This window comes from Bacillus marinisedimentorum (genome assembly GCF_001644195.2).
Lineage (GTDB): Bacteria > Bacillota > Bacilli > Bacillales > Bacillaceae_O > Bacillus_BL > Bacillus_BL marinisedimentorum.
On sequence record NZ_LWBL02000040.1, the window covers coordinates 57,672 to 115,342 of the forward strand.

Annotated in this window: 51 protein-coding genes (2 of these 51 cut by a window edge); 32 read left to right on the top strand and 19 right to left on the bottom strand. The window is 47.6% G+C overall.

Going from position 1 to position 57,671, the window contains the following annotated elements:
• Nucleotides 1-161: the 3' portion of a hydrogenase maturation protease gene (locus tag A4U59_RS11745; protein ID WP_066173720.1), read on the top strand. 319 nt of this gene lie to the left of the window's left edge; the window shows 161 of its 480 coding nt (coding positions 320-480); its start codon lies off the left edge, out of view; its stop codon occupies nt 159-161.
• A gap of 181 nt (nt 162-342) precedes the next feature.
• A complete protein-coding gene (locus A4U59_RS11750) occupies nt 343-711 on the top strand; it encodes a hypothetical protein (protein WP_066173722.1) in 369 nt (122 codons plus the stop codon).
• Between the two features lie 69 nt (nt 712-780).
• On the opposite strand, the gene A4U59_RS11755 is transcribed toward A4U59_RS11750, so the two are convergent.
• Nucleotides 781-1,182 (bottom strand): anti-sigma regulatory factor, encoded by a 402-nt coding sequence (locus A4U59_RS11755; protein WP_066173724.1) that lies wholly within the window; start codon nt 1,180-1,182, stop codon nt 781-783.
• 126 nt (nt 1,183-1,308) lie between these two features.
• Complete coding sequence (locus A4U59_RS11760; protein WP_066173725.1) at nt 1,309-1,998, bottom strand: Na-translocating system protein MpsC family protein; 690 nt, start codon at nt 1,996-1,998, stop codon at nt 1,309-1,311.
• 433 nt (nt 1,999-2,431) lie between these two features.
• Here A4U59_RS11760 and A4U59_RS11765 point away from each other — a divergent pair, with 433 nt between their 5' ends.
• Nucleotides 2,432-3,238, top strand: coding sequence for a peptidoglycan-binding protein (locus tag A4U59_RS11765; protein WP_245680544.1), 807 nt, complete (start codon nt 2,432-2,434; stop codon nt 3,236-3,238).
• A 129-nt stretch (nt 3,239-3,367) separates the two neighbouring features.
• On the opposite strand, the gene A4U59_RS11770 is transcribed toward A4U59_RS11765, so the two are convergent.
• Nucleotides 3,368-4,093, bottom strand: coding sequence for a DUF421 domain-containing protein (locus A4U59_RS11770; protein WP_106406329.1), 726 nt, complete (start codon nt 4,091-4,093; stop codon nt 3,368-3,370).
• A 430-nt stretch (nt 4,094-4,523) separates the two neighbouring features.
• On the opposite strand from A4U59_RS11770, the gene A4U59_RS11775 reads away from it, so the two are divergent.
• The 10 genes from A4U59_RS11775 (at nt 4,524) to dacB (ending at nt 16,984) form a co-directional block, all read left to right on the top strand.
• Nucleotides 4,524-6,071, top strand: coding sequence for a hypothetical protein (locus A4U59_RS11775; protein ID WP_211274930.1), 1,548 nt, complete (start codon nt 4,524-4,526; stop codon nt 6,069-6,071).
• A 165-nt stretch (nt 6,072-6,236) separates the two neighbouring features.
• Nucleotides 6,237-7,748, top strand: a complete 1,512-nt coding sequence (locus A4U59_RS11780) for a tetratricopeptide repeat protein (RefSeq protein WP_066173734.1) — start codon at nt 6,237-6,239, stop codon at nt 7,746-7,748.
• A 15-nt stretch (nt 7,749-7,763) separates the two neighbouring features.
• On the top strand, nt 7,764-7,976 hold the full coding sequence (locus A4U59_RS11785; RefSeq protein WP_157888173.1) for a hypothetical protein: 213 nt from the start codon (nt 7,764-7,766) through the stop codon (nt 7,974-7,976).
• A gap of 55 nt (nt 7,977-8,031) precedes the next feature.
• Nucleotides 8,032-9,081: an ADP-ribosylglycohydrolase family protein gene (locus A4U59_RS11790; RefSeq protein WP_066173740.1), complete on the top strand. Its 1,050-nt coding sequence runs from the start codon at nt 8,032-8,034 to the stop codon at nt 9,079-9,081.
• Between the two features lie 698 nt (nt 9,082-9,779).
• Nucleotides 9,780-10,772: a glycerophosphodiester phosphodiesterase gene (locus A4U59_RS11795; protein ID WP_066173742.1), complete on the top strand. Its 993-nt coding sequence runs from the start codon at nt 9,780-9,782 to the stop codon at nt 10,770-10,772.
• Between the two features lie 131 nt (nt 10,773-10,903).
• Nucleotides 10,904-11,638, top strand: coding sequence for a class I SAM-dependent methyltransferase (locus A4U59_RS11800; RefSeq protein WP_066173747.1), 735 nt, complete (start codon nt 10,904-10,906; stop codon nt 11,636-11,638).
• Nucleotides 11,639-11,789: 151 nt separating this feature from the next.
• Nucleotides 11,790-12,896 (top strand): hypothetical protein, encoded by a 1,107-nt coding sequence (locus A4U59_RS11805; RefSeq protein ID WP_066173750.1) that lies wholly within the window; start codon nt 11,790-11,792, stop codon nt 12,894-12,896.
• 676 nt (nt 12,897-13,572) lie between these two features.
• Nucleotides 13,573-14,133, top strand: coding sequence for an RDD family protein (locus A4U59_RS11810; protein WP_083270819.1), 561 nt, complete (start codon nt 13,573-13,575; stop codon nt 14,131-14,133).
• Nucleotides 14,134-14,151: 18 nt separating this feature from the next.
• The gene (locus tag A4U59_RS11815; protein WP_066173752.1) at nt 14,152-15,315 is read left to right on the top strand and encodes an ankyrin repeat domain-containing protein; all 1,164 of its coding nucleotides are present in this window, start codon (nt 14,152-14,154) and stop codon (nt 15,313-15,315) included.
• A gap of 175 nt (nt 15,316-15,490) precedes the next feature.
• A complete protein-coding gene (gene dacB, locus A4U59_RS11820; RefSeq protein ID WP_066173755.1) occupies nt 15,491-16,984 on the top strand; it encodes a D-alanyl-D-alanine carboxypeptidase/D-alanyl-D-alanine endopeptidase in 1,494 nt (497 codons plus the stop codon).
• 464 nt (nt 16,985-17,448) lie between these two features.
• On the opposite strand, the gene A4U59_RS11825 is transcribed toward dacB, so the two are convergent.
• Nucleotides 17,449-18,849 carry an IS110 family RNA-guided transposase gene (locus tag A4U59_RS11825; RefSeq protein WP_066173758.1) on the bottom strand — a complete coding sequence of 467 codons (1,401 nt, stop codon included), beginning with the start codon at nt 18,847-18,849 and terminating at the stop codon, nt 17,449-17,451.
• A 214-nt stretch (nt 18,850-19,063) separates the two neighbouring features.
• On the bottom strand, nt 19,064-20,131 hold the full coding sequence (locus A4U59_RS11830) for a YkvI family membrane protein (RefSeq protein WP_066173761.1): 1,068 nt from the start codon (nt 20,129-20,131) through the stop codon (nt 19,064-19,066).
• Between the two features lie 180 nt (nt 20,132-20,311).
• Here A4U59_RS11830 and A4U59_RS11835 point away from each other — a divergent pair, with 180 nt between their 5' ends.
• The 5 genes from A4U59_RS11835 (at nt 20,312) to A4U59_RS11855 (ending at nt 25,572) form a co-directional block, all read left to right on the top strand.
• A complete protein-coding gene (locus tag A4U59_RS11835; RefSeq protein ID WP_066173764.1) occupies nt 20,312-20,788 on the top strand; it encodes a PaaI family thioesterase in 477 nt (158 codons plus the stop codon).
• A gap of 182 nt (nt 20,789-20,970) precedes the next feature.
• Nucleotides 20,971-22,002 carry an LLM class flavin-dependent oxidoreductase gene (locus A4U59_RS11840; protein ID WP_066173767.1) on the top strand — a complete coding sequence of 344 codons (1,032 nt, stop codon included), beginning with the start codon at nt 20,971-20,973 and terminating at the stop codon, nt 22,000-22,002.
• Between the two features lie 118 nt (nt 22,003-22,120).
• Nucleotides 22,121-23,296, top strand: a complete 1,176-nt coding sequence (locus A4U59_RS11845; RefSeq protein ID WP_066173770.1) for a serine hydrolase domain-containing protein — start codon at nt 22,121-22,123, stop codon at nt 23,294-23,296.
• 245 nt (nt 23,297-23,541) lie between these two features.
• Nucleotides 23,542-25,038: an esterase/lipase family protein gene (locus A4U59_RS11850; RefSeq protein ID WP_066173773.1), complete on the top strand. Its 1,497-nt coding sequence runs from the start codon at nt 23,542-23,544 to the stop codon at nt 25,036-25,038.
• Nucleotides 25,039-25,116: 78 nt separating this feature from the next.
• Nucleotides 25,117-25,572, top strand: a complete 456-nt coding sequence (locus A4U59_RS11855; RefSeq protein ID WP_245680545.1) for a staygreen family protein — start codon at nt 25,117-25,119, stop codon at nt 25,570-25,572.
• Between the two features lie 53 nt (nt 25,573-25,625).
• On the opposite strand, the gene A4U59_RS11860 is transcribed toward A4U59_RS11855, so the two are convergent.
• A complete protein-coding gene (locus A4U59_RS11860) occupies nt 25,626-25,847 on the bottom strand; it encodes a hypothetical protein (RefSeq protein ID WP_066173778.1) in 222 nt (73 codons plus the stop codon).
• Between the two features lie 576 nt (nt 25,848-26,423).
• On the opposite strand from A4U59_RS11860, the gene A4U59_RS20895 reads away from it, so the two are divergent.
• Entirely contained in the window at nt 26,424-27,539 is a 1,116-nt protein-coding gene (locus A4U59_RS20895; protein ID WP_083270811.1) for a restriction endonuclease subunit S, read from the top strand.
• Nucleotides 27,540-27,717: 178 nt separating this feature from the next.
• On the opposite strand, the gene A4U59_RS11870 is transcribed toward A4U59_RS20895, so the two are convergent.
• The gene (locus tag A4U59_RS11870; protein WP_066173782.1) at nt 27,718-28,278 is read right to left on the bottom strand and encodes an FAD-dependent oxidoreductase; all 561 of its coding nucleotides are present in this window, start codon (nt 28,276-28,278) and stop codon (nt 27,718-27,720) included.
• A 351-nt stretch (nt 28,279-28,629) separates the two neighbouring features.
• Nucleotides 28,630-29,712, bottom strand: a complete 1,083-nt coding sequence (locus A4U59_RS11875) for a branched-chain amino acid aminotransferase (RefSeq protein ID WP_066173784.1) — start codon at nt 29,710-29,712, stop codon at nt 28,630-28,632.
• Nucleotides 29,713-29,962: 250 nt separating this feature from the next.
• Here A4U59_RS11875 and A4U59_RS11880 point away from each other — a divergent pair, with 250 nt between their 5' ends.
• The gene (locus A4U59_RS11880; protein ID WP_066173787.1) at nt 29,963-30,661 is read left to right on the top strand and encodes a hypothetical protein; all 699 of its coding nucleotides are present in this window, start codon (nt 29,963-29,965) and stop codon (nt 30,659-30,661) included.
• 52 nt (nt 30,662-30,713) lie between these two features.
• On the opposite strand, the gene A4U59_RS11885 is transcribed toward A4U59_RS11880, so the two are convergent.
• The 4 genes from A4U59_RS11885 to A4U59_RS11900 all read right to left on the bottom strand — a co-directional run bounded on the left by A4U59_RS11885 (nt 30,714) and on the right by A4U59_RS11900 (nt 33,699).
• Nucleotides 30,714-31,325 (bottom strand): TetR/AcrR family transcriptional regulator, encoded by a 612-nt coding sequence (locus A4U59_RS11885; protein ID WP_066173789.1) that lies wholly within the window; start codon nt 31,323-31,325, stop codon nt 30,714-30,716.
• 74 nt (nt 31,326-31,399) lie between these two features.
• Nucleotides 31,400-32,131: an ABC transporter permease gene (locus A4U59_RS11890; RefSeq protein ID WP_211274928.1), complete on the bottom strand. Its 732-nt coding sequence runs from the start codon at nt 32,129-32,131 to the stop codon at nt 31,400-31,402.
• Complete coding sequence (locus tag A4U59_RS11895; protein ID WP_066173796.1) at nt 32,124-32,849, bottom strand: fluoroquinolone export ABC transporter permease subunit; 726 nt, start codon at nt 32,847-32,849, stop codon at nt 32,124-32,126. The genes A4U59_RS11890 and A4U59_RS11895 overlap by 8 nt, the downstream gene beginning before the upstream one ends.
• Nucleotides 32,842-33,699, bottom strand: coding sequence for an ABC transporter ATP-binding protein (locus tag A4U59_RS11900; protein WP_066173798.1), 858 nt, complete (start codon nt 33,697-33,699; stop codon nt 32,842-32,844). The genes A4U59_RS11895 and A4U59_RS11900 overlap by 8 nt, the downstream gene beginning before the upstream one ends.
• Before the next feature lie 191 nt (nt 33,700-33,890).
• Here A4U59_RS11900 and A4U59_RS11905 point away from each other — a divergent pair, with 191 nt between their 5' ends.
• The 3 genes from A4U59_RS11905 (at nt 33,891) to A4U59_RS11915 (ending at nt 36,942) form a co-directional block, all read left to right on the top strand.
• On the top strand, nt 33,891-34,124 hold the full coding sequence (locus A4U59_RS11905) for a hypothetical protein (RefSeq protein WP_066173801.1): 234 nt from the start codon (nt 33,891-33,893) through the stop codon (nt 34,122-34,124).
• Between the two features lie 226 nt (nt 34,125-34,350).
• Nucleotides 34,351-34,551: a cold-shock protein gene (locus A4U59_RS11910; protein ID WP_066173803.1), complete on the top strand. Its 201-nt coding sequence runs from the start codon at nt 34,351-34,353 to the stop codon at nt 34,549-34,551.
• Between the two features lie 465 nt (nt 34,552-35,016).
• Nucleotides 35,017-36,942 carry a PTS fructose transporter subunit IIABC gene (locus tag A4U59_RS11915; RefSeq protein WP_083270812.1) on the top strand — a complete coding sequence of 642 codons (1,926 nt, stop codon included), beginning with the start codon at nt 35,017-35,019 and terminating at the stop codon, nt 36,940-36,942.
• Between the two features lie 120 nt (nt 36,943-37,062).
• On the opposite strand, the gene A4U59_RS11920 is transcribed toward A4U59_RS11915, so the two are convergent.
• From A4U59_RS11920 to A4U59_RS11930, 3 genes are all read right to left on the bottom strand, one after another.
• The gene (locus tag A4U59_RS11920) at nt 37,063-37,680 is read right to left on the bottom strand and encodes a TetR/AcrR family transcriptional regulator (protein ID WP_066173806.1); all 618 of its coding nucleotides are present in this window, start codon (nt 37,678-37,680) and stop codon (nt 37,063-37,065) included.
• Complete coding sequence (locus A4U59_RS11925) at nt 37,634-38,911, bottom strand: MFS transporter (RefSeq protein WP_066173809.1); 1,278 nt, start codon at nt 38,909-38,911, stop codon at nt 37,634-37,636. The genes A4U59_RS11920 and A4U59_RS11925 overlap by 47 nt, the downstream gene beginning before the upstream one ends.
• Before the next feature lie 140 nt (nt 38,912-39,051).
• A complete protein-coding gene (locus tag A4U59_RS11930) occupies nt 39,052-39,450 on the bottom strand; it encodes a YbaN family protein (RefSeq protein ID WP_066173812.1) in 399 nt (132 codons plus the stop codon).
• Between the two features lie 673 nt (nt 39,451-40,123).
• Between A4U59_RS11930 and A4U59_RS11935 the strand changes: the two genes are divergently transcribed.
• Together A4U59_RS11935 and A4U59_RS11940 are read left to right on the top strand one after the other, a co-directional pair.
• Nucleotides 40,124-44,170: an Ig-like domain-containing protein gene (locus tag A4U59_RS11935; RefSeq protein ID WP_066173815.1), complete on the top strand. Its 4,047-nt coding sequence runs from the start codon at nt 40,124-40,126 to the stop codon at nt 44,168-44,170.
• Nucleotides 44,171-44,394: 224 nt separating this feature from the next.
• Nucleotides 44,395-45,417: a serine hydrolase domain-containing protein gene (locus tag A4U59_RS11940; protein ID WP_281183662.1), complete on the top strand. Its 1,023-nt coding sequence runs from the start codon at nt 44,395-44,397 to the stop codon at nt 45,415-45,417.
• 135 nt (nt 45,418-45,552) lie between these two features.
• Here A4U59_RS11940 and A4U59_RS11945 read toward each other — a convergent pair whose 3' ends face one another.
• Nucleotides 45,553-46,716 carry a pyridoxal-phosphate-dependent aminotransferase family protein gene (locus A4U59_RS11945; RefSeq protein ID WP_066173945.1) on the bottom strand — a complete coding sequence of 388 codons (1,164 nt, stop codon included), beginning with the start codon at nt 46,714-46,716 and terminating at the stop codon, nt 45,553-45,555.
• Nucleotides 46,717-47,006: 290 nt separating this feature from the next.
• Between A4U59_RS11945 and A4U59_RS11950 the strand changes: the two genes are divergently transcribed.
• Together A4U59_RS11950 and A4U59_RS11955 are read left to right on the top strand one after the other, a co-directional pair.
• Nucleotides 47,007-47,435: a general stress protein gene (locus A4U59_RS11950; protein WP_066173818.1), complete on the top strand. Its 429-nt coding sequence runs from the start codon at nt 47,007-47,009 to the stop codon at nt 47,433-47,435.
• 19 nt (nt 47,436-47,454) lie between these two features.
• Entirely contained in the window at nt 47,455-47,895 is a 441-nt protein-coding gene (locus A4U59_RS11955) for a YsnF/AvaK domain-containing protein (protein ID WP_066173821.1), read from the top strand.
• A gap of 61 nt (nt 47,896-47,956) precedes the next feature.
• Here A4U59_RS11955 and A4U59_RS22395 read toward each other — a convergent pair whose 3' ends face one another.
• From A4U59_RS22395 to A4U59_RS11970, 3 genes are all read right to left on the bottom strand, one after another.
• Nucleotides 47,957-49,402: a polysaccharide deacetylase family protein gene (locus A4U59_RS22395; protein WP_066173825.1), complete on the bottom strand. Its 1,446-nt coding sequence runs from the start codon at nt 49,400-49,402 to the stop codon at nt 47,957-47,959.
• A gap of 775 nt (nt 49,403-50,177) precedes the next feature.
• The gene (locus A4U59_RS11965; RefSeq protein ID WP_066173828.1) at nt 50,178-51,383 is read right to left on the bottom strand and encodes an NAD(P)/FAD-dependent oxidoreductase; all 1,206 of its coding nucleotides are present in this window, start codon (nt 51,381-51,383) and stop codon (nt 50,178-50,180) included.
• Between the two features lie 119 nt (nt 51,384-51,502).
• Complete coding sequence (locus A4U59_RS11970; RefSeq protein ID WP_066173831.1) at nt 51,503-53,461, bottom strand: LTA synthase family protein; 1,959 nt, start codon at nt 53,459-53,461, stop codon at nt 51,503-51,505.
• Nucleotides 53,462-53,912: 451 nt separating this feature from the next.
• Here A4U59_RS11970 and A4U59_RS11975 point away from each other — a divergent pair, with 451 nt between their 5' ends.
• The 5 genes from A4U59_RS11975 to A4U59_RS11995 form a co-directional block, all read left to right on the top strand.
• A complete protein-coding gene (locus A4U59_RS11975) occupies nt 53,913-54,809 on the top strand; it encodes a putative selenate ABC transporter substrate-binding protein (RefSeq protein ID WP_066173834.1) in 897 nt (298 codons plus the stop codon).
• Nucleotides 54,810-54,876: 67 nt separating this feature from the next.
• Entirely contained in the window at nt 54,877-55,629 is a 753-nt protein-coding gene (locus A4U59_RS11980; protein WP_066173836.1) for a phosphonate ABC transporter ATP-binding protein, read from the top strand.
• Nucleotide 55,630: 1 nt separating this feature from the next.
• The gene (locus tag A4U59_RS22245) at nt 55,631-56,425 is read left to right on the top strand and encodes a PhnE/PtxC family ABC transporter permease (RefSeq protein WP_083270815.1); all 795 of its coding nucleotides are present in this window, start codon (nt 55,631-55,633) and stop codon (nt 56,423-56,425) included.
• Nucleotides 56,419-57,276, top strand: a complete 858-nt coding sequence (locus A4U59_RS22250) for a PhnE/PtxC family ABC transporter permease (RefSeq protein WP_066173838.1) — start codon at nt 56,419-56,421, stop codon at nt 57,274-57,276. The genes A4U59_RS22245 and A4U59_RS22250 overlap by 7 nt, the downstream gene beginning before the upstream one ends.
• A 15-nt stretch (nt 57,277-57,291) precedes the next feature.
• Nucleotides 57,292-57,671, top strand: partial view of a selenium metabolism-associated LysR family transcriptional regulator gene (locus A4U59_RS11995; RefSeq protein WP_066173841.1) — the start only. It continues 487 nt past the right edge of the window; the window shows 380 of its 867 coding nt (coding positions 1-380); the start codon lies at nt 57,292-57,294; its stop codon lies off the right edge, out of view.

A 57,671-nucleotide genomic window follows, 5' to 3' on the forward strand; every position in this document is an offset into this window, starting at 1 on the left:
TCAAAGGCTTTCTTATTGGAGTGGAACCCGGCGAAGTGCGGTTTCACATGGGGCTGAGTGATGTGGCGGCGGAGAGGTGGGAGGGGATTGTTGACGAGGTAGCGGAGACGTGTGCCGCCTTGCTCAAGCAGGAGGAGGGTAGGGCTTCCACATCCAAATAGGGGCTGTAGAAGAAGGTCCTGCTTTACAAGCGGGAGACGAAAAGCAATCTGGAAAAGGCGGCAGGCCTTCACAGTGTATGGTGATGGTTTGGCGCTTATTTTCTTTATCTGTAGAAAAAGACATATGGCGTAAGTATGGTACAGCGTAAAGGAATATCATTTTGCAAATGGAGGGAAGAACTTGAAATACGCCAATGTCATTGACTTCTTTTCAAGAAAAAGCTATCCGAAACTTGCAGCACAAGATTATGGCCGCAATGATGAACTTGCTGAAAAACATGGGACTTATTTAGGCTGTTTGGGTGGGAAGGACGCTCAAGCGATTCGTAATTTAACGTCGGAGATGGGCTTCAGGCGTGAACAGCTGGATCAATTAACGATTGAATGGGAAGGCCTTTTCAATGACCAGCGTGCGCATCTCCTATATTGTTTGGACTATTTGAAAGTACCAGAGATCAACTTGGAGAAAGATTCCGTCCTGGTTGATGAAAGAGGGCATGTGTGGGTTGTGTACGATGTTGAGAAGGTTAATAAAGGGTATGAGGAGTGACATCAAGTTGAATTGGGTTCATGATGCCACACTTCCTCAAATGTGAACTTTGCCAAAGCCGCCCTTAATTTATGTCTGCCATTTTACAGCTGTGACGATTGTGCCTATTTCAGGCGACGAGTCTATTGCAAATTCATCCATCATATTTTTCACGCCCGGAATGCCGGCACCGAGGCCGCCGGAAGTGGAATATCCTTTTTTTAGGGCTTTCTGGATATCCTTGATGCCGGGTCCGTTATCCTGTGCTGTAATTTTGATCGCTCTTTTTCGATGGTCTTCGATTGTTTCAAATTCGATTTGGCCTTCCTGGGCATACCTGAATATGTTTCTCGCCAATTCCGAAGCTGCGGTCATGACTCTTGTTTGATTGATCCTTTGAAAGTTAAGCGTTTGTGATAATTCTCTGCCGATCTTCCGTGCTGCCACAATATCTTCTTCTTTACGTATGTGAATGATGACAGATTTGTCCATGGTTTCGTTCCCCTTGTAAAACAAATTTCTATAGCCTGCCGGCAAAAATTAAAAAAGCCAAAAAGAAGGGTGCTTCCCCTTCTTTTTGGCTTATGTCCAGTTCTATTGCCTGGCTCATTGCTGCCGTCATTTATGCGGTTTTATGATAAATACCTGTACACTTTTGTCCTCCGGATAATTCCATGAGACAAAGGCTTCTTCAATATCTGCACTTAGATAAGCTTGCAGTTTGTCATTATGTTCTGATAATCGCCGTTTTTCCAGGTTCCGTTTGGCGATGGTCAGTTGCTCAGCGAACCCCTGCTGTATCAATTCTTTTTCAACGGCGATCAAGATTTGGTGCCGTGTAACCAGAAGTGTCCGCGGATTGGGCATGCAGGAGAAAATCTCATCCGGAGCCTTTTGGATGTTCTGGCTTATTTCAATGATTTCACTGTGGATTTCTTTCTGGCCGGAATATGAACAGGCGGTGTGATCATGGTCTGTATCCGTGATTCCGACAAGTATGCCGGAATGACTGTTCAGATTCCAGTCATAATAAAACTCCTGCATTTCCATGGATAAATGTACACTGATGTATGCTCTCACTTCTTCTTCAAGGGTGGGCATCAGCATATCACGAATTTTTTGCACATATTTGCTTTGTTCGTTATCCAGCAATTTGTGTTCCATCGGTGCCAGAAAGTCTTTGATATATACCGTTATATAGGGTGGAGCGATCGTGGCATAGACGCCGCCCGGCCCTTTGCCGAAATGCTCCCTTAACAGCCTGCCGGTAAAGCTGCCCAATGCCTTCTCTTCATTTGTAATGGCCACTTATCTCATCCTTCTTTGATATGCTGCTGCCCGAACGATTAAGGCTTTGCCATGATATCTATTAATAGCGTAACATTTGTTCGCATTCTTGACAATTCGCCATGGGGACTTGGAATCCTGCCCTTTTCCATATATTTCTTTTAAGTAATCATTTTGTAATGAACGAAGGTGGTTCCCGGACGGTTGCTTTTTCTTTCATTCCGGCCCGGGAAGGGGGAAGCTGGCAGAATTGGCGGTAGGAATAAAGGCATGTCCGATCAGTTGCGGTATAAGTGATGGATTCGAAATATTACATCATTCTTACAGAATAGTTCATAACCAAAAATTGGGACAATACCGGCATAATAGTCTCCATTTCCTGTTAAAACGACAAAGTTCCTCCAGTTCTGTTCGAAGAGCTATGAACAGCAACCAGACAAGAGGAGGAACGACGTTGACTAACATCGTAAAGAAATTATTTATTGCAGCATTACTTGCAGCGGGAGTGGGTATTGCTTTTCCGGCAGCGAGTGAAGCGGCCCTCGGCGACCGCATGCTGGCAGAAGGCATGTGGCATGAGGATGTAAAAGAGCTTCAGCAAGTGCTTTTATCTAAAGGATACTTCCCATATCCGAAAGACACAGGATACTATGGCCCGGTTACAACCGAGGCCGTTCAGGGTTTTCAGCGGGATAATGGATTGAAGGTGGATGGCATTGCCGGACCGGACACGATCGGCAAGTTGAAAGTGACCCGATACGGCGATATCGGACAGCCTGTCATCGGTTTGCAGAAATCACTGCAGGCAGCCGGCCTTTATGACGGGAATATCGATGGTATTTATGGAGGCGGCACAAAGGATGCGGTCATCAACTTCCAGAAAAAACATGGATTGGCTGTTGATGGGATTGCCGGTCCGCAAACCCATGCAGCACTTCGGAATAAAGTCGGTACTCCTGGAACGGACGTTATTGAATTGAGCATGGAGAGCACAGCCTATACCGCAGATTGTGAAGGCTGCTCGGGAACGACGAGAATGGGCATCGATCTGGCGAAGTATGGCGGGGATGCCAAAGTGATCGCTGTCGATCCGGCCATCGTTCCGCTTGGCTCAAAAGTGGAAGTGGAAGGCTACGGTACAGCGATTGCAGCCGACATCGGCGGGGCGATCAATGACTACAGCATTGATGTATTCATTCCGAACCGTGACGATGCGCTTAAATGGGGAAGGAAAAATGTGAATGTGAAGATTTATCAATAACCGGGTGTCTTGCTGAGAGGGTGATTTTATAATTCAACTTGCAACCGTACCATAAGCGGTTCAGCCGTTTATGGTACGGTTCTCCTATTGAACGAAGCTGCCGATTGCATCAGGTATGGATAGCTTGAGTCAATGCCTGATCGGCGGAATGGTGATGGCTCCCTCATTTTTTAAAGAAAGGTGCAGTTCTTGATTGCGATTGATAGAGGCGAAGAAAACCTGGTTGATATCGGCAACCCCTTTACTGGACAATTGCTGATTCAGCCATTGTTGATCCAAATTGAAGTCTTCCAGGACGCCAGAATAGACTTTCCCTTCAACAATGACCGGGAAGGCAATGGGCGATTCGGATTTTACAATATTCATATCTTCAAGCGTAACTATATTTTTTTGTGGTTTTTTCAGCACACTAAGCGCTCCATTTGCTTCGATGACCGCTGTTTCCACATCATTGATATCAAAAACACTTTTTTCCCTGAGCATCTGCAGGACGTTGTCAATGGAATAACGGATATTCTTCAGGTTTTGATCGAGAAACTTCCCATCCTGAATGACCACTGTCGGTTCAAATGTAAACAGCCTGCCTGCCTTCCGGTTTGAAATTTTCCAGCGGGCTACGATTTTTTGCAGCAGGGCTATGGCGATGACCGCAACAGCAGTAGGCATGTGGTGAATATCCGGATCGGCAATATCAGCCCCGACTACAGCACCTAGCGTCACAACAATCAAAAAGTCAAACACAGGCAATTCCCCGATGGCGCGCTTTCCCATGAACAGAGTGACCGCCAGCAGCAAAGGCAAAATCGTAACAATCCTCCCCAGCACCAAAGCGATATCCTTCAAAAACTCCATCAAACCACCCCACTTCCTATACACGTTATCTCTTTCGACATGATTCATTACCATCCTTACCAAAAGAATGGAGATGAATACGGTATGTCGTGGTGACAGGCACCTGTCGTTTTTTGTTGTTTCACAGAGGTGTTTCACAGCAAGGCCTGTCTGTCTAGAATAAGATCCGGAACCCCACTGCTGCAATACTTCAACCTCAAAAACTACTCTTCCGCCGCAGAGCCAATTTCTTGAACCCTCTGAAAGTGAACCCGATTAATCTTCGACATACAAATGGTCTTGGGCTGCGGTTATCAGACGAGGGGCAGTATTATTTCCAACTCTAATAAAAAGGTTCTGCTATTTTATAAAAACTCATGGTAGGATAAAAGCACATAGGAAAAGATGCCTAAAAACCCCATACTCTGGAAAGGTGTCTATGTAATATACCAACGTGAAAAGGACTGAAACAATGACCAATACGCCAGAGATAGTTGAAGCAAGGAAGCGGCTGGCGGCAACACTCAGCCAATTATCTGCCAATCTGCAAGATGCGATTAAAGTTGAGAAGGGATTATCCGGTGCGTCAGTTGCAGGGATGATTTACGGAAACGTCAGCAATGCGAGCACGATTTACGGCATGGATAAATTCAGCACGCCGAGAGGGCACGGTTTTGCTGCGGAACGCGCTAACCACCTTTTTGATAAAGTAACGGGAAAGGATGCAGCGATTTTAGGGGATGACAATGCGAAATTTGGTGCGGACCGGATTGTTGACGGCGTGAACATTCAGTCGAAGTACTGCAGTACCGGTTCCAAATGTATTCAAGAGTGTTTTCAAAACGGGAAGCTGAAATACATAAATGCGGATGGCTCTCCGATGAAAATAGAGGTTCCTTCCGATAAATACGACGCCGCGGTTCAAGCGATGGAAAACCGGATTCAGCGGGGTGAAGTGCCGGGCGTCACGGATATTGGTGAAGCGAAGAATATTGTCCGCAAAGGCCATTTTACCTATAAGCAGGCCCGGAATATCGCCAGGGCGGGAACGGTCGAGTCGATCACGTATGATGCGGCGAATGGCGCGGTCATTGCCACCACTGCCTTTGGCCTCAGTACAGCTTTAACGTTTGCGACATCTGTCTGGAACGGCGAAGAGTTCGATGTTGCGCTGAAGTCCGCCACCTATTCGGGGCTGAAAGTCGGCGGAACCACCTTTGCGACTGCCATTTTGGCGAGCCAGTTATCAAAAGCAGGCTTAAACAGTGCATTAGTGGGGAGCTCGGAAGCGATTGTCAGCATGATGGGCCCGAAAGCGTCAGCTATGCTCGCCAATGCTTTCCGGAGCGGAACGAATATTTACGGTGCAGCTGCGATGAAGAGTGCGGCAAAATTGCTACGGGGAAACGCCATCACAGGGGCAGTTTCTGTTGCTGTCCTATCCTCCGTGGATGTCGTCAATATTTTCAGGGGCAGGGTGTCGGGCGGACAGCTGTTTAAAAACGTGGCCAATACCACCTCTACTGTGGCAGGCGGTACAGCCGGATGGGTAGGAGGAGCTGCTGCCGGTGCAGCGGTTGGGTCGGTCATTCCCGGCATCGGTACGGCAGTCGGCGGCTTTGTCGGCGGCCTTGTTGGCTCGTTTGCAGGCGGAAGCGGCGCAGGCAAGGTATCAAAAGCCGTCCTGAATGAATTCATTGAGGATGATGCAGAAGAAATGGTGCGCATCATAGAAAAAGTATTCACTCAAATTGCAGAGGATTACTTGTTGACTCAGCAAGAAGCGGAAAACATTATCGATCACTTGAAAGATGATTTGTCAGGCGGCACGCTCAAGGATATGTTTGCCAGTTCTGACCGGGAAAAGTTTGCCCGTACGATGATGATGCGTCATGTTGAACGTGAAGTGGAGAAACGCGAGAAGATCAGTTTGCCTTCTGATGTGGAGATGCAAAGAGGGCTCAGGAGTGTGCTGGAGGAAATGGCGGATGAGATTGCCTGATTTCCTTCGTCAAAAGTGCCGGGTCCTTATGTTTGAAGGGCCGGGCACTTTTGCATTTGGAAGTTGTTTAGAAAGGGGAAGGTAATTTATTCCTTTTTGTCGAATTCCAGTATAGGGCCGACAGGTTTCTGAATGGTTAATGGAATTTTATTAAAAGGAGCGCCTATGAAGTTCGTTTTAAAATCGCTTACCGTCATTGTTATTTCGTTTTTGGCAGCAGGTGTCATTACCGTTTCGGTTTTTTCACAAGACGGGGAATTGGGCTTGTTAGCGGGTCTTGGTTTCATGGTCATTTTGCTGCTGTTGCTTCTTGTCAGCTTAGCCGGCTTGATCAGGGGGCGTGTCAAATTTTTGCGTATAAAAGGACGCTGGGGTGCTGTCGGATTAGGCGCGGCATCCATTCTTTTCATGGTGTACGTGACTGGTGTTGTCGTTATCAATATCTCTCTGGTTGAAGAAGTGATTGGGAGAGGGGCAAGTGTTAAGGAAAAGGCGGACTTTGTGTTCAGCCAGCTATCCCCGGATGCTTATGCTGAAACGCTCATTACAACCGAATATAAAGAAATATCAATTCATTACCCGGCAGGAGATGAAAAGACAGTCGAAGACATCAAGAATCTTTATCCGACAGCGAGGAAAAAAGCGGATATCGTGTTTGGCAGCGAGACTGCCGATGCATTTAAGATCATTATATACAACAGCAAGGAAGCGATGGATGCCAGCTCGAACAATCCGGATTTCGGCGGTTTTTACGAGCCTCACGATAAGTCGCTGCATATCTTGAGCACCACGGTTAAGAATGGATGGGGTTTTGAGAAGACGCTTATCCATGAATATGCTCATTACCGGATGTTTGAGTATATGGAGAAGCATGATGTGAAAACCAGTACGATTCCGCAGTGGTTTATAGAAGGTGTTGCGGAGGTTGTTGCCATGTGGGATATCTCAGGCGAGGATCCCGCAGATAAAGAAGTGGATCTATCTCGCCTTGAGTCAAATTTGGATTTTCATAGGGTAAGAAAAGAAGGAATCGATACATATCTTCAAAGTTATTTCGCAGTCCAGGAACTCGTCTATTCCCATGATGAAACGGTGATAACCGACATGTTAAAAACCGCAGGGGAGCAAGAATTTGAAGAGGCTTTTCAGATGATACACGGGGAGCCGCTTAAAGATTTCCAATCCAATTACCTTGACAGAAGAAGACGGATTTCGGACCTGATGAATCAGTATTACGGCGAGCGGGGTCAGAAAAAATTCAAGCAAGCTGAGGAGGTGCTAAGGGAAATGATTGAACTTGCCCCTCAACATCCGTTTGCTGCCCGCGAACTTCCTTATACCTATATTAAACAGAAAAAATTCAAACAAGCGATTGAACAAATGGAAGAGAACATCCAGTCAGCTGATGGTCCATACTCCCATGAATTCGAGATGCTGGCTGAGCTGTACCTTCTCTTTGATCCGGCAAAATCACTGGAATATGCTCAGCGTGCAAAGGACCTGTCCGGAAATAAAGGGCGAAAGGATTCCCCTCATGAGCAATTGGTGGATGCATTGCAGCAAATAAGTTCCGGTAATGCGATATCGGGCTATGATCTGTTGTTTAATGAGGGTTTGATTTCTTATAAAGAGATCGAACAGGAAGTGTATATACGGCTGCAGCAAGGAAGCGAATGATGGGTGGTGCAGACAGTGGAGAAGGATGATCAGCATGGCCTTCATATTTCGGTGATTTTTATTTTACTGGGCTTGCAATACCTCTTCGGGTTTTCAGAGGCAGTTTTCTTGCTGCTGGTTATTTTGTATTCATTCTTTTTTTATGTAGTGCTGATGAAAAAAGGGGTCTGGTCGCGGGAAGTGGCGATTTTAATCGTTCTTTTGGTTTTCCTTTATTTTTTTAAATAGCAGAGTTGGCTGGCCCTGTTCTGTATACATTGAAATTCAGCGAGGTGGATATGCAATGACACGAAGAAACCAGGAATCCTTCCGGGGATGCCTCCTCGGCGGCGCAATCGGTGATGCCCTTGGCTGGCCTGTCGAATTCCTTTCCCTGCAAAACATTCAACAGCAATACGGTCCTGGCGGCATTCAGGATTTGCTTCTGGCCCCATCTGGAAAAGCTGAGATTACAGACGATACGCAAATGACCCTTTTTACGGCAGAAGGAATACTGAGGGCTCAAACAAGGGGCATTTTAAAAGGGATCACCCACCCGCCGTCCATCGTGTTTTATGCGTATCAGCGCTGGCTGCTGACACAGGGGCATCAGCGAGTTGCGGAATATGAGTGGGCCTATGACGGCTGGCTGCTTGAGATGGAAGAACTTCATGAAAGGCGGGCGCCGGGGAATACATGCTTGACTGCGCTGTACAGCAGAACCCAGGGCTCGATGGACGATCCGATCAACAACAGCAAAGGCTGCGGCGGTGTGATGCGGGCTGCGCCTGCCGGGCTGTTTTATGAAAAAAAAGAGGCGTTCAAGCGGGGAGCAGAGTTTGCGGCGCTGACGCATGGACATCCATCCGGGTACCTTTCAGCCGGTGCACTAGCTTTTCTGATTTCATCTCTTATCGGTGGAACGGACATTGAGACAGCGGTTGCGGATTCGCTTGCCGAGCTTCAACACTATCCTGAACACGAGGAATGCACAGCAAAACTGGAGAAGGCGGTGGAGCTTTCACACAGAGACTTTGCTGATACAGAGGCGATCCAACAGATTGGCGAGGGCTGGGTTGGTGAAGAAGCGCTGGCGATATCGGTTTATTGTGCGCTTAAGCACCGGGATGATTTTAAAAGTGCGCTGATCTCAGCTGTCACCCATAGCGGGGATAGTGACAGCACGGGTTCCATCACCGGGAATATCCTCGGGGCTTATTTGGGGCTTAGCCGGATTCCGGCAGACTGGGTGGAGAAGGTTGAGTTACGGGATGTTTTGATTCAGGCCGCTGATGATTTACTTGGTGGATCCGAAGGCGAAGGTGTTGATTGGGACCGCTATCCCGGGTACTAGGGGTGGAGAGACCGTTTGAATCCTCAACTTATTAAAAAGGAACTTGGTGCATGTTTCGCCGGAGAGGGTGAAACATAGACCTTGCAAAATGACTTTGAAGCGAGGGCTTCATGAATGTTATGGAAAAAGCTCTGCGGTAAGGGTGATTAACGGAGTTCGAAATCACCAAGACAGTTCAAATAGCCGTAGAGGAAGCGATTGTCAATTCAATGTTCAAGGCTGAAACGGTCGAGAAGCAGAAAAATGAGGGAGGTGCATGAGCGTTTGCTGGATCGGATAATGGAAATGATGAAGTGAAGATGGGGAAGAGGGTGCCTGGCACCTGCTGCAGTCAAAAGATTGCGGCGGGGGTCAGGCACTTTTTTACCCTATAGGAAAGGGGTTGGATTTTCAGAAGGGAGTATTCCAACGCAGCGGCCAGTTTCAAGAAAATCGATAAGGGCTGCTGCGCCTCTGTCTTCGGCTGAAAGCTCACCATTCGGCGAGTTTCTTTATCTTCTTAAGAGGAATGGAAAACACATTTGGTGCAAACGATATGAATATCCATTGATGACGGAAGCTCCTGCCCGGTTTATTGAAAGTTGGTTTACGATTCGGTTAAAACAGGGGACATTGCCTGATCTTTTTTCTTCTTCCGGGCTTTTTAGGTGCTCGGAATGGGGCGGTTATTCTAAATACGGCGATTGGGAGGAAGAGGGATGAATAAGTTTTTATGTCTGCCGGCTGCTGCGGTACTGGCACTAATCTTGATTGCAGGCAGTGACGGAGGGTCAGGTGCGGCTGCGGAAAATGACCCGACCATGGATGATGAACCGTTTCACGTAGTCGGGCATCGCGGTGTGAGCGGGGAAGCACCTGAACATACATTTGCCGCTTATGATTTGGTGAAAAAGCAAAAAGGCGGCTACTTTGAGATCGATCTCCGCATGACGAAAGACGGGGAATTGGTTGCGATGCATGATGCCCGGGTTGAGCGGACGACAGATGGGACAGGAAAAGTCCGTAACAAGACGATCAAAGAAATCAAGGAACTTGATGCGGGTTCCTGGTTTAATGAAAAGTATCCTGACCAGGCAAAGACAGCATATGAAGGATTGAAAGTCCCAACGCTTGAAGAGATTTTCCAGCGTTACGGGAAGGATGTAAGATACTACATTGAGACGAAATCACCAGATGCATATCCGGGTATGGAAGAAAAATTGCTTGAGTTGATTAAGGAATACCAGCTGATGGGTGAAAGCGAGGAATCCAGCAATGTGATCATCCAGTCTTTCAGCAAGAAAAGTCTCCTGGCTATTCATGAACTGGCCCCTGAACTCCCGCTTATCCAGCTGCTTTTATATGTTCCGGATGGAAAAGGCAGCTATGCTGAAGTCAGCGGCCTTACTTCTTCACCGGATGTTATAACAAAAGAAGAACTGGGAGTCATTGATGACTATGCGGTTGGTATCGGCATGAACTATATGTACAACGGTAAAATGGTAATTAATGAAAAGTACGTGCACAAGGCCAGAGCGCTGGATATGCTTGTCCATCCTTATACAGTCAACGACGAAAAAGATATGGAAACGCTGATCGATTGGAATGTTACAGGCATGTTTACAAATTATGTGGTGAAACTGGATAGCACTTATAAAGAAATCCTCCATAAACAACTGAGGATGAAGAAGAAATCTGAACGGGGTGCCTGACCCTGCCTGCAGAGAAAATTGCGGCGGGGCCAGGCGTTTTTTTTGTCATGAAACGTTCATTTAATCGTAAAGGAAACAGCAGCCGCAAGAGAGAAAGGTTCATTGGGGAAAAAAGGATGAGGAGGGAACGCATGGATTTTTTCGAAATACATCAAGGGCTGCCGAGGGAAGGCCCGGGGGATAATGAGTCGACAGCGTTCGCGTTGAGGATGCTTCGTAATCTGCCTTCAGAGGTTAGAATACTGGATGTCGGCTGCGGGCCCGGGATGCAGACGATTGCACTGGCCAGGCAGATTGACGGGAAAATTACAGCTCTGGATACACATCAGCCATTTCTGGATGTGCTCGCTGCAAATGCTGAACAGGCAGGGATGGCGGATAAAATTGAACCAATAAATGGATCGATGTTCGAGCTGGATTTTCCGAAAGAGAGCTTTGATGCCATCTGGTCTGAAGGTGCCATTTATATTTTAGGTTTTGAGCGCGGCCTACAGGAGTGGAGAGAATTCTTAAAGCCCGGGGGCTATGTGGCCGTAACCGAACTGTCCTGGCTGCGGAAGGATGTCCCTGAAGAGCCCCGGCGCGTCTGGGCAGAGGATTATCCGGGAATGAAAGGGATTGCTGATAACATTAAAATCATTGAGGAATCCGGGTATGTTCCAGTGGGCCATTTTGTTCTGCCGGAATCAAGCTGGTGGGAAAACTATTACCTGCCGCTGCTCCAGAGAATCGGGTATTTAAGGGAAAAGGCCGCAGGCGACCCAGGGGCGCTGGCACGATTGGATGAATCGGAAAAAGAAATCGATCTGTACAGGAACTACTCGGATTATTATGGTTATGTATTTTATATGATGCGGAAAGTTTGAGCGGTGCCGTTTCGAGCGGTGCCTGTCACTTGTCGAAAAATCTTTCAGGGACCCTGTTCCATGGACGCGCCATGATCTCCTATCAGCTAAGACCGTAGGCTTCACCAGGCTGTACCTGCCGGATTTTCAAAAGCATAAGGGGGCAATCAAAATGGAAGTAATGGAAAAGGCCAGAGATCAAGTCATTACTGCCCAAACAGTACTTATTCCCTTTGGATTGTCATGCAACCCGATGAGGAAGCTGGCAATCATCAACTTTGAAAAGCATCCGGAAGAAGTATACAAAGGATTGGAGCTTCAAAATTTTAATGACGCGGTCTACGGCAACGGGTATCGTGTCATTGCCTACCGGTTAGATGGATATGTCGATGTGTACGATGATTTGAAATTGAACGATATTGACAGCGAAACCTTTGAAGTAGCGGGAAAAGGATTATGCGAGCGCAAGCGTGTTGATATGGAAAATGTTTTATTCGAAGTGGAAGAGGGCTGTGCAACCATTGCGTTTTCGTTTACGGATAAGTTCGGGAGAAGAATAGCGGCCAGTATTCAGGAATATGCGGCGAAAGAGAGCAGGGCGATGAATCTTCTTGCTCCAATCGGGGCATCAACTGAAAATCCTTCCTATTTGCCGCTGTTCTTTTTACATGAATTTGATTTTATTCGAAAATGGAAGACGGATGTTAAACTTACGATTGATGGAAAAAAGATAAAACAGGACAACTTCCCGGTTCGGGCAGCAGTGAAAGATTTTCAGCGCCGATATTATTCGCGCTATACCCCGGATTGCCAGATCATCGAATTTGCCCGTGCCGGCACAGGTGTCATCGAGGAATGTATACCTGATGCTTCCGGCCAGGTCATAAGCGGCGCCCTTAAATATAAGTACCGCAAAGGTGTATTACATAATATCAAGCTGAAACATCCAAGTCATTCATTATCGCTGAAATTCGGCCTCGGTTTTCCTGATATCCGAAATATTGATCACGGTCCCACATACCGGGATACTTTTAAGATTGTCGCAGACGACACGATGGGATATGTTTCAGGCGAATATTCAATTAAAAGAGAAGGTGATTCAGCCAAAATCGAACTCATTCCATCAGGAGGCTGGACGCCAGTGCCCAATTCGTTTTTAACCAACATACTGTTAGGCGAAAAGTCTATTTTTTGCAGCTGGCCCAGGACCTACAAGTATACCCAGCAGATCGATCTTCTTACACTTGAATCGGTTTCACGCTGGGAAAGAACCCCTTGATGGCAGTCTGGACGGCAACCACATGTATTACATAATGGAAAGAGCCCGGCAATCACCTATTAAGGCGGTTGCCGGGCTTTTTTGTACTCGACAAAAACCGACGGGTGACAGGCACCTGTCACTTACGCAGACGTTTTTATTCTGCTTCCGCATCCGCAGCTGATGCTGTGTTTAAGGGTTTTTATGGGGGCATGGCATTTACCGCATATTTTTTGTTTAATCTTCATGCTATTCCCTCCTCATTATTCTTTTTGCCGAAAGGCTCATCCTGCGGGCACACATGGCGGCGATGAAGGTGGTCATCACCAACCGCAGCACCCGGGCCTTATCAGTCTGCCGTCCCTGTTCGATCATAGGATTAAAGAACTTGTTATGTTAATGATAACACCTTTCAATTTACAGTCAATACTATATTATAATTATTTTAATTAACGTTGTTTATCAATGCGGTGACTACCTATAAACATATTGGGATTTTTGGAATGTAAAGGCTATTTTTATGAAGTTATGTTGTACTGCTTTAGATAAGAAACAGAATCTCAATTGAGAATTAGGGGGTTCGACAAATTCCGGCAGGTGCCTGTCACCTGCCGGAATTTGTCGTTAAACTTTCCTGCGGTTTCTGCCGATATAAAAGGTCAAGATGCCCTGAATATAAAGAGAAGGGGGAAGGGAAATGTATTGTTCTCAGTGCGGATCAAGGATTGAGAAAGATGCGAAGTTTTGTTTTAAGTGCGGGAAGAAGATCGAGGTTCCACAGGAGGAAATCGCGCTGAGCGAGTCGGCGGCAGCGGTGGCGGCTGACCGGCCTTATCGGAATACTGCTGAAGCGGACCCCGAAGCATATCAGGAAGATGAAAAGCGGTATGCCGGGTTCTGGGCCCGGGTCGGAGCCGTTATTATCGATTCGGTCATCTGGGTGGCATTTTCGGTGTCGGTTGCCTTTTTGCCTATAGATGAAGAGTTATACGGAGTGATGGGGTTTTTCATCGCCTGGATGTATTATGCGCTGCTGGAAAGTTCTGCATGGCAGGGAACAATCGGCAAGTTGGCGATGGGGATTGCGGTTACGGATATGAATGGGAATCGGATTTCGTTTATCAGGGCAACATTCAGGTATTTTTTCCATTTGTTATCAGCCCTGACCATGATGATCGGGTACTTGATGGCCGCATTCACTCCGAAAAGGCAGGCGCTGCATGACATCGTGTGCCGCTGTATGGTTTTGAAAAAATAACGAACAGGGGAGCAGGAAATGGCACGTTTTATCTTATTTTTGGCCGTCGCCGTATCGACCATCCTGGGAGCGGTGATGATTTCGGATACGAATGGGGTAACGGGCTCTGTGGACAATTCGTTTTTCAGCGAATCCCGGCAGACGTATATGATCGCCCACAGGCACTTTGGAAGCGGCCCGGGTGTCGGCAGCAAAGAGGTTAAAAAGTTTGAAGAGTACATAACGGATTATGAGAGCAGTGAATTGACCGGTGAAGAGGCAGAAGTGTACAGGCTGATCGTCCAGATTATTTTGGATGTGAAAGATCATGATGAAGCCGGTAAGGCGCTGGATGCTGCAAGGCAAACAGATGACCGGGAGACGGGACAGTACAGTATTGAGATAATGAGGGATGCAATCGGCACGTTTCTTCTGCACCGGCAGGAACTGGGCAGATACATGAAATTGCCGGACTTCGAGCGTCGTGCCGGGCAAGATGATTTGGCGGTTGGGGAAGAAAGCGGCGGTGAAGAAGAGCGTCAGTCAGTCGAAGCCGAACCGCCGGAAGAAACGCAGGAAGAAACACAGGCAGAAGCAACGGCAGAACCTGATAAAAGCAACGCTGCTGGAATCCAGGCGGAAAAACCTGATACTGCTGAGGCGCCAGTGACGGAAATGGATTTGTATGAAGCCATTGACGCAGGTGACATAGACGGTGTCAGGGATATGCTGGATCAGGAACTGAATGTGAATATCGATCTAGCCGGCACACGCCCGTTGTTGAAAGCGGTCTGGTTTGGCGAGATTGGAATTGCGGGGCTGCTTCTTGAAGCAGGTGCCGACCCCGATTTGGGAAGTGCCCAAGAGGATTTCATACCGCTCGAGGCAGCAGTGGAGAATCCGCCGCCTGCAAAAAACAAACCAAAGTCAGACGAGGAGCGGGTGAAGCTTGTCAGTCTCCTTCTGGAACATGGTGCCGACCCGAACGTTGTGAGTGACAACACGGATATCGACGGGCGGGAAACGACTGTCTTGACCCGGGCAATCGAGCTTGACTCGCCGGGGGTTGTCAGGCTGCTTCTTGAAAACGGAGCCAATCCGAACCTTATCGTAAATGACGGCGAGACTGCACTCTCGATTGCTGAAAAGAACCGCCTGGAATCAATTGCAGAGCTGTTGAGGGGATATGGGGCGTATAACTGAATCGGATACTTGCCTGGCAATTAACGTTGCCAGGCATTTTTATGCTGTCTGGAGCCGGAGGCCATTCATTGCAGGTGAAAGACCCTCAACGGAAATGGGATACTTTGTAAAATAATAATTGAGGTTCGGGCATACTGGTTAATGGACAAATTTTAAAAGGGATGTGCTTGAGCTAATGACTTCCAACCGAGCGCTAAAAAAAGGATTCCTGATCACGTTGATTGGCATGCTCGCATTGTTTGCGTGTTACAGCCCGGGAAAATTAGGTTTTGCTGCAGAGTATGAAGAAACGGATACACTGCATAAAAAGATAGGCGCCATTTTAGATGACCCGCTTCTTGATGGGGCGATTGCTGGAGTATGTGTCCGGAAGGCAGATGATGGCGAGCTGCTTTATTCCCATTTTGGCGATATTCGGCTGCATCCAGCTTCCAATATGAAACTATTGACGGGAGCGGCTGCACTGGATCTGCTCGGTCCGGACTATCGGTTCTCCACGGAAGTGCTGACGGACGGAAAAATGAAGGGCGATGTGCTGGAGGGGAATGTATATCTGAAGGGGAAAGGAGATCCCACACTGCTGAAAGAGGATATGGACCGGTTTGCGAATGATTTGAAGGAAAAAGGGATTCGCACGATTAAGGGTGACCTTGTCGGTGATGACAGCTGGTATGATGATGAACGGCTGTCACAGGATTTGAACTGGTCTGATGAGTCGAATTATACGGGAGCACAGGTTTCGGCACTGACCCTCTCGCCGAATGACGATTTTGATGCAGGATCGGTAATCGTTACGATAAGGCCGGGTGAAAAACGGGGCGGGAAGCCTGAAGTGGAACTGACGCCGGAAACGGATTATGTCACCATCATCAATAACGCCAGGACTGCCGGGAAGAAGGAGCGAAAACGTATCTCCATTGAACGTGAACATGGCACTAACAATATTGTCATAGAAGGAACAATACCTCTCGGAGGAAAGCAATCAACATCATGGGTGGCGGTCTGGGAGCCGACCGGGTATGCATTGTCTGTTTTTAAGCAGGCTCTGGAAAAACAGGGGATAAGGTTGAGGGGTGATTCGGAAATGCAGTCCGGCATCACGCCCGAGGATGCTGCCGTGCTGGCGAAGAAGCAGTCCATGCGTTTGACAGATCTTATGGTTCCATTCATGAAACTGAGCAACAATGGCCACGGTGAAACTCTGGTGAAAGAGATCGGAAAAGCGGCCAAGAAGGAAGGCAGCTGGGAACAAGGCCTTGCAGCGATGAAAGAAAATCTTCAAACCTACGGAGTGAATACAGGCACAGTGTCACTTCGGGATGGGTCGGGAATGTCACACAAAAATATGATCCCGGCAAATGAGCTTTCCAGATTGCTTTTTTCAATCCAGGATAAAAGCTGGTTCCCGGCATTTGAGAAATCGCTGCCGGCAGCGGGCGAACATGATCGCCTTTCAGGAGGCACGCTGCGCAACAGAATGGCCCTGGTGCCGTTAAAAGGCAATCTGAAGGCAAAGACCGGGTCACTTACCGGGGTTTCCGCCCTCAGCGGTTATGTCACGAACAAAGATGGAGAGAAATTGATTTTCTCAATCCTGATCAACAACTATATCGGCCGCTCCGTTGATGAAGTGGAAGATGCGATTGTGGCGGAGCTGGCCGGTATGTAGAGTGTTATAAAAGGTTCCTGTCTCCCGCGTGTGCCAATGATGCACGATGGAACAGGAACATTTTTATCGACAAAACCCGACGAGTGACAGCGTATAATGGCAAATAGGTCAAGTGACGTTTTTGCCTAAAAAAGGCCGACCTTAAGTAAAACCCCAATTCATGATTTTTTTGAAGGTTCAACTATCACAGAATGTATAATGGAGCTTCTCTACAACGTGAAAAGGATCTTGCTTTTTTCTTCCTACAGAGGATACCACCTAGTAAATATAAGCTTTGGGTTTCACGTATTATTCGTACTTGTAGGACAAGATCCATAACGCTGTCACACGAGGTCAGAGCCTCAGGCACCAAATACAATGTAATCTTACGTCCTAGAGAAGCCCCTTTTTAACTAAATAACGAGTCAAAAGCTTTAGATACGGTTGATTGGTTAAGTTGCTTACAAAAGGCACATTTTACGCATTTAACAGGTTTGTGAAACGACGAATTTTTCATAAAAATATTGGCAGTTTTTCTTATGCAGTTTCTTGCTTAGTTCATCGTATAAGCTGTAATTTTCTTGGTCGGTATGGTACAGGTTCTGATGACGGATCATGGAAAAGGCCAGGCGTATCATTCGGTTTCCAAGGGCAATATAGGCCTGTCCAGGGTGTTTCCCTCGGTCTTTAAGGGCAATGTAACGCTTCTTCATTTCGGGGTTGTTCACCGCCAGAGACTTCCCTACCTGATAGACAATATTCCGGAAGGCCCTCCGGCCTTGTTTGGAAACGGCATAGTATGAAGGGGTTCGCCCACCAGACTGTTTCACAATAGGGTTTGTCCCAGCCATCTTAATGAGTTGCCCAGCATGATCAAAATCCGTGATATCGCCCATTTCCGCGAATAGTTCAGCCCCTGTTACAAGTCCAATCCCTGATACACTAAGGGTGACTGCCCCCTCTGTTTGAACAAATAAATCTTCAATCTCGCGTTCCAATTCCTTAATTTGTGTATCCAGTAAATCCAATTGGTCCAACTTTTGGTTGAGCAGGAACTGCTCTGCCTCAAGAAATTCCTTTGGCTGTGAGATGGAGTGCTCGGCTAATTCCAATAACATTTCGATACTGTCGTCCCTCATCTTCAAATTATGCTTTTTAGAAAGTTTGCGTAATCCCCTTGATCCGAGAGTAAGAATGTCAGTCGGATGAAGGTGATGCCGCATGAGATAGCGGGGCGCTTTACCAAATAGCTTACTAAAGGGCTTAATATGCTTTCTCTTATCATCCATCCACACGGTCTTCCCTTGAAATTCACGGAATATATGATCCAAATGAACACGAATCATATTTTGTGTGGCGGAACGCTGTTTAACCAGTTCCCGACGGGAACGTGTCAGCTTTCGCAAGCTATGATGTATGCCAACGGCCAGCTCACTTGATGTACCACGGCCATGTATGATTGTTTGAACGATTGCCATCAAATCCAGATTATCGGTCTTGGATCCATTTAACAGCATTTGGCGCTCCTGGGCAGTGCTGGCTGAGTTCACTATCCGGACATGATAGCCCTCTGAATGGAAACGCCGGACCAAATCCTCGTAATAGTGACCGGTTGTCTCAATTCCCACAATGACCTCTTTCATGCCCCTGTTACTCTTCTCAGTCTCAATAAGCTCTCTTAGTTTCTCTATGCCTGTTAGTGAAGCATCAAACTCAAATGGTTTAACAAAAATATCCCCATAGAAGTTACAGATCATAGCCTTATGTGTATACTTCGCTGCATCAATAGCCACCACCAACAAATGATCAGTACCTGTATTGCGTATGAATTCTGCCCATCGACTTCCGTTTTTGCCTTGAATGTGATTGAATAATGAATAAGCCACCGTTTTCACTCCTTGGTTGGGATTAGTAATTGGAAGTTCTGTGATAGGTACTTCTATATTACGTGAAAATGGTGGCCTTTTTTATTGTTTTAATCTATTTACTATACTAGGCACTACGTCAAGGCCGACAAAACCCGACGAGTGACAGGCACCACGTCAAGGCCGACAAAACCCGACAGGTGACAGGCACCCCGCCCGGGCACTAAGCCAGCATCTATCTGACATACTCCCTTTTCCTCACCCATACATAAATGACGCCAAGAAAGAATAGCATCCCGCCGTATCCGACAGCGGGGTACAAGTATTTTACCATTGTGGAGAAGCCAAGTTGGCCGAGGGCGAGGGTGACGGCAACAGAGCCGATGATCACCCAGATCTGGGGGATTCTTTTAATAAATGCGGTCCGCTGAATGAAGCCGTATAGACATCCTACAGCTGTGGTGTAGACCGCACCGAACAGCAAAACAGCAAACCCGATTTGAATGCCTGGCCCCATGGTGGCAGCGATGTTGATCATCGGCACTTCCGTATTCGCGACGTAGGTCATGTTCGTAAGGACGGTGAAGTAAATGGCCAGTACGCCGAGGCCGAGACCAAGCCCTCCTGCAAGGGCCCCCTTGAATAACTGCTGTTTGTTTACCGCTCTTGCCCCCATCGGCGCAAGCACCGCAATACCGATGACGATGTTATAGGAGACATAGTTGATTGAGGATATGCCCCAGTTTGGCGCGGCCCCCTCCAGCTGTGCAGCCAGGTTGATTTCTTCATCCGTAATCGGATTGGTCGCAAAACTGTAAATCGAAATGAACAAAACCGATAAAAGCAGAAACGGCACGACATAACTGATGGCCTTCACCACACCTTTCGTTCCGGTGAGAACTGTGACCAATGTCAGGAACGCCATGAGGATGGTCCCCCAAACGGCAGGCAGCTGCAATTGCTCATCGAAGATTGCCCCTGCGCCGGCGATCATTGCAGCCAGGCCGCCAAACAGGAAGAGTGTGATGATCATGTCGATCACGGATCCGAACAGTTTGCCGTTTGTAAAGCGGACGATATCCACGTGGGAGGTTGCCTGCAATTTGTTGCCGAGCATCAATATCGAATAACTGAAAAAGAAAAACAGGAAAGTGGCAAGCGCCACCCCCCAGAGTCCAGTCCATCCATATGCGCTGAAAAATAAAAGCACTTCCTGCCCGGATGCGAATCCGGCTCCGACAAGAGTGCCGATAAAAGTCGATGCGATTAAAAAGGTATTCAATGAAGGCGCCTTTTCTTCCATATTTAGATCCCAACCTTGTTTTTTCCTTAGTTTTTGCGTTAAAGTTTTAATTTATGTAGCGGACCATCGAATCGCCAGGAGAATGCAAAAACACTTGAAGAATTCCAGAAGGTATATCTATTATAGATGTAAGCGCATTCATCGAGTTATTTTGAAACATTAACAAAGGGAGTGGATGAAATGAAGGAAACAGACCAAAAAGCGATTCAAGACATTTATCCGGATGACTTTGCCTGGTGTTATGGCTGCGGGCGTTTGAATGAGAGCGGCCACCATTTCCGGACCCGCTGGGATGGCGATAAGACGGTGACCGAGTATACACCTGAGCCTGAGCATACAGCAATACCGGGTTTCGTCTATGGAGGCCTCATTGCTTCATTAATCGATTGTCATGGGACGGGGTCCGCCGCTCTGGCGCTGCACCGGAAAAACGGACATGAGGCGGGGGATGGAGCATTGCCGCCCCGTTTTGTCACAGCTTCCCTTCATGTCGACTACCTGAAGCCGACACCGCATGGAACTGCACTGAAAGCTGTCGGGTCAGTCGAAGAGGTCCATCCGAAGAAATGGAAAGTGTACGTTGATGTCTATGCAGGGGAAACGCTTTGTGTAAAAGGGGAAGTCGTTGCTGTTGTCATGCCTGAGTCTTTTCGTTAAAGCCCTGCCACATGCCGAATCGTTTTGTCTACACATAATACCCGGTCTGTCTATACGGAAGATGGCCGGGGTCATTTTCTATCGACAAAACCTGACAAGTGACAGACACCTCGCAAGCACTATATTTTTGAAAGCAGCCTCCTGATGCTAAAATTGTTTGTAATAGTAAAAGGAGGAATATCATGTCTCAAAAGGATAGTTCGAATATAGATAAAAAACAGCTGAAAGATATTCCGTTATCGGTGCTGGATCTTTGCCCCGTTACGGTTGAGGGGTCACCGGCTGAATCGTATAAGAACAGTCTGGACCTGGCACAGCATGCGGAGAAGTGGGGGTTTGAACGCTACTGGTTTGCTGAGCATCATAACATGACGGGGATTGCCAGTTCGGCGACATCGGTTGTGATCGGCCGTATTGCAGCAGGCACGTCGACGATCAGGGTCGGATCAGGCGGTATCATGCTGCCCAACCATTCGCCGCTTGTCATTGCCGAGCAGTTCGGCACGCTTGAATCAATGTTTCCGGGAAGGATCGACCTTGGCCTCGGCCGGGCGCCGGGAAGCGACCAGCAGACGGCTCGGGCTTTAAGGCGTGAACTTGGAAGCGGCGGGGAGGATTTTCCCCAGCTTCTTGATGAGCTGCGCACCTATTTGCATCCTTCGCATGAATTGCCGGTCAGGGCGATTCCGGGAGAAGGGCTCGATATACCGATCTGGCTGCTCGGTTCAAGCGGCTTCAGCGCACAGCTTGCCGGACATTTGGGGCTTCCTTTTGCGTTTGCAGCACATTTTTCCCCTGATAATACACTGCCTGCTCTCGATCTGTATAGAAGGCACTTCAAGCCGTCTGATGTCCTTGATGAACCGTATGCGATCGTGGCGCTGAATGTCATCGCAGCAGATACGGATGAGCGGGCCCAGTGGCTGGCAACATCGCAGGAGCAGCAGTTCCTGAGTCTGATCCGCGGCAATCCGGGACGTGTGAAGCCGCCGGTTGATACCATGGATGAAATCTGGAGCGCCTATGAAAAGCAAGTGGTCCGGCAGCAGCTCCGTTCGTCAATCGCGGGAAGCCCGGAAACCGTGAGGACGGAACTGCAAACGTTTCTGGATGACACACAGGCTGATGAAATCATGATCAACGGAAATATCTATTACCATGAAGACCGTATCCGTTCATTTGAGCTGTTAAGCGGCTTGATGGATAAAGCATAAAGGATAAAGGATGGATGGCCTGGCCCCCCGCTCCAATAAATCAGTGGGGTCAGGCGAATTTTTTTAATAGAGGTTATTTTTCGTATCTTGCAGAAGTGACTGAAAGGGGGGGATAAGTGTGAAAAAATTTTACAGGATTTCTTTTTTTATCGCGGTCTTATTATTAATTTCATTTACAATCATATCTTGCAGCACTAATGATAAAGAAGAAACAGACAGCCTGTATAATGAAGGGCCAAGCAGCAATGCCAATGGAAGGGAAGGGACTGCTGAGCATGAGGCGATTCCACAAGAAACGGTGAAAATCGAGCCTTATTGGCCAACTGAGGAATGGCGGAAAGCCTCTCCTGAAAGTGCAGGAATGGATTCATCCTATTTGGTGGATATGTTCAGATATATCGAAGGCGAACATATTCCGATGGAAGGATTCCTTATTGTGAAGGATGGTTATATCGTCGCTGAAAAATATGGCGGGGCATACAGTGAAGGAGCGCCGCATCCGATTTATTCAGTAACAAAAAGCCTGGCGTCTGCAGCGGTCGGAGCGGCGATCAAGGAAGGCGAAATCAATAGCGTTGATGAAAAAGCACTCCATTATCTTGAGGCGGAAAAAGTGACTGACTTGAATGATTGGAAAAATAAGCTTACGATCAAACATCTTTTGACGATGAAGTCAGGACTCGATTTCCCGGAACAGTCACAAAAAGGGTTTTATGAATCGGATACCTGGAAGAATTTTATGGATTCGGAAGATCCTGCATACTATATTATGAACCGGCCGGTGCGGTCTGATCGTGATTCCTGGAGTTACAGTACAGGTGATGCAAGGGTTGTATCGAAAATCATTCAGGAGGCAACCGGCAGCCCGCTTTCGGACTATATGCAAGAGCGTGTATTTGATCCGCTGGGAATTAAGGGTGTCGAGTGGCCTTCTGACCGCTCCGGGACTTCATTCGGAGGAATCGGTGTCAAGATGAAGCCGCGCGATATGGCGAGATTCGGCTATTTATACTTAAAAGGCGGCAAATGGGAGGACGAACAAATTCTGCCTGAAGGATGGGTTGAAGAAAGCACGCAGCCTTATGGTGACACGAACGGCAATTTTGACGGCAGCAAGTATGGATATTATTTCTGGCTGAAATCAGTAAAAGGCTATGACACATACCGGGCGATGGGGCTATATGGCCAATACATCGTTGTTGTGCCGGAACTTGACCTGGTTGTCGTCCAGACATCAAGCGGGATGGATGTTGATCCGCTATTGGAGGAGTATATCATTCCGTCAATGAAGTAGCTGATCATGTTCTGCAATCGGTGCCTGTCACCTGTCGAATTTTCTTGTTTCACAATGTGAAAGCGCCCGGCCTTTACAACCAAAGGCCGGGCGCTTTTTGTGCTGTATATACTTGCAAGCGGCAGTGCCTGTAAGAACGCCGTCCGCTCCAAATGTACTATTTTATCCCTTTTTCCCGTATATATTATTTGGATTCCTTTATGATGAAACATGGTATCCATAACTTATGCCGAGGAGAGTGGCGCATGCTGAAAAGATGGTTTTTGTTAGTTATCGCTTTGTTTTTTGTGTTTCCTACAATCAGTCTGGCGGGTTCGTTTGGGAAGGATGACCCTTCAGGTGTGCCGGGGCAATGGTATGTCGGAACGACGCCGGCGGATGTGGCGCCTTCCAAATATCCGGTTCTTTTTGTCCATGGATTGAACAGCTCATCGAATACGTGGTGGCAGGATAACAACATGTATGACACTGCTTACCAGAACGGTTACGAAACGGCATTCATCGATTTATATCCAACCAAAACGATGTGGGACAACGGAGCAATGCTCGCTCAAAAGATTAAGGACATTTATAATCATTTTGGCGAAAAGGTTGTAATCGTCGCTCACAGCAAAGGCGGTGTTGATTCGCAGTCCGCCCTTGTTCATTATGGTGCATCTCCTTATGTCGAGCGGCTTATTACATTATCAAGCCCTCATCAAGGTTCCGAGTTGGCTGACCTTGCCCACAGCAGCTGGGCCGGATGGCTCGCCGGAATTCTAGGCAGCAAAAGTGATGCGACCTATTCATTGCAGACCGGATATATGGCATATTTCCGGTCGGTAACAGACAGTCATGCCAACCTGTATAAAACCCCCATCTACACATTCGGCGGCACCAAATGGGGGAGCTTCGGCAGTTCGCTTTATTGGGGCGGCCTCTATTTGCGGGCATACGGCAGCAATGACGGCGCCGTGACGGTGAACAGCTCAAGGCTTCCATATGCACAAGAGCTCGCGGTGGGGAGCTGGAATCACTCGACCATCAAGGAAGGCCCGTCAACGTTCCACCTTTTTCAAGACTACTTGAATGAATCTCTATATACAGCAGCGAGTTTCGGAGCCCGGACAATGGATAACGCTGCGACCGCTAGTGGAGAAGCGGGACATTACTTGAGCGGCGGAGAATACACCGGGGTGGAAAAAGAACACTTTAATGTAGAAGAAGGCGTGGAGGAGCTGGAAATTGACTGGATCAGCGATCAGCCTTCAACAGATCTTTCCCTCGTTTCCCCTGATGGTGAAAGACAGTCAGACTTTGCTGTTGTACAGGATAAAACAGAATACTTAAAAGGCGCTTATCACCATTCGCTCGCCATTCCAAATCCGACAGCCGGTAAATGGTCGATTCAGGCAAAAACGAATCAACAGGAACGCTACTTAATGAATGTTACATTCGACAGCCAGCTGAACAACTTACTTGAAACGAACATCAAGGGCGATGAAGTCAAACTGAAAATAAGAGATAAAAAAATGAAAGTGAAATCCGCTATGACATTGGAGTATTACCGAAATGGCAAGCTTAAGCAAAGGAAAGTGAATGTTAACCAGAAAACCGGCGAGGTCTATAATCTTCCCGACCTTGGTGAAGGTGTTTATAATATGACAATCAATATTGAGGGACTGAGAGGCAAGGAGAAGTTCAACAGAACAATCGTCGAATCGGTTTATGTGGATGGGACCGGGAAGGTGTATGGGCGGTAAGGGAGCGTATTGAGAAGAGAAGGATAGCGCCTGGCTCCGAGCCATTAAAGCAGCGGGGGCCGGGCAGCTGAAAAAGGGGTGCGGAATTTGAAAAAGCTTAACCCGGGTAAGCTTTTTGTCGAGTTCAGAGATGGCACATCACAGGCAGAACCTGTCATCGGGCGAAAATATACACTTACCCATTCTGACATAACGGCCGAGCTGTTTCTCACCATCGGTATTGCTTACGCCTACGATAAAATTAATAAAATGAGAGATGAAGTGCTGGCAGAATGGAGAATGAGAAATGGTTTTCCCTATTTACATGCTTATGTTTACGTAGATGGTGAGTTTGGGCCTGATGTATCAGCGGTTCGCAATAACATTTTCAGGCGTGAGCTTCCTCTCGCTCTAGAAGCGGTCAGGTACGGGGATAGAAGGTTTTTTGCAGCGCATCCCAATCTCGACAAGGCGCCGATTTGGATTCACTTTAACTCGGCGATTCCATTTTATAACCGATTTGAAAACTGGGGGACTCCCGCGGATTATAAGTGAAAAAGGTTCCTGGCCCCGCGCTAACTTTGGAAGGGGCCGGGAACCTTTTCAAATTATTGGTTCAACTGTTGCTGCGCCTGCTGGGCAAGCTGCTGGATTTGCTGAAGCTGTTGAGCGGCGCTCTGTTCGCGCTGGGCAACCTGCTGACTTTGTTGGGCACTTGCAGTTGCTCCGCCTTGCTGGAGTTGCTGGGCGTTTTGCTGCTCTGATTGCTGGAGCTGTTGGGCGATTTGAGCAATTTGCTGTAGCGTTTGTTGTGCTTGTTGATTTGGCATTGTTGGAATTCCTCCTTTTTAGTTGAACGAACGTTTGTAGTATGCAGAAAGCATTGGGAAATATTCAGGAAAGGAGGCGCTTGATTGTAGAATTTTTTTGAATGGAATGTGTATTGCCGCGGAGTGCTGTTATGAATTGTCAAGGTTTGAATCCATGAAAAAAGGACGCCCTTAGCAGGCGTCCTTTTGCGTATAATTGCGGCGGGGGACTTGCACGCCACATTCGTGCATGGCCGGTGAGGCCGCGTCCATCGACTTACGCAATTCAGCTCATCGCCAGATAACTATAGCATCTTTATGACTGGAATACAACTGGTAATTTTGTTTGGTTACGGGGTCTGTTCTCCGGCATAGTAAAGCGCCGGGGGCCAGGCGCTTTTTGTGGTAAACTATTTGAGTAAGACGGATAAGTGAAGAAGTGTCTCAACATCCATCATTATGCAGATACAGCAGCGGAAGTGATACCTGCCGTATGGGTGCTGGGAAAATGGATAAATAAACATCAAACAGGAGCTTCAAGAAGTGGAAACGCAGAAGGAAAACGATTTGAAAAAGAATGGCATGTAGGTGATCTTGATGGTGAAAACGGAAGAAATGGCAAACGAAAAAACGGTGCCCGGCCGCGTTCCAACAGGCTGGAAAGAGACAAGCTATAAGGAAATTTTCAAGCTTGCCAGCGGGTCGCCGCTGAGCCAAAAGGATATGGGGGAAGGCGACTATCCGGTGTACGGCGGCAACGGGATTGCCGGTTATCATAATGCATACAATTTTGAAGAGCCTCAGCTTGTCATCGGCCGGGTCGGGGCAAAGTGCGGTGTTGTGCACATGACGCCGGCACAGTCATGGATCACAGATAATGCGCTGTATGTAAAAGAGAAACTGGCGGATGTGGATGATCGGTTCATGTATTACAAACTGACTTACGAAGATTTGAACCAGCACGCCAATAAAAATGCCCAGCCGGTCATTTCGGGCGGCCGGATCTACAGCATCAAAACGATCCTGCCTGATGTTGGCGAACAGAAAAAAATTGCAGACGTCCTTGCTGCTTGGGACCTGGCCATCGGTTTGCACATGCAGCTGATCGGGCAGAAAATTGAGCGGCGAAAAGGCCTGATGCAGAAGCTGCTGACAGGAAAAATGAGGCTGCCGGGCTTCTCTGGGGAGTGGCGGCAGGTGCGGCTGGGTGATCTGGCTGACATTTACCAGCCGAAAACGATTTCCCGCAAGGATTTAAAAGAGTCGGGATATCCTGTTTATGGGGCAAATGGGTTGATTGGCTATTACGATCAATACAACCATGAAACATGGCAGGTGATCATCACGTGCCGCGGCTCCACATGCGGAACGGTGAACAAGACGGATGGAAAAGCATGGGTGACAGGAAATGCGATGGTCATTAACGCGGATGGCCACAGTCATGTCATTGATAAAGAATTCCTGTATTATCTGAACCTGATACAGGATTTCAGTAAAATCATAGGCGGGTCCGGACAGCCGCAAATTACGAAAAAGCCTCTGGAAGACTTCGTTGTCAACATTCCCTCTGATCCTGGCGAACAGCAGGAACTGGCCCGCTTTTTCAGCCAGGCGGATAAAGAAATTGAACTGCTGGAGCGGAAAGTCAGTGAGATTGAAACACAGAAAGATGGGCTCCTGGGGCTGCTGATGACGGGCAAAGTCCGGGTGTGACGGATGCTTTTTTGACAGATGCCATTCGACAGGTGCCTGTCACTCCCCGAATAATCTTGTTTCACAAATATGTTTCACATAAAAACGCCTGCCTTTCCCCGATTATAGCGGGAAAGGCAGGCGTTTGCGATTTACGTGCGAGGGAATTGCCTGGCAATTGCCAGGCAATTTATGATCGTTATTTCAACACGTCATGATCCACGTAACGCTCGCCGTTCAAGTCGCTGATGATGTTGATGGCTACTTCCGCACCGTTACCGGCAGTCACGATTGTATGTACGCTGACACCTGCGACAGTTCCGGCTGCCCAGATTCCATCAACATTTGTACGGCCGTTTTTATCAGTATCGATGATTGTCTTGATTCTAGGCTCGGTTCCATCAGTCAAGTTCACACCGGCCTTTTCAGCAACATCCGTCATGACTCCTGTTGCGAACAGGACATGCTTTGCCTCGTATTCATTGTTTTCTGTTGTGACTTTAAAGCCCTCACCTTCGGAGTTTACATTTACGACCGCTTCTTCAACAATTTCAGCGCCGGCTTTCGTTACTTGTTTTTTACCGGTTTCAACGAGATCCGGCCCTGTAATTTCGGCTACCCCATAATGGTTTTCGACCCATGCACGCTGGGTCATGCCTTTGCCATGGTCGAATACGATCGTTTTCTTGCCGGCTCTTCCGGCAAACAATGCGGCACTTGCTCCGGCAGGTCCTGCTCCAATAATTGCGATATCATACATATAAAAACCTCCCAATTGATGATTTATTAATAGAGGATGCCGATAAAGGCGGTTCCCCCAAAATAACAGTTTATAAACATTCCATTTTAGTGGATGGAGGCCATCTGCAGGGCTAGCCCTAACCCGCAAAACCCGTTCAAATATGTAATTTTGCATAAGGGGTATGGAAGATTTTAAAAAATCTTCCTATCTAATAGTAAGTATAGGTAAGGCTGGATGCTTTTTCAAATCTCACATCTTGGATGCGCCGATTCAGTTTGATTTCATGTGAAAAGCGCCCGGCCTTTACCACTGAAATGGTAAAGGCCGGGCGCTTCTGTTCGACAAACACTGACAAGTGACAGGCACCTGTCACACTTTTACAGCTGCAACTTTCTGTGTCCAGCCGAATACGTCATGTTCTTTGCCGATCTGGATTCCGGTGATGGCGTCGTAAAGGCGCTGGGAAAGCTGGCCGATTTTTTCACTGTTGATGGTGATCGGGTTGTTTCTCCAGTTCAGCTGGCCTACAGGTGCGATGACCGCAGCTGTTCCGGCGCCGAATGCTTCTTCGAGTTCTCCGCGCGCGTGGGCTTCATATACTTCATCAATTGTGATCTTTGTTTCCCGGACCGTGATATTCCAATGCTTCAGCAGCTGAATGACGGAATCTCGGGTGACACCTTCCAAAATGCTTCCGTTCAGTTTCGGAGTTACCACTTCACCGTTTATTTTAAAGAACATGTTCATGCTGCCGACCTCTTCGACGAACCGGTTTTCTTTGGCATCAAGCCAGAGGATTTGCGCATAGCCCCTTGCTTCCGCTTCTTCCTGTGCTTTAAGGCTTGCGGCATAGTTGCCGGATGTTTTGACATGGCCGACACCGCCGGGTACCGCCCTGACATATTGTTCTTCAACATAAATTTTCACAGGGCTTAATTGATCCCCGTAATAGGCGCCGACCGGGGACAGGATGACAAGCAGCTTATACTGCTTTGCAGGCCGGACACCGAGAAAAGGCTCGGTGGCAAAAATGAACGGGCGGATGTACAGAGAGGTTCCTTCTCCGTCGGGAACCCACTCTTTGTCGGTTAAAATCAGCTGTTTGACCGCTTTCAGCAGAAACTCCTCATCGATAGCAGGGATGCACATGCGGCTGCAAGACTCATTGAATCGTTTCATGTTTTTATCCGGCCGAAAGAGCTGGACTTCCCCATCCGGTGCCTTATATGCTTTCAACCCCTCAAAAATGGCCTGGCCGTAATGCAGGGCCATTGACGATGGATCGATGGTTAAAGGCTCATAAGGGACAATTCTGGCATCGTGCCATCCCAGGTCCGAATGGTAATCCATCACAAACATATGGTCAGTGAAATGCTTCCCGAATCCCAATGATTGCGTATCTGGTTTTTCCTTCAGGTGTTCCCTCTGATAAAACGTCACTTGTTCGCCCACATTAATTACCCCTCTTCATTCATGCTGATTTTCCAATTATAGATTTTCCCATTATAATAAATATTCTGTAAAAAGACAATAGTTTGATTTTAATCCGTTTATATCTCGACGCGTTAACACATTGCAGAATATGGTCTGTGTTTCTGTCGACAAAACCTGACAGGTGACAGGCACTCCGACATGGTCGACAAAACCCGACAAGTGACAGGCACCGCGAAAATGGGTAAACAATGAGCAGGTGGTGATTTTTATGGAATTGCGTGATATTATTGCGGCAATTAAGAAGGACTTTCCGGGCAGGGCGGTTGATTTGTCGGAAAGTTTGGAGCTTCTGAATGAGACGGTCAGCGGGACGATGAATGAAGTGAACGATAAAATCAATGAAGCGTTCCTTAACCGAGATTTCGAGGCGAGGGAAGAGTATAACAAAGTTGCGATGGCTATTTATAAATATGAACAGCTGCTTCAGGGTGTGGCGGATGAGCTTGATGTGGATCGGGTGGAGATCCAGGCTCGAGAGGATATTTCAGGGTCAGAAGGCGGCAGCAAACGGAATGAGGAGGCATTTCTCGTCGACTCGAAGGTGGAGCATACGCTATATGAGGATTTCACCTATAAACGGCCTTCCGGTTTCAGGATAGGAGACAGTGAACGGATGGAAGTGAAGACCTGGAAGGAGATGCTTCATAAAATGATTGAGTTGCTGATTATGCAGGACGAAGAAAAGGTTACGAGATTAATACGTATGGATAAAATGAATTGCAGGAAGAGAAGGTGCTTTTCGGAGAACAGTGCTGAACTGGTAAACCCTTTGCAGGTAAGCGATGGATTGTTTGTGGAAACGAATTTGAGCAGCAATGGGATAAGAAACATGATGGTAAAGCTATTGAAAGAATATGATTTGAATGTGGGTGATTTGAAGGTTTATTTTCGGGCGGATTATTCGTAGCGGGTGCCTGACCCCCGGCACTTTAAAGCGCCGGGGGTCAGGCACCGCTTCATTATTTCCTGGACAGGCCGTTCTTCAAAAATTCGATCAAATGGTTAGCTGCAGTTTCAAAATCGTCAACTTTGCTGATTGAAGCGACATCCTGAATATGGGTGAATAAATAGGTCATGATCCGTTTTGTGAACTCTTTGGGAAGGTCTTCCCGCAGTTCATTTTTTTCATATGCGTTTTCAATCAGGTCATGCAAATAATCATTCGCCTGGAAATCCATTGTTTTGATGACTTTTTGGTAAATGTCCGAGTCGTGGTCTTTGATGAAGCTCTGGGAGAACTTGTTGATGTATGGATTGTGCCGGGCGAATTCCAGTCCTGTTTTTGAAAGGATATGGAATAGTGAAAAGATATCTTTATTTTCAAAATCGGCCGGATCGATATGGGCCGCAAAGAACTTCTTTTTTTCTTCCGCCAGCATTTTTACCAGAAATATATATAATCCTTCCTTATTTTTAAAATGATAATAGAAGGAGCCTTTGCTGATGCCGGCTTCTCTTAAAATGGTGTTCAGTGATGCGCTTTCATATCCTTTATCTCCAAACTCGTTAATGGCGGCATCAATGACCTCTTGTTTTTTCTCAAAATCTTTTTCTTCGTTCAACACGTTCACCCCGGTTGCTTCCTAAACGGTTATTTTCCTTGAATTATACAGGTTTTGAAAGGTCAACCACAAAGATAGGGACCTCATCCATACGCCCTGCGCAAAAATAAACGGTACACAACGATATTCAAGAGAATAACGTAGATAAGCCCGATCATGAAATATTGAGTGTATGTCATCAGCAGGACACCTTCGCCATGAATGATGCTGCTGATCATTTTCGCCGGCCAGAATCCCGGTGCGAATGCAAAGAACAGTTCTTTTTTATCTAAGAAAAACAGCGCAATTATTGGAAAGGCGAGGATGGCCCCGCTTCCCTTCATGACAGCGAAACCCTCGATTTTATTTTGTGCGAGTGCATTTATGAGCAGGCCAGTCATCGGAGCTCCCAGCGCTGCAACAAAGGAAATCAGCAGGACATCTGCTGTTTGCAAGTTTCCGATGTCTGAAAACAACATGACATACACCGTCGCAATATAGGTGAGCAAAAAAACGATCACCATCCTGAAAGACAGAAACTGATGAACACTGAGCGGCGTCACCCTGATGGCCGTAAGAAGGTGATCATCCCGGTCTTCAAGGATGGAAAAACCGACTAAGGCGCCGTAAACTTGCGGTGTCAACAGGGTAAGGACAACAATGATCAAGTCAGCATAGTGTTCAATGGAAAAGTTGCTGACATCTGCTATCCAGGGCAGCAGGTACCTGCCGATCAAGCCAAACAGGATAGGATAAAACAGCATGAACTTCATCAACGGATCGCGAAGCCATTTTTTCACTTCACTGTTTACAAAGGCTGAATACATATTAAACACCACTTTCCTTCATGGCGAATTCGTCAAATTTTTTCGTGACAATAGTGAATAAAAGCACGCTTGCAGCAAGTAAATAGCCGGCGGAAAGCCAGAGTTCCCAGCTTTCGATTCCGGTGGTGCCGGCTTCAAGCAGAAGCATCGCAGGCTTGGTCGGAATCACGTAAAGGATATTTTTAATGACATCGCTCGTGATGACACCAAGCTGTTCAAACAGGACAGGCAGCATCATGACAAGCGTGTATTTCACCATGCCAACCAACAGATCGGTAAAATCCCTTGAATGATAAGTGAGCCAGACGCCGATAAGTGAATGGAATAATGCAATCAAGGACACAGCTCCGATCAGTCCCGGCAGGTTGACATCAATTTTTTTGAAAATTACTGCGTATCCATAGAGAAGCAGCAGTGTCAGCACGTTGGACAAAATATTGGCAAGACTCTTGGCTGCCAGGTATTCGACCTTATGAATCGGGGCGACCAGAAATGTTTTAATGACACCTTCCTGTTTTTCAAAAAACATCGTCACCCCGATCATGACCATCGACATAGCGGTGGCGTCAAGAAACACGAGCAGCGGGAAGATGTGAGAAACGTCTTCAATGGAGCTGAAAGCAAGAACACCGATCCATAGGAGGCTTGCAACAAAACTGGCGGCGAGGATATTATATTTTTTCATGCGATGCAATTCGCCAACAAATAAAACGAACGTATTATTCATCTTTACCAACCCCTGTCACTTCAATGAAAATATCATCAAGCGTCGTTTCTTTGCTGTGGAGGGTTATGATTTTTTTGGTGGTCAGGATGTTGAAAAATTCTTTGTTTTCTCCCAGATGATCAAGTTCGAATGATGATTTTGTGACTGAGCCATCATCGGCTTCGAATTCCACTTCGACAAGACGCTGGCCATACTTCAACTTAAGATTCTTAGGCGAGTCAATTTCGGCAATCCGGCCGTCTGCCATGAAGGCGACGCGGTCGCATAATTCATCGACATCATTCATTAAATGGGTCGTCAGCAAGACGGTGCCGCCGCTATTTTTGAAATCTTTGATCATATTCTTGATGATTCTGGCATTTTTCGGGTCAAGTCCATTAGTAGGCTCATCCAGAAACAAGATTTTAGGTTCATTCAATAAAGCTCTTACAAAATTCAGCCGCACTTTCATTCCCTTGGAATATTCGTTCACTTTTTTATCCCTGTGTTCGAACAGGCCCACTTGTTTCAACAATTCATCCGTGTTTGCTTGTGTTTTATAGAGTTTCTTGAAAAAGTTGATGTTTTCGGCCGCTGTCAGTTTCGAAAAGTGGACCGGCATTTCAAAGCCGACGCCGATCTCCTGATAAAATTCTTTTCCGTATGATTTCAAATTCTTTCCCTGATAAAGAACGGTTCCTTCATAATCCTCCAGTAATTTGGTCAAAATCTTCTGTGTGGTGCTTTTACCGACACCACTGGGTCCGAGCAAGCCGAAAATTTCCCCTTCCTTCATTGCAAAGTTGACGTCTTTGATGGTTTTTTCTTTGTTTTTCGGATACTGAAATTGCAGGCCGTTAATTGTAAACATACGAGGGCCCCTCCTTCTTGAATCTTCAGACATAACCCTAGACCAATCAGTCTAGACTAGTTGGTCTAATTATATAATGGAGAAGGGAAGAAATCAATGTTCATTCTGTGAACAGTGTGCCTGACCTCCGATACGGTAAAGTGTTAATATAGTGAATAACAGGCACTTTGAAACAGAAGGGGACGGATAAAATGGCAAATCAGAAAATGATGGATAAATTGATTGAAATCGTCGAGAACCAGCTGAACACTGAGGATCCTAAATGTACGAAGGAAACATACGACAGGCTGATGCAGATGGGTTATACCAAAGAGCGAGCCAAGAAAATGATTGCAGCGGTTTTGGTGGAAGAGATGAGCAGCCTCATGAAGAATCAGGAGCCTTTCAATGAACAGCGTTACGGAGAAAAGCTGGCGGAGCTCTGATCGTGTGGACTGGTCCCAACCAATGTCCAATACGGGGAAATGGAGGGCTCCGGAACTTTTTTACAGAATAAATTTGCTTTCTGCCTCCGTATCTGTTATTGTTAGTAAGACTTATTTTTGTTCAGTCTGTTAGGCAACATAAGATTTAAACGTTTCGCCTTAGATAACTTATTGAGCATCAATAGTAATAAAACGTGGACATCGTATCCACACAGGAGGAAACAACATGCAAGAAGGTACAGTAAAATGGTTCAACGCAGAAAAAGGTTTCGGTTTCATCGAGGTTGAAGGCGGAGAAGACGTATTCGTTCATTTCTCAGCTATCCAGGGCGAAGGGTTTAAAACTTTGGATGAAGGCCAAAAAGTAACATTCGAGACTGAACAAGGCCAGCGCGGACCCCAAGCTACAAACGTAAACAAATTCTAATTGTGAAAAAGGACTCTATTGCAGAGTCCTTTTTTTTATTGTTAAGGAAATTATAAAATTTTTGCGTTGTTGATAAAAAGCGGGAAGGGGGTCATCCGGCTCCAGGCGCCAGCGGCTATCGTCATAAGCGGTGATCCCCTTCGGAAGGAAAGCGCACCTTTCTGCGGGTACTCCCGCTTATGCTTACGCCGCTAAGCGGGCGCCTTGCGCTTTTGTTCCCATATAGGAAAGTATAAATTGTCAGCAAGGGAGTATTTCCGCGCAGTGGCCAATTTTAAGATTATAGATAAGGGCAACTACGCCTCTGTCTTCGCCTAAAGGCTCGCCATCAGCGAGTTTTTTTTATGGCTTTAAAGGACATGCCTCCTTTTAAAAGCTGCTATGTATGTTTTTCCAGGTTTCCCATAAAATAAGATGGTTCATTACGACTTCTTTAGAAGAACGTTGTACAGAGGAGGTAAGTGGATGAAGATATCCGAACTGTTATCGGCCGAGACGATTAAGCTTGAGCTTGAGGCGGATAACAAGAGTGGGGTAATCGACGAGCTTGCCGGGGTGCTGGATAAGTCAGGCATGCTCACGAACCCGGAAGCATTCGTAGAGGCAATTTGGGAACGGGAAAAAGAGAGTACGACAGGAATAGGTGAAGGCATTGCCATTCCACATGCGAAAACGGCCGCTGTGAAAAAGCCTGCCATAGCGTTCGGGCGGTCCAGGGAGGGTGTCGATTTTGATTCCCTGGATCGCAAGCCAGCACGGTTGTTTTTCATGATAGCAGCTGCTGAAGGGGCAAACAGGGACCACCTGGAGGCGCTGTCACGGCTTTCGAAAATGCTTCTGGATGATACTTTCAAAGAAGCTTTAATGAAAGCTGTAACTCCCGAAGAGGTTTTGAAGGCGATTGATTTATGGGAGGATGCCCGAACGGAACAGGATAGGGAAAAAGGCAGACAGGCAGACAATGACGGTTCAGAAACCGGACAAGCCGGGCGGAAGCTCAAGCTGCTTGCCGTCACATCATGCCCGAACGGCATCGCGCACACCTATATGGCTGCAGAGAATCTGGAAAAAGCAGCGGAACAGATGAATGTGGAAATGAAAGTAGAGACACAGGGGTCAATTGGCGTGGAAAATGAATTGACCCCTGAAGATATCAAGGAAGCCGACGGTATCATCATTGCAGCGGACAAAGCAGTCGACAAATCGAGATTCGCCGGCATAAAGCTGGTTGAAACAGGCGTGCAGGACGGCATAAACAAGCCTGAAGAGCTTATCAGGAGATTCGAAGAGGGTGATGTCAGTGAGTACGAAGGAGTGAAGTCGGCCGGAGAGCTGAAGGAAGAAAGAAAGCAAGGGCAAAATCCGGTATACCGCCACTTGATGAACGGTGTTTCCTATATGATTCCATTCGTTGTGGTCGGTGGGCTGCTGATTGCGCTGTCACTGGCGATCGGCGGAGAACCTACTCCGGAAGGCCTGCAAATTCCGGAAGGATCCTTTTGGAATAAAGTCCTGGCGGTTGGCGGAGCTTCGTTTTCATTCATGGTGCCGATCTTGGCCGGGTTCATCTCGATGAGTATCGCGGACCGGCCTGGTCTTGCGCCGGGGATAGTCGGCGGTCATATTGCCGCAAACGGAAGCTTCTATGACAGTGAGGCAGGGGCCGGATTCCTTGGCGGAATTGTAGCAGGTTTCATTGCCGGATATGTGGCGAGATGGATTAAGAGGTGGAAAGTACCTAAAATGATTGCCCCGATTATGCCGATTCTGATTATTCCACTACTGGCATCCATCATTGTCGCGGCTGTCTTTATTTTTATAATAGGTACTCCGATTGCTGCCGTGTTCTCCGGGCTGACTGATTGGCTGGAAGGAATGCAGGGGGCAAGCAGCATCGTGCTGGCCTTGATTCTTGGAGCTATGATCGCTTTTGATATGGGCGGACCGGTCAACAAAGTGGCCTTCTTGTTTGGGGCTGCCATGATTGCGGAAGGGAACCCGAATATTATGGGTCCGATTGCAGTAGCCATTTGTGTACCGCCAATCGGAATGGGTGTTGCTACTTTGCTTAACAGGCGGAAGTATGAAAAGGCGGAGCAGGATGCCGGCAAAGCCGCCATTGCGATGGGGCTTGTCGGGATTACAGAAGGTGCAATCCCGTTTGCCGCTAAAGATCCGTTAAGGGTTATCCCGAGCATAATGATCGGGTCCATGGTCGGTGCGGTCATCGCCATGATGAGCGGGGTGACAGACCACGTTCCGCACGGTGGGCCTGTTGTCGCGGTCTTCCGGGCTGTGGAAAATGTCCCGATGTTTTTTGTAGCTATTATAGCCGGTGTCATCGTGACAGCGCTTCTGGTCAACGTGCTAAAAAAACCTATTGACGAATAGATGGCGGGAGATGAAAAAATGACAGGTGACAGGCACCTGTCGAAATTTGCGCAAACAAAAAGCCCGGCTTCCCGGGCTTTTTGTTATGGTTTGACATATATCGACGAGTGACAGGCACCGCTACTCTACTCCCAACGCCATCCGCAAATATTCCACAAACAGCTCTGACTGCTCCTTCAGCTTAATGTCCTCACTTGGCAGGATGGTATGATCAAGTGCCAGGCCGTCGATGGACGAGATAATCGATCTGGCCAGTATTTCACTGTCAAACCTGGTGCTGAATTCTCCGCTTTTTTGCCCCTGTTCAATGATATCCTTGTAAATTTTCAACCCGTTATAGTATCGTACCCTGCCATATTCGCGCCGGCGCTTATCGTTTCGGCCGGTTACGAAGAATTCCAGGTTGGAAGGAGCCATGGGGTCCATTTCGTCATCCGGACGGCCACTTTCACCAAATATGCTTCGCATTAATAAATCCCAGTATGAAGGCACTTCTTTTTTCAATAAGCCCTGCATATTTATTCCGGACTGGGTGAGTGATTCTTCAAGGATTGCTTCATATACGTCTTCTTTATTTGAAAAATATTGATACAGCCCGCCGCGGCTCACATTTGCGGCATCCATGATGTGCTTCATCGTTGTCCGTTCATAGCCGTATTCAATGAATACCTCTTTTGCCGCTTCCAATATGTTAGCTCGACGCTGTTCCTTGTGCTCCTTGCTGACTTTCGGAGACATGTTCATTCCCCCGTTCTATTTTGCTTCTGAATAAGAATACGACTAAGGACATTATCACTAAAAGGGAGGCGGTGATGATGAATGTCGGAATAATCCCTATGACCGTGGCAAGCCATCCGCCAAGTAATGGGCCGATGATGGTGGCGGTTGTTGTCACGCTGTTGATCACCCCGAACACTCTTCCTGTCATATGGACAGGTGTATCGGTTTGCACCGCTGCCTGGAACGGAATGAAGACCAGGCTGGCTGCAAAACCGGCAACAAACCCGAGAGCCGGCCCCCACATAAGTGAAAAAGGTATATCAGCAGCTGTCAATACTGCCATCATACCAAAGCTTACGCCGACCCCACAAACACCGGTAATCATCAGCAGGAGGGCGTTATACTCTGTTTTCCTGGCCAACAGCAAGCCGGCGAGAAACATGCCGAGGCCTGAACCGGTCACGAGCATACCGAACAAATCAGGAGAAGCGTCCGTTAATTGGCGGATCAGCACGATGAATTGTGAATCGGACAGCTGCAGGATCAACAGGCTGATTCCCAGCACCGTCATACCTATTAAAAAATAACGGTTTCCTTTGATGAAAGCCATCCCTTCCAAAAAATCTTCTTTAAAAGAAGACTTTTCAGTATGTTCAGCCTGCTGTGTCTGTTTCTCAAGGACATTTGCAGCCTTTGGCAATAAAAAGATGAGGAGGGAGGAAATGATGAACGTCGCCGAGTCGATGTAAAAGACGAGCTTCGTCCCGAATGAAGCAACCAGAATTCCGCTCAGCAGCGGCCCCGCGATTTTCGTGCCGGAATCGATCATGGATGTAATGGACATGGCGCTTTTCATATTTCCCTCCGCAACCACTTCTTTCAATTTACCGTTTTTTGCCGGGACAAAGACGGCGGACAGCAGCCCTGTCGCAAACAAACAGACATACACGGTGTAGATGGAACTTGCCGTTGCCAGTATGAGAATCAGGACGGCTCTTGCCAGGTCGGAAATAATCATAAGCGTTTTCCGATTTAGCCGATCAGCAATAGTTCCCGTGAAGGGGCCGAGCAGCGCCATCGGCACAGCCAGGGACAAAATGATGAAAGAAACTTCCAATGGTGTTGCATTCCATTTCAATCCGACAAGCGTAATAACCGCCACAATACTCAGCCAATCACCAAGTCCTGAAATTAACTGGGCGGCCATTAACGTCAAAAACCCTTTATTTCGTCCCAACCGTGCTTCCATATAAAATCCCTCCATTTATTAAAACGACAGTAGTGTCATTTTTATTATAACGACACCGATGTCGTTTTTTCAACCCCTTTTGGATAAAAATAAAAAAGATGCCCGGCCCAGGTCGCGATAACGTGTTATCGCAGCGTGGGTCAGGCACCATCATTGGTCTCAAGTGTTTTCAGTGAAAGCAAGTAAAGGCTTACGCCGATGCCTACGGCAAATAGAATGACCGTGACAAAGGGTTTTGATACGAGCCACATTGACAGGAAAAGTGTCAGCCATAAAAAGATAATAGAACTGACTTTGGCCTTCTTTTTTATGGCCCGGTATTTAATGTAGTTATAGATATACGGTCCAAAAATCCTGTGATTGATCAACCAGTTGTAAAGCTTTTCCGAGCTTCTAACATAAAAGTAGGCAGCCAGCAGTAAAAGCGGCGTTGTCGGCAGCACCGGCAAAACGATCCCGAGCACACCGAGTGCGAGTGACAGCGAACCTAGAAAAACAAAAAGATATCTTTTTATCGAAAAACGGAATGGTGGCTTCATTGTTACGTTCCTTTCTTGTACAAAGGTTCATGCCCATAAATTATTGAAGTGATCCGGTTTGACGTTTTGCTTTATCAGCTTTTGGACTAGAGCGCGACTCGTTGCTGCATTTCAGAACTGCCAGTAGACGCAAATCGTCCCTAAAGTTAGAGTACTTGCATGTTCCCGGAAACTCACACTTATGAACCGCCTGCCGCGGTACAATCTCTATTTAAAATGTACAATTACTCCGGTGAAGTATGAAATCTGCTATTGGTACCATTTCATCTTAGCTGTGTTCCTTCGCGTTCAGAGAATCCATACCCTCGTTTTCAACGTACAGCCAGATAGTAATAAATTATAGCATTATTTTACTATTATCGGTTGCCCTCGGCTTCTTTAATAGAGCCATATCGGGGAGGAATTTCAAAGTCAAATATGCCGGACGGACAGGATTTCACTAAAACTTTTGCATTTTAACACTATCTTTACATAATAAATCGTTCTCAAATAAGAACAAAATCTTCTCATTATTCGTCCTTTATTTTCAGTACAGGAGTATAATTAAACAAAAGGGTTGTTCTTTTTAACGAACAATTTGAAATCTGTTTCCTAAAGGAGGGAGTGCAAAAACGATGATGACGAAAGTGAACAACGATACCGGCTGAAACTGAATAAAAAGGAGGGCTCGAGGGTGAAAAAATCAACACTTCGCAAAAGATTCAAGAAGGTTATCGTTTTACTGTCAATTTTTCTCCTTACGATTATAAATGGGCTGGGAGCGACGGTATTGGCAGCAGGGGGGAACAGTGGCAGTACCGAGACGGGCGGGGAAAAAACATATACGATCACTATTCATGCTGAAGGTCTGGATAACGAAACCCAGGCACACGTTACGCTAAGCAAGAAAGCGGAGGCAGGCGAGCCGCCGGTGACCATGTCAGGGGATACAGTCAACCATCAAATTGTGTTTAAGCAAGTTCCTCCAGGCGGGTCGGCCACAATTACAGGGAGCGGCATTGCTGGATATGAAGGTCCGGTGCCATTGATAATCGAGCTGAAACAGGCACAGGGCAATTTTCAAAAATCAGGGACGCTCCTTTATAAAAAAGTGGAACGCATCGGGGTAACAGGCATCACCATAGATAAAAGTGCTGTGAGCTTGTTGAAAGGGCAGCAAGAAAAAATCACGGCCAGCATCGTGCCGGCAAATGCCTCAAACCAGGCTGTAAGCTGGACAAGCAGTGATCAGGGTGTTGCCATTGTGGATGCAAGCGGCAATGTCTCAGCGAAGGCGAGCGGTACTGCGAACGTGACGGCGGCAATTACGGATGGAAACCAGACATTCACGGCAACAGCTTCTGTCACGGTAAAGGAGATTACGGGATTTCAGCCTCTCGAGACAATCACCGCTCAAACAGGTGAAGTGATTACGCTGCCGGCTGAAGTAACTGCCGTTCTAAACGATGGTTCAACATTGCAAGTCCCGGTATCCTGGGACGGAACGAATGGTCAAGCTGTCTTTAAGGAGCCAGGGACTGAGACACTGACAGGAACTGTGACAGGAACAGCTGAAAAACCTGTGCTGACGATTGAGGTAACCGGTTCTACAGCAGTTGAAGTGAAAACGGCCGTGTTGGATGCGAACACACAGAGCCTCTTTATTGGGGAAACAAAGACCCTTTCCATCATTGAATATACACCTGAAGGGGCAAGCTTGCAGGCGCTTGTATGGAAAAGTGATGGCTCAGCCGTTTCGGTACAAAAAACGGGTGATCCTGCGGTTGTTGAGTTAACGGGTACTGCAGCGGGAAGCTCGGTTGTTACAGTCGAAAAGCTTGATGGAACACCGCTTGCAGAATGTTTAGTCACGGTTGCTGCGGATCCGGCAGTCACCGATCCGGCATATATCGTGGCGACAACTGAAGATTCTGCTGAGGCTGTCGACCAATTTGAAGATAAAGAAAGCGTGTTTATCCGCGCGTATGGAATGCCTGAAGGCACCTATCATGTAAAAGTGGAGCAGAAGGGCAGCGATCCTCTTCTCGGTGACGGCACCGTGGATATTGCTTTTAATGAACAGGGTGAGGCGATATTCAACCTTTATGATGTGACTGGGTTTGAGGAAACGGAAAATTTCTCGAAATCATACTTTGTTTACATGAGCCAGGACCCGGTCTTTCCACCTGGGGATGATGAAGACGGCATTCCGAAAACATTCCAGGATAATTTCAAAATCGGTTCGCCGATTCCAACTGGCGCTATTGGCGTTAACGTGGTAGTTGAGGAAAATGGACAAATCATCTCACTGGATCCGGAACTTAAAGGAATGGATGTCATCCTTGGGCGTGAAATCAAAGATAAAACAGCAGCAGAGACCCAATTGGAGGATTATCTGAATCCGCTTTACGATGGAACAGACGCCACCTCCAAATATTCGGATGAAGCGAAGTTGATCGGCGAGGTCCAGGCAGACGGCAGTGTCGTCTGGGGCACACCAAAGGAAGTGCTGAAAATCGGCGGGTATATCCTGTTGATCGAACTGCCGGACGGCTATACTTCTAACCTTGATCAGTTAAACCCGGATTCCGAAGACGGCGAACTGCTGAAGGAAGTCCATATTGAACGGGATACCGATATTTACCGTCAGATTGTCCTGAAAAAGACAGCAGTGGATGATGGGGATGAAGGCCCTGATGTTACACTGAGCGCTCCACAGTTGAGTGTGTATATCGGCGGAACAGCGAATCTTTCAATAATTGACTTTTTCCCGGCAGATCTTGATCTGGCAACTCTTGAGTGGGACAGTTCAAATCCGGAGATTGCTAATGTGACGGTTGGCGATGATCCGGCACTTGCCGCCATTGAAGGGCTTTCCGCCGGGTATGCTTCAATTACAGTTAAAACGACTGATGGCGAACCGCTGGCAAGTTGTTATGTCAGCGTTGGTGCAGACCCATCCGTGGTCGATCCATTCCGGATTGTTGCCACGACGGAAGATTCGGAAGAACCGGTCGACCAGTTCCTGTCGAAAGAAGATGTCTACATCAGAGGCTATAATCTTCCTGCTGGCGACTATCATGTAAAAGTGGAGCAAAGCGGAAGCAACCCACTTCTCGGTGAAGGGATGTTTACTGTAGGAGAAGGGGAAGATTTGGTAGGCTTCAATCTGTATGAAATAACAGAATTTAGAGATACGACCAATTTCTCAAAATCCTATGTCGTTTATATGAGCCAGAACTCTGACTATCCGATGGGGGATGACGAAAACGGCATTCCGAAAACATTCCAGGATAATTTTAAAATCGGTTCGCCGATCCCTACTGGCAATCTAAACGTGGATGTAGCCCAGCTAAGGGGCGGAGTCATTGGGCCGGTCGATTCAATCATAGTCGGCAAGGATGTCATTCTTGGCCGTGAGATAAAAGACAAAACCGCTATTGAAACGACCTATCAAGATTATTTGAACCCGCTTTATATTAATGAGTTGGCCACTCCGGGTATTTCGAAATATACAGATGAGGCGAAATTGATAGGCCACATCCAGGCGGGCGGCAGCGTCAAATGGGATCCTCCGAAAGAAGTGCTGAAAATCGGCGGCTATATCCTATTGGTCGAGTTGCCGGATGGGTTCATATCCAATCTGGATATGCTGAATCCGGACAGCGATGATGGGGAGCTATTGAAAGAAATCCATATCACGCGGAATTCAGTCATTGAGCGGGAGATTATCATTCAAAACATTTCATATACAGGTCCTGGAGATTCACCAGTGGAGGAAAATCCGGATGAGGGGGACAGCGGCGGAGTGCCGATAGAAGAAGGGGAAGATAACGACGATGGTGATGAACCCCAGGTTGATGGAGATTCTGAGGGAGATGACGGAGGTGTACCGGGAGACGGATCAGCCGGCGATCCATCAGCGCCTCCTTCCGAAGGCGGAACAGATCAGCCAGGACCTCCCGATGCAGCACCTGGAGACGGACAGGGCGGAACTGAACAGCCTAAAAAGAAAACAGTCATCACGAAGCCTGTTGTGAAAGATGGAAAGGCAGCCATCCCTGATGCGGCTGTTGAGTCGCTGGCAGACAAAGGGAATATCCACGTTGATGTAAAGGATACCGGGAAAGATCCTGTAATTAATGTTGTATTGACCGAAAAACAAGTACGCTTATTGAAAGCTAAACAGGCAGCTGTCACGATTGCAAGAGGCGGCCTCAACATTAAAGTTCCTTCTTCTATTTTGGGTGATGAGGAAGATGTAATTATCATCATTAAACGGCTGCAGGATATTCCCGAAGCCCTGAGCGAGGTATACGATATCACAATTAAGCAGGGGAACAAAACCATCAGTCAATTTGATGAAGGAATCTTGTTGACATTTACCGTAAACACACGAACAAACAGTAATCCAGAGCAAGGAAAAATCTTTTATTTGAATGAAGAAACGAACAAATGGGAGCTTATTGGCGGAGAGTACCATGAGGGTAAAGTATCAGGCTACACCAGGCATCTCAGCACGTTCACAGTATTAGGAAACAGCGAAGATGAAGAAGGGCAAACGCCAAATCCTTTTAACCTGGTATCTGCTTCAACCAATGGAACAAATGTACAGCTTCTTCCAAATACGGCGGGAAACAGATATGACTTGCTCCTGGTCGGTTTCACTCTTGCAGCATTTGGACTTGCACTATTCCTTCTGAACTCGAGGAACAAAGCGAGAGTGCGCACAAAAAGATGAACATAAAGAAAGAGCCTGACCCCGGCCGGGATCAGGCTCTTTACGTGAGAAGCAATTTGAAAAATCGGGGAATCTCCAGGGCCCCGGTCAGGCAGCTCATGACACCGGCAAGTACTTCGACAAATACCGACAGGTGACAGGCACCCCTCGAAATGTATGGAGGAAACGAAAAGGGTTTCTTGAATTTTATATAGGATGATGTAAAGAGGAAAGAGGCGGGGAAGTTGGAAGATGAGACATTAAAGCAATCAATAGAAAAAGTTATGGATGAGGAAATGTTTTCGGGAGCAGTAATGATAAACAAGGGCAGCCGGACCTTGTTTACGTCTGCAGCCGGTTTTGCCAACCGGGCGGATCAGCTTCCGAATACCGTCGACACGCGATTCGGTATCGCGTCCGGATGCAAACTGTTTACTGCCATTGCGGTTTGCCAGCTTGCTGAACAGGGGAAGATATTACTTGATGACAGGCTTAAAGACTGTCTTGATATTGAATTTTCCGGGTTTGATGAAAACATTACCGTCCATCATCTGCTGACCCACAGTGCAGGGATACCTGATTATTTTGATGAGGCGGTAATGGATGACTTTGAAGATCTCTGGAAACTGACGCCTATGTATCTTTTAAGGACGTTAGAGGACTTTCTGCCTTTATTTCGGGACGGGCAAATGATGTTTCGGCCGGGGGAGAAATTTCACTACAATAATGCAGGATATATTTTGCTGGGGCTGATCATCGAACAGCAATCCGGGCTTTCTTTTCAGGAATATGTAGAAAGGGAAATCTTTAAGCCATGCGGGATGGATCGGTCCGGCTATTTTGCGCTTGACCAGCTTCCTGGGAGTACGGCATATGGTTATCTTGATATGGAGGATGGGTCATACAAAACTAATATATATTCGATTCCAGCCACGGGAGGAGCAGACGGGGGTGCATTTGTGACGGCGCCGGACATGGTGAAATTGTGGGACGGTTTACTTGGTCATAAGCTTTTAAGCGAAGAATATACCCGTTTACTGATGACTCCGCATATCCACGTGAAAAAGGGAGTTTCTTATGGGTATGGAATGTGGATTAATGACCGTGACGGTTCTATTTATAAGTATCACGTTATGGGCTATGACCCGGGCGTGAGCTTCCACTCTGCCTATTACCCTGATGCGGATGCGAGGATAACAGCCGTATCTAACTTGAGCTCAGGTGCGTTTGCTGTGATGAAGGCGGCGGAAGAGGCAATGTTCTTGTAGGTGCCTGCCCCCCGGTCCAGGAAAACAGTAACATACCGGGGGGCAGGCGCCTTCTAGGGCAAAAAAATGCCTGTCTCCGATGATTCCGGAGGACAGGCATCTTTTCGGCAAATAACGACAAGTGACAGGCACCTGTCAAGCTTTGAAGAAAGAGCCGTTCAACATTTCCACAGCATCGCCGATATTGGCAGGATGCCCCATTTCAATCAGTGTTTCGCCGATCAAAACGACTGCTTTTTCAAGCATGTCTTCGGTGACATTTCCCATGTGGCCGATTCGGAATGCTTTGCCGGCGAGATGGGCAAGTGCGCCTGCGACGATCAGTCCTTTTTCGGCCAGAGCGGCACGGAATGCAGCATCATCGACTCCTTCCGGGTAGAGGATGCAGCTCAATGTTGCGGCAGCGGCTTCCTCGTCTGCAATAGCTTTCATGCCATATACGGAAAGGGCTGACCGGATTCCTTTTCCGAGGGCCTCATGGCGTGTGATGCGTTTTTCCATGCCTTCCTCCATGACGAGCCTCATTCCTTCATTATATGCATAGATCAGGTTCACCGGCGGGGTGGCGAAGTATTTTTGCGGGTCATGCATGATCGGAATCCAGTTGTAAATGTCGGAATAATAACCGGGCACATGTCCGATCTTTTCGCGGGCAGCGAGCGCCGATTGGTTAAAGGCGACGATGGCAAGGCCAGGCGGAACACCGATCGCTTTCTGGGCGCCGGTCAGCACGACATCAATTTTGGCGTTTTCATCGCCATATGTCTTGCTCATGTCTTCTTCCATCGCGGCTGTTGCACATACACCATCGACAATGACGAGCGCCCCGTGTTTTTTGATGACTGGCACCAGTGCATCAAGATCGGCGGCTACGCCTGTTGAGGTGTCGGCATGCGTGATTGTGACTGCCTTGAAATCTCTGGAGGCGAGTTTTTCATCGACCAGTGCCGGATCCACCTGCTTTCCCCATTCAGATTGAAGCATGTCGACATTATAGCCGAATGCTTCTCCCAGCTTAATGAAGCGGTCTCCGAAAAAACCATGGCTGATGACCAGGATGTCCGCCCCGGATGGCACAGTATTGATCAGCGCCATTTCCATTGCGAGTGTCCCTGATCCGGAAATGACAAATACTTCCCCGTCTGTCTTGAACATGGCCTTTGTCTTCTCAAGAGCGCTCCGGTAAATGTCTGCGAACCTGGCATCGGTATGGCTTCTGGTTTCCTGCGCAAGGGCATCATAAATGGAATCGACAACAGGTGTCGGTCCCGGTATAAGCAGCATTTCTTTATTGCGCAACTCTTCCATCCTCCTTATTAATAACGTAATAGAACACATTCTATGTTTATTATACAGAAAAATCTAGCTATTCTGTTCTGGCCTTTTGTAGACTTTTTAACAATAAATAGGTTTGTCCGATGTCTGCAGTAAAGGGTTTTGCCATGCTGGGGCAGTCAGAGAGCAGCGCCCGGCAACCAACGGTAACGTTTTTCCTATTTTTGGTTTTAACAGTTTTACTCATCAAATGCCTGGGAAACGCCGTATTACAACAAAATAAAAATCCCAAATCTACAAGGAGGCATCTAGAGATGGAAAACAGACATGTAATTGGGGTTTATGAGTCCTCAGAAGAAGTGATTAACAAATTTGAAAATAATAATCGCCAAAACCAGGATTCCGCTGGCTTCTCAGTCATCGGTGAAGATAAAAATGAAGTCGAGCGTGTATCTGACGAACTTGGTGTTGATATGGAGCCGCTTAATAGTGATGAAAACAAGCAGGGCGGCGGATTTCTGGACAAAATCACTTCCGCACTAAAAGGTGAACATGAAGCACCCGTAGAAGATACCCTCATGGAAATGGGTGTTCCGGAAGACGAAGCACAAGAATATGCACCTGAACTCGAACAGGGCAAGATGCTTGTTGTAGGTGACCCGGAACTGGCGGCAAATGAAGGTGCAGATGTCACCGCAGGCACACCTCCAGCAACTGGAACAGGTACTGAGTTGAACAGTTGAAGATGAACGTGACATCCAATTGCGTGAAGAACAGCTCGACCTCAATAAACGAGAGGCGGAAGCCGGCGATGTCGAAATCGAAAAAGAAGTCGTGGAGGATACTGAAACGGTGAACGTGCCGGTTTCACGTGAAGAAGTTTATGTGAAAAAACGTCCTGTCCATGACGAGGAGACAGCAGAAGTGAACGCAAACTCCCTGAAAGAGGACGAAGAATACCACATACCGGTAATGAAAGAAGATGTCGAGGTCCGGAAAAAGCCGGTCGTTTCCGATGAAGTTGTTGTCGGTAAACGGGAGGTGGAAAATGAGGAGCAAGTCAGGGAAGACGTGAAACATGAGGAACTTCATGTAAAAGGTGAAGGAAACCTGGATGTCGATGAGGACAAGAACGTTTTCAATGACTCGGTGAACAGCAAGTACGACGACAACTCAATGAACAGCAGATATGACAAGCAATAAGCCTAAGTGCTGAACGGTGTCTGTCCCCGGCGCATCAAAGCGCCGGGGGACAGGCACCGTTTTAGTTTCTAACCTCGGTCACAGTCACAATCTTATACCCTTTCGCCTTCAAAACCGGAATCACACGGTCGACTGCTTCAGGCGTGTTGATGCCGCCGATATGCATAAGCACTATATCCCCGTTGCTGGCATTGGCAGTAATTCGGGAGACGAGATAATCCACTGACGGCTGTTTCCAGTCGAGTGTATCGAGTGACCACTGGATACTGTATGGGTAGCCGGCCTGGCCTACAGCTTTCAAGGCGGTGGTATTATAGGCTCCATATGGGAAGCGGAAATAAGGGCGCGGACTTTTGCCGGTTGCAAGAACAATCGCTCTTTCCGCTCTTGCCATCTCCTGGAGGATCGCATCGTAGCTGATAGCTGTAAAGTCAGGATGGGAATACGAATGGGCAGCGATTTCATGGCCGTCCGCCGCAATCCGTTTCGCATAAGACGGAAATTTTTCTGCCCATTTTCCGGTTAAAAAGAAGGTCGACTTGACATTATGCTTTTTCAAGACATCCAGGATGCGGATTCCAGCTGCGTCACTGCCGGCATCAAATGTGAAGGCGATTTCCTTTTGCTGCAGGCTGCCGTGGATGATCAATATGGATGGTGAAGCAGCCGGCGGAGCAGGGGGCGGTGCCGGCGGCGGGACTGCATCAATACCGTAAATTTTCAGTGCCTGGCCGACATAAATCGTATCCGTCGAAAGACTGTTCCACGTTTTGAGCTGGTCGACAGTGACATCCGCGCGCTGGGCGATAGACCATAGCGTGTCGCCGCTAACTACTTTATAGAGTACATAGCTGTCATCAGGTACATTGATATCATCATCTGCTGCCGGCGGGTCTGGTTTATCACTGTCATCGCCGCCTGCCGGAGGTTCCGGTTCGCCTGTGTCGTCATCTTTAGACGGGGGTTCCGGCTCATCACTATCATCCTCTGCGGGAGGCTCAACCGATTCATCATCGTTTTTTTGTTCTTCCTCGATTGCGGCCGCCTTCAACTCTTCTTCGTACGCTGCCGCATCATGGAGAGTCGCGAAGCTTTTTATATCCGTCACTTTTTCGTTATCCATCGTGATGACGATAAATCCGTCAGCAGCTTCATAAATGATGCCTTCACTTCCGTTTTCCAGCATGAATTCCCTGGCCAGCTCCAGGTTAAATCCGGTTATTGCGGTTTCGTATTCTGTGAGGGGCATGCCGGCAGTAATGACGGAAGTCACTTCTTCGATGGCAGATGCCTTGATTTCACCGCCATTATTAGCATCCCCTGAGACAGGTTCAGGTTCTTGTGCAGAATCTCCGAAGTAGCTGATGCCTGCAAGTGTAATCGCAATAACCGTCCCGACAGCAGCAAGCGAAAAGGCAAGGGCAGACCACTTCTTACCGTTGACTTTGCCGAAAATGCCTGCGACCAAAAGCAACCCTACAACCGCAACTCCGATGAGCACTGCCATTTTTGAGCCCTCCTCATTGATAAGAACGGGTGACCGGAAAAGGCAACAAGTGATTTTGGGATGCAGTTACACGATACCTATATCAGGACTCTAACTATCCCTATTATACCATATGGACCAGGATAATAGATTGATATAACAGGGAGCCTGGCCGGCTGAATCCTCTTTGTATGAAGCCGGGGAATGGCATTTTTCGGACGGTTAATTAAACGTTTGATTAACTGGCATCTTCAGGGTAAATAGTCCTGATGGCAAGTGTTGCCGAAAATACTAATTCCGTTAAAGGGTGCTTTAGTGGAATAGTCCTATAAAAATGAAACGCTCCAAGCTAATTTCACTTGGAGCGTTTTTCGGCACTAGTTATGTTGGGTTTCACCTTGCCAATTTGGTTGGTAAAAACGAATGGGATTTTACGTTGTATTTGTAATGCTGCACCTTAAAACCGAGCCAGTTAGTGTGGAGAAGGCGTGTTTTTACGGATTGCAGCTATTTGTTTATAATCTCTGACACGGTCACAAATTTGTATCCCTTTGCCCGCAGCTGGTCAATGATTTGCGGCAGGGCTTCGATTGTTCCGTCCAGATGGCCTGGGACACGGAAATTATGCTGCAGGACGATGCCGCCCGGCGAAGCATTAAGGTGAACCCTTTTAAGGATTGGAGTAATTATAGATTCTTAGAAGGAGGTATATCAATATTAAAATAATGGAAAAAAGGTTCCTGCCCGGCGCATTAACGCACCGGGGCAGGAACCGCCAACGCGCCATCATTCGGCGCTATTCAAACCGATCCAGCCGGACAATATCCTGGGCCGGGTGGTAGTTGTATAAAAGCATGTCGCGGATGATCGTTGCGCCAAGCATGCTGTAGAGCGCTCCGTTTCCGCCGAATCCGAGGAGGAAATAAGCATTTTTGTAATCGGGATGCGGTCCGATTAACGGCCGGCCGTCAAGTGTTTTTGCAAATACAGCGTTATATTCATAATCAACTTCAAAATTCATCTGAGGAAAGAGGTCTTGCGTCAGTTTGATCAGCTGCTCGGTTTTCTTTTTGATTTTTCGTACCGAACTGACGGGATGAGAGATCCTTTCATCAAGTCCGCCCATGATAAGCCTATGGTCGTCACTCAGCCTGATATATCGGTAAGGCCTGCTCGTTTCCCATATGTGGCAGTTTTGATACCAGAGGTCCGATTTGCTCAGCGGTTTTGTGACGAACACATGAGTTTGAGTGAGGTAAAATTTCTTTGTTTTGATGAAATCCAGTGTTTCATAGCCGGTGGCAAAAACCACTTTCCGGCATTTGATTCTGCCGCCGCTCGTTTCAAACACTTGACTTGCATCCCCAAGTTCATAGCTGGTCACGCGGGTATTTTCATATACCTTGATGCCATTGCCGGCGGCTGCATCAACTAAAGCATGATTGTATTTGAACGGGTCGAACTTTGCCGCATTCAGCGAATAGATTCCGGCTGGTTTGCTGAGGGGGAACTTGCTCTCGATTTCCTCCCGATCCATGTATGTCACAGGGAAGCCGTGTTTGACTAAAAGGTCGAAATCCGCTTTCAGCTGTTTCACATCCGTTTTTGTACTGGCAAAGTACATGCTGTTCCGGCGCTCAAATCCTGTGTCGGTTTTCACCGCCGATGCAAGCCTGTACATTTCATCGACAGCTTGCAGGCATAATTTGTAAAAGTAGACTGCTTTCTCCTCACCTAATTCTTTGATCATTGTGGAAAGCATTTTATCAGAAATAAATTGCAGGGACCCGGTGTTTGCCCCTGTCACTCCGGAGGCGATTTCTCCTTTTTCCACCAGTACCGCATCAACGCCATACTCTGAGAGCAAGTAAGCACACATCGATCCGGACAGGCCGCCTCCGATAATTAAAACATCACATTCAATGTCGTCATTAAGGGGTTTATAGCGCTTATGTCCCGAACTCACTGCCGGCCAGTATAAATCACCGTTATAAAGATCCATCACGACAGTCCTTTCTTCTGATACGAGTTACTTTTATTTTCCGCCAATATTCGTTAATTATGTAAAAGAGGTGCCGGCCCCGGCTGCATTACTTCCTTAGCAGGCGGGGCGGGCACCTCTTAACGTAAAACCTTCCGATAATAATCCGTATCCAAAATCCTGGCGGCATAATAGAACTTGCTGTCGGCGACTGCCGACATCCGTTTGATGTATGCTTCGCCGGCAGCACTGCCTTTGTTCGGCGTGAATTTGCCGGTCAGTGAGTTATAGCGGCCTCTGTCTGTAATGAAGCTTTTATTCTCAAAAAGGACGAGCGGTTCAGCATCGGAAAGGATATCCGTCCCCATCAGAAGCCTGGAATCATATTCCAATCCCAGCAGGTTTGAAAGGGTCGGGATGATATCGATGCTTGAGGCCGGTTTGTCGATCGTGACAGGCTCCATCCCTTTCGCGTACAGGATGAACGGGCTTTTATACAGCTCGAAGTTTCGTTCTACACGGCGGCCGGCCATTTCATCGATCACGTTATCTTCAAGCCCGTACGGAAAATGATCGGCGCTTAAGGCGATGAGCGTCTTATCGGCGACTCCCGCTTCTTCAAGCATTTCGTTCAAGCGCTTCAGGGCCCGATCCAGTTCGACCTGGGTTGCGATATAGGCTCTGCCGGCCTCCGAATAAGGAAGAGACTGTACATGCTTCCTGTTTTTCCAGGCGATGAAATTGCCGGTGAATGAGTATTGCATGTGTCCGCTTACGGTCATGTAATAGGCATGGAACGGCTGATTGCCAATATATTCAGGAACCGTTTTTTCAATCATTTCCAGGTCTGATTCCGGCCAGGTCTTTTTCATATCAAGCCCGTTGCCGACGGCTTTATAGTCATAGCCCATGTTCGGATGTGATATATGTCTTTTGTAATAGGAGTACGTATGGTTGTGATAGGCATTCGTTTGATAGCCAAGCTTCTTCAGCTGGTTCCCCATCACAAAAGGTAAATGGTTGTCTCCCGATTTGTAAAAACTCCATACGCCTTTTTTAGGAATGAGCCCCGTGCATGCGGCATATTCACCGTCTGTCGTGCTCACACCCCAGATGGGATTGTAGAAATTTGTGAAACGGAAGCCTTCATTGACCATTTTATAGAGGGTCGGCGTGACGTCTTCCCGGACGGCATAAGGCGAAAAAGCTTCCGCCGTAATGAAGATGAGATTGTAGCCTTCGAATTTTCCCGTATACTCATTTTTGGCGGTTGGCGGGACGTTTTTAAAATACTTGTGCATCTTTATTAGCTGCGGGTCGTTTTCAGCATCAATAAGCTTGTCGAAGTCGATATCCATCACGTTGTATTCCCGAGCAGGTTCCCCGGACTCTGCCTTTCCTGAAGCCGTGTCTGGCAGCGGTGACCATATTTGGTCAGGCGAAGCTTTAAGTGCAGGAGACCAGCCGGTGAGAAGACGCTGTAAATCTAGCCTCATTGTTGTGACCATACCCAGTTTATTTGCGGATTGTGCAGGATTGCTGTTTTCGAAATACAGGTCATAAGCGGAAAGCTGTTCCCGTCCGCCCCCGTAAACAGCCAGCACACCTGCCGCATGGGCAAACACCATAAACGAAATCAGTGCCGCTCTGTTTATCCCGGCGATTTTTGTGAACGGCAGGTAATTCCGCCCTGCGGTAATGAGAAAAAGGACAGGAAGGAAAATCAGCAATATCCAAAGGCTATTTTTAAGTGAAAATGTTAGTGCATCCTTCCAAAATTCTGCCGCCTGGCCGGCATTTTTAGCGGAGTAAAGTGTATAAAACGTCCGGAACAGTTTAAAGTAGATCAGTTGTGAAGTGAAAATAAAAGCGGTCAGCCCAAGGAGTGCGGCCGATAATATCCGGTTGAAGGGTGCCTTCCTTGAAAAGCTGGCAAGCAAGTAAAAGAAGGAGCCGGCAGTAACGGAAAAAAGCAGAACAATCAGTAAGTGCCGGCCATTAAACGCCTGGCCGGAAGCAATTCTGAAAATAAGCTCCATATAGACAATGGACGAGATAAAAAGTGCAAGCAAATATGATTGCTTTCCCGTTTTCTTCATAACCAGACCATCCTTTTTTTCGTATAAGAGTCTAAATTGGCAGCAAGGAAGTATATCGACGCAGCGGCCAATTTTTAAAATATAAATAAGGGCAGCGATGCCTCTGTGTTCGCATAAAGGATCGCCAATCGGCGAGTTTTCATTAACTTATTCCTATGTACGGGCCGAGGCTTGTATTCATGTGTGCATGTGTGCTTCTGAATAGGATAAGAGAAAATACAGCAAGTTATTTAGTTTCTGATAGTATTCTCCTATTTATAAGTCGATTCCTGTAGACATTCCGTTACACTTTGTCCTGCTCCTTCAGGGGAGAATTCTGACACTGCGTTATTCTGTCCAATATTTTTGAAATCAACAAATCATAATTTCTTATTAACAGTATAAGAAAATATGATATCATGACACTTACATAATGATTTATAAAAATCAACGCTTTCAGGGGGTACTTATAATGAAGAAAATAGCAGCTGTCATTACTATGCTGATACTGGGAATGCTTGCCGGATGCGGCAGCGATAGTGAGGAAGCTGGCGGTGAATCAGGCTCCGGCGGCAGTGATGAATCCGTTTTTAAAATCGGTGCGATCCCCGATCAGGATGTTTCAGATTTGAATAGGAGGTTCGAAGAGTTCGCGGATTACCTTGCAGAGGAAACCGGACTTGATGTCGAATATGTGCCGTCGCAGGATTATGCTGCGCTTGTCACAGCATTCAAACGCGGTGAAGTCCAGCTTGGATGGTTCGGAGGATTGACAGGTGTCCAGGCGCGCAATGCCGTGCCGGAAGCGGAGGCCATTGCACAGCGGCCATCTGATGAAGAGTTCCATTCCGTTTTTATCACCCAAAAAGACTCTGGCATCAATTCGCTTGAAGACATGGAGGGCAAGCGTTTCACTTTCGGCAGCGAGAGCTCTACATCGGGCCATTTGATGCCTCGCCATTTTCTGAATGAGGCAGGGATTCAGCCGGATGAAGATTTTGACGGCGACGTAAATTATTCGGGTTCACATGATAAGACGTGGAAATTGGTTGAGTCCGGCGCTTATCAGGCAGGCGTCCTGAATGAAAAAGTTTGGGAAAGCGCAGTCGAGGAAGATAAGGTGGACCTTGAAAAAGTTGAAGCCATTCATACAACACCAGCTTATTACGATTATAATTGGACGATCAACAATGTTGATGAAACGTTCGGTGAAGGAACAAAGGAAAAAGTGAAAGAGGCCCTTCTATCCATGGGGGAAGAACAGGGTGATATTCTCGAATTGTTCCAAACCGATTCCTTTATTGAAACAAAGAACGAAAATTACAAAGACATTGAAAAAGTGGCGAAAAAGGTTGGAATCCTTAAGTAGCAATTGATGCCTGACCCTGTCACTCATACAGAGGGGGCCGGGTGTCTTCGCAGGAAGGTGAATTCTTATGCGGCAAGGCAGCGCTTATTCGGTAGATGGGATTGAAAAACGATATAATGGAACGAGAGTAATCGGCCCGCTGTCTTTTGAAATCCGGCAGGGAGAATCGGTTGCGCTGATCGGGCCAAGCGGTGCAGGCAAGACGACCCTGTTGAATATTTTATCGGGAATTATTACACCTGATGACGGAGTGATAGAACTGGGCGGTGCGGCGCTGTCTTCTTACCGGTATGGCGGGGAGCTGGCCCGGAAAACCGGGATGATGAGGCAGCAGTTCGATCTGGTCGGCCCGCTGCCGGTGCTGCACAATGTGCTTGCCGGCAGGCTCGGGAAATGGAGTTTTTCCAAATCGCTGTTTTCGTTACTGTTTCCGCAGGACCGGAAGCTCGCTGAAGAAGCGCTGCACCGTGTCGGTCTCTCGGGCCGCGGCCATGAGAAAACGTCCGGCCTGTCAGGCGGTGAGCAGCAGCGGGTTGCGCTGGCCCGCCTGCTTGTGCAGAACCCTGAAGTCATCCTTGCCGATGAGCCGGTGTCTTCACTGGATCCGGCCCGTTCGGAAAGCGTGCTTCGACTGCTGACGGCGCTTGCGTCGGAGCGGAATCAGACGCTGATTGCAAGCCTCCATTCGGTTGAACTCGCCCGGAAATATTTCAAGCGGGTTATCGCAATGAAAGACGGTGTCATCCAATTCGATCTCCAGGCAGGGGATGTCAGAGTTGCCGACCTGGAACACCTGTATGCACTTGCGGAGGGCAAATAGGATGGGTCAGATGTTTTACTTTCATAAACGCGGGCTGCTGACGGCTTTATTGGCACTTGTGTTCATCGCCAGCCTGTTTTCGGTGAACTGGGGGCCTGACCTTATCCATAACGGCGGCATCACAACGATGGTTCAGCTGGCAGAAGGGATGGTGAAGCCTGCTCTTTCGTCTGAAATCCTTATGCTCGGTCTTGCTGCTTCATGGAAAACGCTTGCTTATGCAGCAACTGGAATGACACTGGCACTCGTACTCGGATTGGTTTTCGGCGTGCTTGCATCAGGTGTCTTGTTTCGGAAGGGACGTTTGCGGCGGGCGGCCAAAACGATATTCCGCGGACTCCTCGGTTTCATGCGGGCAATCCATGAACTGGTATGGGCGTGGCTGTTCGTTGCGGCCATCGGCCTGAGCCCGCTTGCTGCTGTTTTTGCCATCGGAATCCCGTATGGCGGGATTCTGGGACGGATTTTTGCAGACATGCTGAATGATGTGCCTGATGAACCGGTCAACTCCCTGAAAATGAGCGGGGCATCAAGCCTGCAGCGGCTTTTGTACGGCTATTTTCCACTGGCGGCACCTGATATGGTGAGCTATGCATTTTACCGGTTCGAGTGCGCGGTTCGGTCTTCGGCGATTATGAGTTTCATCGGCCTGGGCGGTCTCGGGTTTCAAATCGAGCTGTCGCTCCATGATTTAAAGTACGATGAAGTGTGGACATTTCTGTATTTCCTGATCGCCCTGGTCATCCTCGTTGACGCCTGGAGCAGGCTTGTCAGAGGGAGGCTGGCGCTATGGTGACAAGATTTTTCCAAAAGGCGGCTGCCCGGCTTCCGGTCATCAAACTGTCGCTGTTCCTGGCCGCGGTTCTGGCCGCCGCTTCGTGGCTTTTTTTGTTTACATCCGAAGGGGCTGATCTCCCTGCCCTTTATTCCGGGCAAAACGTCCAGCATACGATGGATTTCCTGACAGAACTGGCAGGTATTGAGCAGGAAAACCCGGCGTTTTTGTCAGCTGAAAGCTGGAAGCATGCACTCTCGCTTACATTTGATACGCTTATCATGAGTATTATGGCAATCGGGTTTGCCGTCATTGTCGTGGTGTTGACCGTTATCCCTGCTGTAAAAACATCGTCAGCAGGATTTCTGTCAATCTCGAAAAAGGGATATGGCTTATTTCTGTTTTGGGCTGTACGGCTTTTTTATGTTTTTTCAAGAGCGGTTCCGGAACTGCTCTGGGCCATGTTGATTATCTTCATTTTGATGCCGGGCATCCTGCCGGGTGCCATCGCCCTGGCGATCCACAACCTTGGCATTCTCGGAAAGCTCTGTGCGGAAGTGATTGAAGATATGGACGGCCGTCCGCTCCAGGCCCTGGAAATGTCCGGTGCTTCAAAAGCACAGCTACTGATATACGGCGTCATTCCGCTTGTCTTCCCCAAATTTATCACGTACATCCTGTACAGATGGGAAGTCATTGTCCGCACAACCGTAATTGTCGGGTTCGTCGGCGCCGGGGGGCTTGGCCGGGAATTCAAACTGAGCATGAGCTGGTTTCATTATACGGAAGTGGCCCTTTACTTAATCTGCTATGTCGGCCTTGTCTTTCTGGCCGATCTCATTTCGGAAGGTTTGCGGAAAGCTGCCGAGTAAAAGGAGGGAACATGGATGAATCTAAATCATTTGAATGCTTTCGTGCAAGTTTCCGATACACAGAGTTTTAAAGAGGCGGCCCGGATTCTGGCGGTCTCCCAGCCTGCTGTAACCCAGCGGATCCAGCTGCTGGAAAAGCATTTCGGTATGAATCTTCTCCATAAGGACTCTTCCGGGATCAGGCTGACCCGGGAAGGTAAGCTTTTATATAAACAGAGCAACAAAATCCTTGCCCTCTGGCGAGAAACGGAAGATATGATTCTCGGGCCGGAGCCCACGGGGGAGCTATTGGTTGGAGCAAGCACCATTCCTTCCCAATACCTGCTTCCTGAAATGGTAAAGGAAAGCCGGCTAAAGTTTCCGGACATGCGGATCCGGGCGAAAGTGGCGGGGAG

Coding starts and splice junctions, on each gene's coding strand:
- A4U59_RS11915 (WP_083270812.1), top strand. CDS start 35,017: ATGAAGATATCCGAACTGTTATCGGCCGAGACGATTAAGCTTGAGCTT.
- A4U59_RS11860 (WP_066173778.1), bottom strand. CDS start 25,847: ATGCCAAATCAACAAGCACAACAAACGCTACAGCAAATTGCTCAAATC.
- A4U59_RS11920 (WP_066173806.1), bottom strand. CDS start 37,680: ATGTCTCCGAAAGTCAGCAAGGAGCACAAGGAACAGCGTCGAGCTAAC.
- A4U59_RS11930 (WP_066173812.1), bottom strand. CDS start 39,450: ATGAAGCCACCATTCCGTTTTTCGATAAAAAGATATCTTTTTGTTTTT.
- A4U59_RS11870 (WP_066173782.1), bottom strand. CDS start 28,278: ATGTATGATATCGCAATTATTGGAGCAGGACCTGCCGGAGCAAGTGCC.
- dacB (WP_066173755.1), top strand. CDS start 15,491: ATGACTTCCAACCGAGCGCTAAAAAAAGGATTCCTGATCACGTTGATT.
- A4U59_RS11840 (WP_066173767.1), top strand. CDS start 20,971: ATGTCTCAAAAGGATAGTTCGAATATAGATAAAAAACAGCTGAAAGAT.
- A4U59_RS11900 (WP_066173798.1), bottom strand. CDS start 33,699: ATGTTTACAATTAACGGCCTGCAATTTCAGTATCCGAAAAACAAAGAA.
- A4U59_RS22395 (WP_066173825.1), bottom strand. CDS start 49,402: ATGGCAGTGCTCATCGGAGTTGCGGTTGTAGGGTTGCTTTTGGTCGCA.
- A4U59_RS11780 (WP_066173734.1), top strand. CDS start 6,237: ATGAAGTTCGTTTTAAAATCGCTTACCGTCATTGTTATTTCGTTTTTG.
- A4U59_RS11905 (WP_066173801.1), top strand. CDS start 33,891: ATGGCAAATCAGAAAATGATGGATAAATTGATTGAAATCGTCGAGAAC.
- A4U59_RS11970 (WP_066173831.1), bottom strand. CDS start 53,461: ATGAAGAAAACGGGAAAGCAATCATATTTGCTTGCACTTTTTATCTCG.
- A4U59_RS11910 (WP_066173803.1), top strand. CDS start 34,351: ATGCAAGAAGGTACAGTAAAATGGTTCAACGCAGAAAAAGGTTTCGGT.
- A4U59_RS11755 (WP_066173724.1), bottom strand. CDS start 1,182: ATGGACAAATCTGTCATCATTCACATACGTAAAGAAGAAGATATTGTG.
- A4U59_RS22250 (WP_066173838.1), top strand. CDS start 56,419: ATGGTGACAAGATTTTTCCAAAAGGCGGCTGCCCGGCTTCCGGTCATC.
- A4U59_RS11965 (WP_066173828.1), bottom strand. CDS start 51,383: ATGGATCTTTATAACGGTGATTTATACTGGCCGGCAGTGAGTTCGGGA.
- A4U59_RS11790 (WP_066173740.1), top strand. CDS start 8,032: ATGACACGAAGAAACCAGGAATCCTTCCGGGGATGCCTCCTCGGCGGC.
- A4U59_RS11810 (WP_083270819.1), top strand. CDS start 13,573: ATGTATTGTTCTCAGTGCGGATCAAGGATTGAGAAAGATGCGAAGTTT.
- A4U59_RS11925 (WP_066173809.1), bottom strand. CDS start 38,911: ATGGAAGCACGGTTGGGACGAAATAAAGGGTTTTTGACGTTAATGGCC.
- A4U59_RS11800 (WP_066173747.1), top strand. CDS start 10,904: ATGGATTTTTTCGAAATACATCAAGGGCTGCCGAGGGAAGGCCCGGGG.
- A4U59_RS20895 (WP_083270811.1), top strand. CDS start 26,424: ATGGTGAAAACGGAAGAAATGGCAAACGAAAAAACGGTGCCCGGCCGC.
- A4U59_RS11950 (WP_066173818.1), top strand. CDS start 47,007: ATGGAAAACAGACATGTAATTGGGGTTTATGAGTCCTCAGAAGAAGTG.
- A4U59_RS11805 (WP_066173750.1), top strand. CDS start 11,790: ATGGAAGTAATGGAAAAGGCCAGAGATCAAGTCATTACTGCCCAAACA.
- A4U59_RS11815 (WP_066173752.1), top strand. CDS start 14,152: ATGGCACGTTTTATCTTATTTTTGGCCGTCGCCGTATCGACCATCCTG.
- A4U59_RS11980 (WP_066173836.1), top strand. CDS start 54,877: ATGCGGCAAGGCAGCGCTTATTCGGTAGATGGGATTGAAAAACGATAT.
- A4U59_RS11795 (WP_066173742.1), top strand. CDS start 9,780: ATGAATAAGTTTTTATGTCTGCCGGCTGCTGCGGTACTGGCACTAATC.
- A4U59_RS11895 (WP_066173796.1), bottom strand. CDS start 32,849: ATGAATAATACGTTCGTTTTATTTGTTGGCGAATTGCATCGCATGAAA.
- A4U59_RS11880 (WP_066173787.1), top strand. CDS start 29,963: ATGGAATTGCGTGATATTATTGCGGCAATTAAGAAGGACTTTCCGGGC.
- A4U59_RS11850 (WP_066173773.1), top strand. CDS start 23,542: ATGCTGAAAAGATGGTTTTTGTTAGTTATCGCTTTGTTTTTTGTGTTT.
- A4U59_RS22245 (WP_083270815.1), top strand. CDS start 55,631: ATGGGTCAGATGTTTTACTTTCATAAACGCGGGCTGCTGACGGCTTTA.
- A4U59_RS11830 (WP_066173761.1), bottom strand. CDS start 20,131: ATGGAAGAAAAGGCGCCTTCATTGAATACCTTTTTAATCGCATCGACT.
- A4U59_RS11975 (WP_066173834.1), top strand. CDS start 53,913: ATGAAGAAAATAGCAGCTGTCATTACTATGCTGATACTGGGAATGCTT.
- A4U59_RS11835 (WP_066173764.1), top strand. CDS start 20,312: ATGAAGGAAACAGACCAAAAAGCGATTCAAGACATTTATCCGGATGAC.